The sequence below is a fragment of the Pseudomonas sp. BJa5 genome (assembly GCF_030272875.2).
Taxonomy (GTDB): domain Bacteria; phylum Pseudomonadota; class Gammaproteobacteria; order Pseudomonadales; family Pseudomonadaceae; genus Aquipseudomonas.
This window is the reverse complement of record NZ_JALRNG020000012.1, coordinates 54869-109400: the sequence shown is the minus strand read 5'-3', so window position 1 is coordinate 109400 and position 54532 is coordinate 54869. Positions and strand designations below refer to the sequence as shown.

57 protein-coding genes and 2 tRNA genes (2 of these 59 cut by a window edge) are annotated in these 54532 nt (G+C 62.4%); 40 read left to right on the top strand and 19 right to left on the bottom strand.

Annotated elements, in window-relative coordinates; translation table 11 throughout:
* The 3 genes from eno to ispD form a co-directional block, all read left to right on the top strand.
* Positions 1 to 1218, top strand: partial view of a phosphopyruvate hydratase gene (gene eno, locus M2D63_RS09605; RefSeq protein ID WP_285862637.1) — the 3' portion only. The gene continues 72 nt to the left of window position 1, outside the view; the window shows 1218 of its 1290 coding nt (coding positions 73–1290); the start codon falls outside the window, past its left edge; the stop codon is at positions 1216 to 1218.
* Between the two features lie 163 nt (positions 1219 to 1381).
* Positions 1382 to 1660: a cell division protein FtsB gene (ftsB, locus tag M2D63_RS09600; RefSeq protein ID WP_038613966.1), complete on the top strand. Its 279-nt coding sequence runs from the start codon at positions 1382 to 1384 to the stop codon at positions 1658 to 1660.
* Positions 1657 to 2364, top strand: coding sequence for a 2-C-methyl-D-erythritol 4-phosphate cytidylyltransferase (ispD, locus tag M2D63_RS09595; protein WP_285862636.1), 708 nt, complete (start codon positions 1657 to 1659; stop codon positions 2362 to 2364). Before ftsB ends, ispD begins: the two co-directional genes overlap by 4 nt.
* A 63-nt stretch (positions 2365 to 2427) precedes the next feature.
* Here ispD and M2D63_RS09590 read toward each other — a convergent pair whose 3' ends face one another.
* A complete protein-coding gene (locus tag M2D63_RS09590; RefSeq protein ID WP_285862635.1) occupies positions 2428 to 3324 on the bottom strand; it encodes a LysR substrate-binding domain-containing protein in 897 nt (298 codons plus the stop codon).
* 106 nt (positions 3325 to 3430) lie between these two features.
* On the opposite strand from M2D63_RS09590, the gene M2D63_RS09585 reads away from it, so the two are divergent.
* The 8 genes from M2D63_RS09585 (at position 3431) to rpoS (ending at position 10603) form a co-directional block, all read left to right on the top strand.
* Positions 3431 to 4543 (top strand): S-(hydroxymethyl)glutathione dehydrogenase/class III alcohol dehydrogenase, encoded by a 1113-nt coding sequence (locus M2D63_RS09585; RefSeq protein WP_285862634.1) that lies wholly within the window; start codon positions 3431 to 3433, stop codon positions 4541 to 4543.
* An 8-nt stretch (positions 4544 to 4551) separates the two neighbouring features.
* On the top strand, positions 4552 to 5400 hold the full coding sequence (gene fghA / locus M2D63_RS09580) for an S-formylglutathione hydrolase (RefSeq protein ID WP_285862633.1): 849 nt from the start codon (positions 4552 to 4554) through the stop codon (positions 5398 to 5400).
* A gap of 76 nt (positions 5401 to 5476) precedes the next feature.
* Positions 5477 to 5950 carry a 2-C-methyl-D-erythritol 2,4-cyclodiphosphate synthase gene (gene ispF / locus M2D63_RS09575; protein ID WP_285862632.1) on the top strand — a complete coding sequence of 158 codons (474 nt, stop codon included), beginning with the start codon at positions 5477 to 5479 and terminating at the stop codon, positions 5948 to 5950.
* Positions 5947 to 7005 carry a tRNA pseudouridine(13) synthase TruD gene (gene truD, locus M2D63_RS09570; RefSeq protein WP_285862631.1) on the top strand — a complete coding sequence of 353 codons (1059 nt, stop codon included), beginning with the start codon at positions 5947 to 5949 and terminating at the stop codon, positions 7003 to 7005. Before ispF ends, truD begins: the two co-directional genes overlap by 4 nt.
* Complete coding sequence (surE, locus tag M2D63_RS09565; protein ID WP_285862630.1) at positions 6993 to 7742, top strand: 5'/3'-nucleotidase SurE; 750 nt, start codon at positions 6993 to 6995, stop codon at positions 7740 to 7742. The genes truD and surE overlap by 13 nt, the downstream gene beginning before the upstream one ends.
* Positions 7742 to 8419, top strand: a complete 678-nt coding sequence (locus tag M2D63_RS09560; RefSeq protein ID WP_285862629.1) for a protein-L-isoaspartate(D-aspartate) O-methyltransferase — start codon at positions 7742 to 7744, stop codon at positions 8417 to 8419. The genes surE and M2D63_RS09560 overlap by 1 nt, the downstream gene beginning before the upstream one ends.
* 160 nt (positions 8420 to 8579) lie before the next feature.
* Entirely contained in the window at positions 8580 to 9488 is a 909-nt protein-coding gene (locus tag M2D63_RS09555) for a peptidoglycan DD-metalloendopeptidase family protein (RefSeq protein ID WP_285862628.1), read from the top strand.
* Between the two features lie 107 nt (positions 9489 to 9595).
* On the top strand, positions 9596 to 10603 hold the full coding sequence (rpoS, locus tag M2D63_RS09550) for an RNA polymerase sigma factor RpoS (protein WP_038613944.1): 1008 nt from the start codon (positions 9596 to 9598) through the stop codon (positions 10601 to 10603).
* Between the two features lie 538 nt (positions 10604 to 11141).
* Here the strand turns inward: rpoS and fdxA are convergent.
* Positions 11142 to 11465, bottom strand: a complete 324-nt coding sequence (gene fdxA / locus M2D63_RS09545) for a ferredoxin FdxA (protein WP_004375459.1) — start codon at positions 11463 to 11465, stop codon at positions 11142 to 11144.
* A gap of 140 nt (positions 11466 to 11605) precedes the next feature.
* A complete protein-coding gene (gene mutS / locus M2D63_RS09540) occupies positions 11606 to 14173 on the bottom strand; it encodes a DNA mismatch repair protein MutS (protein ID WP_285862627.1) in 2568 nt (855 codons plus the stop codon).
* A gap of 159 nt (positions 14174 to 14332) precedes the next feature.
* On the opposite strand from mutS, the gene M2D63_RS09535 reads away from it, so the two are divergent.
* From M2D63_RS09535 to recX, 6 genes are all read left to right on the top strand, one after another.
* Positions 14333 to 15076, top strand: coding sequence for an XRE family transcriptional regulator (locus tag M2D63_RS09535; RefSeq protein WP_285862626.1), 744 nt, complete (start codon positions 14333 to 14335; stop codon positions 15074 to 15076).
* A 272-nt stretch (positions 15077 to 15348) separates the two neighbouring features.
* Positions 15349 to 15711 (top strand): phage holin family protein, encoded by a 363-nt coding sequence (locus tag M2D63_RS09530; RefSeq protein ID WP_285862625.1) that lies wholly within the window; start codon positions 15349 to 15351, stop codon positions 15709 to 15711.
* Between the two features lie 102 nt (positions 15712 to 15813).
* A complete protein-coding gene (locus M2D63_RS09525; RefSeq protein ID WP_285862624.1) occupies positions 15814 to 16359 on the top strand; it encodes a glycoside hydrolase family 19 protein in 546 nt (181 codons plus the stop codon).
* A gap of 59 nt (positions 16360 to 16418) precedes the next feature.
* The gene (locus M2D63_RS09520) at positions 16419 to 16901 is read left to right on the top strand and encodes a CinA family protein (RefSeq protein ID WP_285862623.1); all 483 of its coding nucleotides are present in this window, start codon (positions 16419 to 16421) and stop codon (positions 16899 to 16901) included.
* Between the two features lie 104 nt (positions 16902 to 17005).
* Positions 17006 to 18076 (top strand): recombinase RecA, encoded by a 1071-nt coding sequence (recA, locus tag M2D63_RS09515; protein ID WP_285862622.1) that lies wholly within the window; start codon positions 17006 to 17008, stop codon positions 18074 to 18076.
* 8 nt (positions 18077 to 18084) lie between these two features.
* The gene (gene recX, locus M2D63_RS09510) at positions 18085 to 18552 is read left to right on the top strand and encodes a recombination regulator RecX (RefSeq protein ID WP_285862621.1); all 468 of its coding nucleotides are present in this window, start codon (positions 18085 to 18087) and stop codon (positions 18550 to 18552) included.
* A gap of 11 nt (positions 18553 to 18563) precedes the next feature.
* Here the strand turns inward: recX and M2D63_RS09505 are convergent, their stop codons facing one another.
* Positions 18564 to 19682 (bottom strand): LOG family protein, encoded by a 1119-nt coding sequence (locus M2D63_RS09505; protein WP_285862620.1) that lies wholly within the window; start codon positions 19680 to 19682, stop codon positions 18564 to 18566.
* A gap of 370 nt (positions 19683 to 20052) precedes the next feature.
* Here M2D63_RS09505 and M2D63_RS09500 point away from each other — a divergent pair, with 370 nt between their 5' ends.
* The gene (locus M2D63_RS09500) at positions 20053 to 20274 is read left to right on the top strand and encodes a hypothetical protein (RefSeq protein WP_285862618.1); all 222 of its coding nucleotides are present in this window, start codon (positions 20053 to 20055) and stop codon (positions 20272 to 20274) included.
* Here the strand turns inward: M2D63_RS09500 and M2D63_RS09495 are convergent.
* Positions 20258 to 20674 carry a quorum-sensing-regulated virulence factor family protein gene (locus M2D63_RS09495; protein ID WP_285862617.1) on the bottom strand — a complete coding sequence of 139 codons (417 nt, stop codon included), beginning with the start codon at positions 20672 to 20674 and terminating at the stop codon, positions 20258 to 20260. The genes M2D63_RS09500 and M2D63_RS09495 overlap by 17 nt on opposite strands.
* Positions 20675 to 20905: 231 nt before the next feature.
* Between M2D63_RS09495 and M2D63_RS09490 the strand changes: the two genes are divergently transcribed.
* From M2D63_RS09490 to M2D63_RS09480, 3 genes are all read left to right on the top strand, one after another.
* Entirely contained in the window at positions 20906 to 21616 is a 711-nt protein-coding gene (locus tag M2D63_RS09490) for a tRNA-uridine aminocarboxypropyltransferase (protein ID WP_285862616.1), read from the top strand.
* Positions 21617 to 21880: 264 nt separating this feature from the next.
* Complete coding sequence (gene erdR / locus M2D63_RS09485) at positions 21881 to 22531, top strand: response regulator transcription factor ErdR (RefSeq protein WP_285862615.1); 651 nt, start codon at positions 21881 to 21883, stop codon at positions 22529 to 22531.
* 76 nt (positions 22532 to 22607) lie between these two features.
* Positions 22608 to 22973: a diacylglycerol kinase gene (locus tag M2D63_RS09480; RefSeq protein ID WP_285862614.1), complete on the top strand. Its 366-nt coding sequence runs from the start codon at positions 22608 to 22610 to the stop codon at positions 22971 to 22973.
* Here M2D63_RS09480 and M2D63_RS09475 read toward each other — a convergent pair.
* The gene (locus tag M2D63_RS09475; RefSeq protein WP_285862613.1) at positions 22970 to 23896 is read right to left on the bottom strand and encodes a LysR family transcriptional regulator; all 927 of its coding nucleotides are present in this window, start codon (positions 23894 to 23896) and stop codon (positions 22970 to 22972) included. The genes M2D63_RS09480 and M2D63_RS09475 overlap by 4 nt on opposite strands.
* A 119-nt stretch (positions 23897 to 24015) precedes the next feature.
* Here M2D63_RS09475 and fpr point away from each other — a divergent pair, with 119 nt between their 5' ends.
* Complete coding sequence (gene fpr / locus M2D63_RS09470; RefSeq protein WP_285862612.1) at positions 24016 to 24795, top strand: ferredoxin-NADP reductase; 780 nt, start codon at positions 24016 to 24018, stop codon at positions 24793 to 24795.
* A 148-nt stretch (positions 24796 to 24943) separates the two neighbouring features.
* Here fpr and tsaA read toward each other — a convergent pair whose 3' ends face one another.
* The 5 genes from tsaA to rimO all read right to left on the bottom strand — a co-directional run bounded on the left by tsaA (position 24944) and on the right by rimO (position 28895).
* Entirely contained in the window at positions 24944 to 25642 is a 699-nt protein-coding gene (gene tsaA / locus M2D63_RS09465) for a tRNA (N6-threonylcarbamoyladenosine(37)-N6)-methyltransferase TrmO (protein ID WP_285862611.1), read from the bottom strand.
* A 7-nt stretch (positions 25643 to 25649) separates the two neighbouring features.
* The gene (locus M2D63_RS09460) at positions 25650 to 26111 is read right to left on the bottom strand and encodes a DUF1456 family protein (RefSeq protein WP_285862610.1); all 462 of its coding nucleotides are present in this window, start codon (positions 26109 to 26111) and stop codon (positions 25650 to 25652) included.
* Positions 26112 to 26158: 47 nt separating this feature from the next.
* Complete coding sequence (locus M2D63_RS09455) at positions 26159 to 26869, bottom strand: rRNA pseudouridine synthase (RefSeq protein ID WP_285862609.1); 711 nt, start codon at positions 26867 to 26869, stop codon at positions 26159 to 26161.
* Positions 26870 to 26999: 130 nt separating this feature from the next.
* Entirely contained in the window at positions 27000 to 27470 is a 471-nt protein-coding gene (locus M2D63_RS09450) for a GNAT family N-acetyltransferase (RefSeq protein ID WP_285862608.1), read from the bottom strand.
* Positions 27471 to 27557: 87 nt separating this feature from the next.
* Positions 27558 to 28895 (bottom strand): 30S ribosomal protein S12 methylthiotransferase RimO, encoded by a 1338-nt coding sequence (gene rimO / locus M2D63_RS09445; protein WP_285862607.1) that lies wholly within the window; start codon positions 28893 to 28895, stop codon positions 27558 to 27560.
* Between the two features lie 200 nt (positions 28896 to 29095).
* On the opposite strand from rimO, the gene M2D63_RS09440 reads away from it, so the two are divergent.
* Positions 29096 to 30994 (top strand): potassium transporter Kup, encoded by a 1899-nt coding sequence (locus M2D63_RS09440; RefSeq protein ID WP_285862606.1) that lies wholly within the window; start codon positions 29096 to 29098, stop codon positions 30992 to 30994.
* Positions 30995 to 31093: 99 nt separating this feature from the next.
* Here M2D63_RS09440 and M2D63_RS09435 read toward each other — a convergent pair whose 3' ends face one another.
* The 4 genes from M2D63_RS09435 to M2D63_RS09420 form a co-directional block, all read right to left on the bottom strand.
* On the bottom strand, positions 31094 to 32389 hold the full coding sequence (locus M2D63_RS09435; RefSeq protein ID WP_285862605.1) for a virulence factor family protein: 1296 nt from the start codon (positions 32387 to 32389) through the stop codon (positions 31094 to 31096).
* Positions 32389 to 35031 (bottom strand): bifunctional lysylphosphatidylglycerol flippase/synthetase MprF, encoded by a 2643-nt coding sequence (gene mprF / locus M2D63_RS09430; RefSeq protein ID WP_285862604.1) that lies wholly within the window; start codon positions 35029 to 35031, stop codon positions 32389 to 32391. Before mprF ends, M2D63_RS09435 begins: the two co-directional genes overlap by 1 nt.
* Positions 35032 to 35232: 201 nt before the next feature.
* Positions 35233 to 35309 (bottom strand) — tRNA-Met (locus M2D63_RS09425).
* Positions 35310 to 35441: 132 nt separating this feature from the next.
* Positions 35442 to 35518, bottom strand: a tRNA-Met gene (locus M2D63_RS09420).
* A gap of 222 nt (positions 35519 to 35740) precedes the next feature.
* Here M2D63_RS09420 and dinB point away from each other — a divergent pair.
* Positions 35741 to 36805: a DNA polymerase IV gene (dinB, locus tag M2D63_RS09415; protein ID WP_285862603.1), complete on the top strand. Its 1065-nt coding sequence runs from the start codon at positions 35741 to 35743 to the stop codon at positions 36803 to 36805.
* Between the two features lie 48 nt (positions 36806 to 36853).
* Here dinB and M2D63_RS09410 read toward each other — a convergent pair whose 3' ends face one another.
* From M2D63_RS09410 to M2D63_RS09400, 3 genes are all read right to left on the bottom strand, one after another.
* Positions 36854 to 37807 (bottom strand): hypothetical protein, encoded by a 954-nt coding sequence (locus M2D63_RS09410; protein ID WP_285862602.1) that lies wholly within the window; start codon positions 37805 to 37807, stop codon positions 36854 to 36856.
* Between the two features lie 18 nt (positions 37808 to 37825).
* Positions 37826 to 39541: a proline--tRNA ligase gene (locus tag M2D63_RS09405; protein WP_285862601.1), complete on the bottom strand. Its 1716-nt coding sequence runs from the start codon at positions 39539 to 39541 to the stop codon at positions 37826 to 37828.
* A 172-nt stretch (positions 39542 to 39713) separates the two neighbouring features.
* The gene (locus tag M2D63_RS09400) at positions 39714 to 40985 is read right to left on the bottom strand and encodes an OprD family porin (protein WP_285862600.1); all 1272 of its coding nucleotides are present in this window, start codon (positions 40983 to 40985) and stop codon (positions 39714 to 39716) included.
* Between the two features lie 817 nt (positions 40986 to 41802).
* Here M2D63_RS09400 and M2D63_RS09395 point away from each other — a divergent pair.
* The gene (locus M2D63_RS09395; RefSeq protein WP_285862599.1) at positions 41803 to 42228 is read left to right on the top strand and encodes an HIT domain-containing protein; all 426 of its coding nucleotides are present in this window, start codon (positions 41803 to 41805) and stop codon (positions 42226 to 42228) included.
* Positions 42229 to 42231: 3 nt separating this feature from the next.
* A complete protein-coding gene (locus M2D63_RS09390; protein ID WP_285862598.1) occupies positions 42232 to 42438 on the top strand; it encodes a SlyX family protein in 207 nt (68 codons plus the stop codon).
* Between the two features lie 68 nt (positions 42439 to 42506).
* Here M2D63_RS09390 and M2D63_RS09385 read toward each other — a convergent pair whose 3' ends face one another.
* The gene (locus M2D63_RS09385) at positions 42507 to 43094 is read right to left on the bottom strand and encodes a cold-shock protein (protein WP_285862597.1); all 588 of its coding nucleotides are present in this window, start codon (positions 43092 to 43094) and stop codon (positions 42507 to 42509) included.
* Between the two features lie 320 nt (positions 43095 to 43414).
* On the opposite strand from M2D63_RS09385, the gene M2D63_RS09380 reads away from it, so the two are divergent.
* From M2D63_RS09380 to pal, 14 genes are all read left to right on the top strand, one after another.
* Positions 43415 to 43888 (top strand): Dps family protein, encoded by a 474-nt coding sequence (locus M2D63_RS09380; RefSeq protein WP_285862596.1) that lies wholly within the window; start codon positions 43415 to 43417, stop codon positions 43886 to 43888.
* Positions 43889 to 44132: 244 nt separating this feature from the next.
* The gene (locus M2D63_RS09375) at positions 44133 to 44462 is read left to right on the top strand and encodes a ribbon-helix-helix domain-containing protein (RefSeq protein WP_285862595.1); all 330 of its coding nucleotides are present in this window, start codon (positions 44133 to 44135) and stop codon (positions 44460 to 44462) included.
* Between the two features lie 93 nt (positions 44463 to 44555).
* The gene (locus M2D63_RS09370; protein ID WP_285862594.1) at positions 44556 to 44777 is read left to right on the top strand and encodes a zinc ribbon domain-containing protein; all 222 of its coding nucleotides are present in this window, start codon (positions 44556 to 44558) and stop codon (positions 44775 to 44777) included.
* A gap of 94 nt (positions 44778 to 44871) precedes the next feature.
* Entirely contained in the window at positions 44872 to 46647 is a 1776-nt protein-coding gene (aspS, locus tag M2D63_RS09365; RefSeq protein WP_285862663.1) for an aspartate--tRNA ligase, read from the top strand.
* Between the two features lie 122 nt (positions 46648 to 46769).
* Positions 46770 to 47516, top strand: a complete 747-nt coding sequence (locus M2D63_RS09360) for a YebC/PmpR family DNA-binding transcriptional regulator (RefSeq protein WP_285862593.1) — start codon at positions 46770 to 46772, stop codon at positions 47514 to 47516.
* Positions 47517 to 47709: 193 nt separating this feature from the next.
* The gene (ruvC, locus tag M2D63_RS09355) at positions 47710 to 48234 is read left to right on the top strand and encodes a crossover junction endodeoxyribonuclease RuvC (protein WP_285862592.1); all 525 of its coding nucleotides are present in this window, start codon (positions 47710 to 47712) and stop codon (positions 48232 to 48234) included.
* A 108-nt stretch (positions 48235 to 48342) separates the two neighbouring features.
* Positions 48343 to 48951, top strand: a complete 609-nt coding sequence (gene ruvA / locus M2D63_RS09350) for a Holliday junction branch migration protein RuvA (RefSeq protein WP_285862590.1) — start codon at positions 48343 to 48345, stop codon at positions 48949 to 48951.
* Entirely contained in the window at positions 48952 to 50007 is a 1056-nt protein-coding gene (gene ruvB, locus M2D63_RS09345) for a Holliday junction branch migration DNA helicase RuvB (RefSeq protein ID WP_285862588.1), read from the top strand.
* A gap of 125 nt (positions 50008 to 50132) precedes the next feature.
* Positions 50133 to 50588: a tol-pal system-associated acyl-CoA thioesterase gene (gene ybgC, locus M2D63_RS09340; RefSeq protein ID WP_285862586.1), complete on the top strand. Its 456-nt coding sequence runs from the start codon at positions 50133 to 50135 to the stop codon at positions 50586 to 50588.
* A 2-nt stretch (positions 50589 to 50590) separates the two neighbouring features.
* Entirely contained in the window at positions 50591 to 51286 is a 696-nt protein-coding gene (tolQ, locus tag M2D63_RS09335) for a protein TolQ (protein WP_285862585.1), read from the top strand.
* Positions 51287 to 51300: 14 nt separating this feature from the next.
* On the top strand, positions 51301 to 51753 hold the full coding sequence (gene tolR / locus M2D63_RS09330) for a protein TolR (protein WP_065761580.1): 453 nt from the start codon (positions 51301 to 51303) through the stop codon (positions 51751 to 51753).
* Positions 51753 to 52829, top strand: coding sequence for a cell envelope integrity protein TolA (tolA, locus tag M2D63_RS09325; RefSeq protein WP_285862584.1), 1077 nt, complete (start codon positions 51753 to 51755; stop codon positions 52827 to 52829). The genes tolR and tolA overlap by 1 nt, the downstream gene beginning before the upstream one ends.
* Positions 52830 to 52876: 47 nt before the next feature.
* Positions 52877 to 54127, top strand: coding sequence for a Tol-Pal system beta propeller repeat protein TolB (gene tolB / locus M2D63_RS09320; RefSeq protein WP_405309558.1), 1251 nt, complete (start codon positions 52877 to 52879; stop codon positions 54125 to 54127).
* 52 nt (positions 54128 to 54179) lie between these two features.
* Positions 54180 to 54532, top strand: partial view of a peptidoglycan-associated lipoprotein Pal gene (gene pal, locus M2D63_RS09315; RefSeq protein WP_285862582.1) — the 5' portion only. Its footprint extends 145 nt past the window's final position; the window shows 353 of its 498 coding nt (coding positions 1–353); it begins with the start codon at positions 54180 to 54182; its stop codon lies off the right edge, out of view.

The window sequence follows — 54532 nt, the reverse complement described above, 5'->3', positions numbered from 1 at the left end:
GTACTGCTCGACAACGGCATCATCGGCAGCGCGTGCGCGCCGTCCGGTGCTTCCACTGGCTCGCGCGAAGCGCTGGAGCTGCGTGATGGCGACAAGAGCCGTTACATGGGCAAGGGCGTGCTGAAGGCCGTTGCCAACATCAACGGCCCGATCCGTGACCTGCTGCTGGGCAAGGACCCACTGGACCAGAAAGCCCTGGACCGCGCCATGATCGAACTGGACGGTACCGAGAACAAGGCCAAGCTGGGCGCCAACGCCATCCTGGCCGTTTCCCTGGCTGCCGCCAAGGCTGCTGCACAGGACCAGGACCTGCCGCTGTACGCGCACATCGCCAACCTCAACGGCACCCCTGGCCAGTACTCGATGCCTGTGCCGATGATGAACATCATCAACGGCGGCGAGCACGCCGACAACAACGTCGATATCCAGGAGTTCATGGTTCAGCCAGTTGGCGCCAAGACCTTCTCCGACGGCCTGCGCATGGGCACCGAGATTTTCCATCACCTCAAAGCTGTACTGAAGGCCCGTGGCCTGAACACTGCCGTCGGTGACGAAGGTGGCTTCGCTCCTAACCTGACCTCCAACGAAGATGCCCTGGCGGCCATCGCCGAAGCCGTGGCCAACGCTGGCTACAAGCTTGGCACCGACGTGACCCTGGCCCTGGACTGCGCGGCTTCCGAGTTCTACGAAGACGGCAAGTACAACCTGTCCGGCGAAGGCAAGTCGTTCGACGCCGAAGGTTTCGCCGAGTACCTCAAAGGCCTGACCGAGCGCTTCCCGATCATCTCGATCGAAGACGGCCTGGACGAGTCCGACTGGGCTGGCTGGAAGATCCTCACCGACAAGATCGGCACCAAGGTACAGCTGGTCGGTGACGACCTGTTCGTGACCAACACCAAGATCCTCAAGGAAGGCATCGAGAAAGGCATCGGCAACTCGATCCTGATCAAGTTCAACCAGATCGGCTCGCTGACCGAAACCCTGGAAGCCATCCAGATGGCCAAGGCTGCCGGTTACACTGCGGTGATCTCGCACCGTTCGGGCGAAACCGAAGACTCGACCATTGCCGACCTGGCCGTGGGTACCGCTGCCGGCCAGATCAAGACCGGTTCGCTGTGCCGTTCCGACCGCGTTTCCAAGTACAACCAACTGCTGCGTATCGAAGAGCAACTGGGCAGCAAGGCTGTGTACCGTGGCCGTGCCGAGTTTCGCGGCTAAGCAAGAGATGGTAAAAAGACAGCAGCCAAGGATTACCGAACAGCCATACTGACAGTTCGGTAGCCTGATGCAGCAGGTCTGTATGCACAAAGCCTGGCTTCGGCCAGGCTTCGTGCCATCAGAGCCCTGCACAAATGGCGGTCTATTTCCACTGGATACCCTGATGCGCAGTCCCTATTGGTTGTTCCTCGTCCTGCTCCTGCTGCTCGGTGGCCTGCAGTATCGCCTGTGGGTGGGCAACGGCAGCCTGGCCCATGTCACCGAACTCAAGCAACAGATTGCCGACCAGCACGCTGAAAACGAGCGCTTGCTGGAGCGTAACCGCGTGCTTGACGCTGAAGTACTGGAGTTGAAGAAAGGTATGGAAACCGTCGAAGAACGGGCTCGCCATGAACTGGGAATGGTCAAGGAGGGCGAAACCCTCTACCAGCTTGCCCAATGAACCAGACCTTGCCGGCCTTCTGGGCCGTGATTCCCGCCGCGGGCGTTGGTGCCCGCATGGCTGCCGACCGTCCCAAGCAGTACCTGCAACTGGGTCGACAGACCATCCTCGAGCATAGCCTCGACTGTTTTCTCGACCATCCCTGCGTCAAAGGGGTGGTGGTCAGCGTTGCCGCTGACGATCCGTACTGGCCGGGCTTGCGCTGTGCCGGTGATCCACGCATCCAGCGTGCCGAAGGCGGCCGCGAACGTGCCGACTCGGTGCTCAATGCCTTGTTGCTGCTGCACGCCCAGGGCGCAGCCGACAGCGACTGGGTGCTGGTGCACGATGCCGCCCGGCCGAACCTGGCGCGCAGCGACCTCGATCGCCTGCTGGCCGAGCTTGCCGACGATCCGGTCGGCGGCCTGCTGGCGGTGCCGGCCCGCGATACCCTCAAGCGTGCCGATGCCAATGGCCGGGTCAGCGCCACCATCGACCGCAGCACGGTGTGGCAAGCCTACACCCCGCAGATGTTCCGCCTGGGTGCCTTGCACAGGGCCCTGGCCGACAGCCTGGTGGCCGATGTGGCGATTACCGACGAGTCCTCGGCGATCGAATGGGCCGGACAGGCGCCACGCCTGATCGAAGGACGCAGCGACAATATCAAGGTCACCCGCCCGGAAGACCTGGAGTGGTTGCGCCAGCGCTGGGCCAAGCGCGGCTGAATGCCTTTTCGCGGGGCAAGCCCGCTCCCACCCTGTAGGGCGGGCTTGCCCCGCGATGCGTTTCTAGGTCCCTCGATACTCGGGCAACCCCGCCAACCCCTCTCGCAAATACTCCACCAGCTTGCGCACCTTCGGCGACAAATGCCGCTGCTGCGGATACAGCGCCCACACCGCCGTGTTGGGTGGCTGGTGGGCATCGAGCAATGACACCAGGGCGCCGGTCTTGAGGTGCTCGAGCACGTAGTAGTCCGGTAACTGGCACAAGCCCATACCCTGCAAGGCGGCATCCAGCACTGCCTGCCCGCTGTTGCAACGCCAGTTGCCCTGCACCCGCAGGGCCTGCTCGCGCCCATCCTGCAACAGCGCCCAGCTGTCCGAGCTGCCAATCAGGCAATTGTGCCGGGCCAGTTCCGACAGGCTATGGGGCCGGCCATAGCGTTCCAGATAGGCCGGCGAAGCACACAGGTACATGCGCCGCGGCGCCAGGCGGGTGGCCACCAGCCGCGAGTCTTGCAGGCGGCCCAGGCGGATCGCCAGGTCCATGCCTTCGTGCACCAGGTCCAGGGTGCGGTTGCTCAGTTCGATGTCCACCCGCAGCTGCGGGTACAGCGCCATGAAGCGGGTCACCAACGGCGCAATGAAACGCTCGCCATAGGCCACCGCACAGGTCATGCGCAGCAGGCCCTTGGGTTCGCTGGTCAGGTCGCTAATGGCGCGCAGGGCCTCCTCGCGACCGTCCTGCAGGCGTTGGCAATGCTGCAGGAAGGCCTGCCCGGCTTCGCTCAGGGTCACCTTGCGCGTGCTGCGATAGAGCAGGCGGGTCTGCAGGCGGTCTTCCAGGCGGGCGATCTGGCGGCTGATGTGCGACGACGACACCCCGAGCCGATCGGCTGCGGCGGTGAACTGGCCCGACTCAGCGACGGCAACGAATTCGTCGATGCCTTCCCAGCGACTGCTCATTGATTATCCCTGTATGGCAATAATGTTTTGTCTTCGCCTGGATTATTCATCAAATGGCGATGAATTACACTTCGGGCTTGAACTGACCCCTTGCTGGAGAAGATTGATGATCAAGTCCCGTGCCGCTGTTGCCTTCGAGGCCAAGAAACCGCTGGAGATCGTCGAAGTCGACGTGGCCATGCCCAAGGCTGGCGAAGTGCTGCTGCGCGTTGTCGCCAGCGGTGTCTGCCATACCGACGCCTACACCCTGTCCGGTGCTGACCCGGAAGGTATCTTCCCGTCGATCCTCGGCCACGAAGGCGGTGCCATCGTCGAGGCGATCGGCGAGGGCGTGACCTCGGTCGCCGTGGGCGATCATGTGATCCCGCTGTACACCCCCGAGTGCGGCCAGTGCAAATTCTGCCGCTCCGGCAAGACCAACCTGTGCCAGGCGATCCGTGCCACCCAGGGCAAGGGCCTGATGCCTGACGGCACCACGCGCTTCTCCTACAAGGGCCAGCAGTTGTTCCACTACATGGGCACCTCGACCTTCTCCGAGTACACCGTGCTGCCGGAAATCTCCGTGGCCAAGATCCAGAAAGAAGCCCCGCTGGAGAAGGTCTGCCTGCTCGGCTGTGGCGTCACCACCGGCATCGGTGCAGTGCTCAATACCGCCAAGGTCAAGCCGGGCGATACCGTGGCCATCTTCGGCCTGGGCGGCATCGGCCTGTCGGCAATCATCGGTGCGGTCAAGGCCAAGGCCTCGCGCATCATTGCCGTGGACATCAACCCGGGCAAGTTCGAGATCGCCCGGCAACTGGGCGCCACCGACTGCGTCAATCCGAAGGACTACGACCGTCCGATCCAGGAAGTCATCGTCGACCTCACCGATGGCGGCGTGGACTTCTCCTTCGAATGCGTGGGCAATGTGCAACTGATGCGCGCCGCCCTGGAATGCTGCCACAAGGGCTGGGGCGAGTCGGTGATCATCGGTGTCGCCGGTGCCGGCCAGGAAATCTCTACCCGTCCGTTCCAGCTGGTGACCGGTCGCGTCTGGCGCGGTTCGGCCTTCGGTGGCGTGCGCGGTCGCAGCGAGTTGCCGAGCTACGTGGAAATGGCCGAGAAGGGCGAGATCCCGCTGGATACCTTCATCACCCACACCATGGGCCTGGAAGACATCAACAAGGCGTTCGACCTGATGCACGAAGGCAAGAGCATTCGCAGCGTCATCCACTTCTGAGGTTTGCCATGAGCCTGGAAAACATCTCCTGTCAGAAAAGCTTCGGTGGCTGGCACAAGCGCTACCGGCATCGCTCCCAGGTGCTCGGTTGCGACATGGTGTTCGCCGTCTACCTGCCACCGCAGGCCGAGCAGGGCGACAAGCTGCCGGTGCTGTACTGGCTCAGCGGCCTGACCTGCACCGACGAGAATTTCATGCAGAAGGCCGGCGCGCACAAGCTCGCCGCCGAGCTTGGGTTGATCATCGTCGCGCCCGACACCAGCCCCCGTGGCCCCCAGGTACCGGGCGACCCCGACGGCGCCTGGGACTTCGGCCTGGGCGCGGGCTTCTACCTCAATGCCAGTGAACAGCCCTGGGCCCAGCACTACCGCATGCATGACTACGTGGTGCAGGAGCTGCCGGCACTGGTCGAGGCGCATTTCCCCGCTTCCGATCGCCGCGGTATCAGTGGTCATTCCATGGGCGGGCACGGTGCGCTGGTCTGCGCATTGCGCAACCCGGGGCGCTACCGTTCGGTGTCGGCGTTCGCGCCGATCAGCAACCCGATGGATTGCCCCTGGGGCCAGAAGGCCTTCTCCCGTTACCTGGGAGAAGACCGGACGCGCTGGCGCGAGTGGGATGCCAGTGTGCTGATCGCCGAGGCAGCGGAGCGTCTGCCGCTGCTGGTGGACCAGGGCGACCGGGATGATTTCCTCGAGACTCAGCTCAAGCCCCAGGCCCTGGTCCAGGCGGCGAAGGCGGCGGGTCATCCGCTGGAACTGCGCCTGCAGCCCGGTTATGACCACAGCTACTACTTCATCGCCAGCTACATCGACGAGCATCTGCGTCATCATGGTGTGGCCCTGGGTTTGTTGTAGGGGTTGTCCTACAAATAAGCCCAAGGCCCGGCAAAGCAGGTAGAATCACGCCCTGACTCAATCAGGGCGTTTTTTTATGCGTATTGGCCACGGCTACGATGTGCACCGCTTCGCGGACGGCGATTTCATCACCTTGGGTGGGGTGCGCATTGCGCACAAGTTCGGCTTGCTGGCCCACTCCGACGGCGACGTGCTGCTGCACGCCCTGAGCGATGCGCTGCTGGGCGCCGCTGCGCTGGGTGACATCGGCAAGCATTTCCCGGATACCGATCCGCAGTTCAAGGGCGCCGACAGCCGCGTGCTGTTGCGCCATGTGCTCAAGATCGTCCAGGCCAAGGGCTGGAAGGTCGGCAACGTCGACGCCACCATCGTGGCCCAGGCGCCGAAGATGGCTCCGCACATCGACACCATGCGCCAGCTGATCGCCGAAGACCTGCAGGTCGAACTCGACCAGGTCAACGTCAAGGCCACCACCACCGAGAAGCTTGGCTTCACCGGCCGTGAAGAAGGCATCGCCGTCCACGCCGTCGCCTTGTTGCTGCCAGCATGACCGAACTGGAACTCCTGGGCCCGCGCGCATCGGGTCCGGCACTGGGCAGTGCGATCCTCAAGGCCACGGCAGAAGACTTCCAGGTCGATGAAGTCCTCGATATTCCCTTGTCCGGCAATGGCGAGCACCTGTGGCTGTGGGTCGAGAAGCGCGACCTCAACACCGAGGAAGCCGCCCGCCGCCTGGCCCGTGCCGCCGGCGTGCCGCTGCGCAACATCAGCTATGCCGGCCTCAAGGACCGCCAGGCCTTGACCCGCCAATGGTTCAGCCTGCACCTGCCGGGCAAGGCCGACCCGGACCTGGCGGCCGCCGAGAACGAGACCCTGAGCATCCTCAAGCGCACCCGGCACTCGCGCAAGCTGCAACGCGGCGCGCATTCGGCCAACGGCTTCACCCTGCGCCTGACCGGCCTGAATGCCGAAAAAGCAGCGCTCGACGCCCGTCTTGAGCAACTGCGCCGCCAGGGCGTGCCCAACTATTTCGGTACCCAGCGCTTCGGCCATGACGGTGGCAACATCCATGACGCCCGCGACTGGGCTGCCCGCCAAGCACTGCCGGAGCAGCGCAATGTGCGCTCACGACTACTGTCCAGCGCGCGCAGTTACCTGTTCAACCAGGCGTTGGCCCAGCGCGTTGCCGAGGGCAACTGGAACACCGCCCAGGTCGGCGACCTGCTGGCCTTCACCGACAGCCGCAGCTTTTTCCCGGCCGGTGAAGCCGAATGCACCGACCCGCGCCTGGCCATCCTCGACCTGCACCCCACCGGCCCGTTGTGGGGCGAGGGTGCTTCGCCAGCCACGGGCGTGCCGGGTGAACTGGAGCAACGCATCGGCGAGCAACATGCATCCTTGTGCCAGTGGTTGGCGCGGGCGGGCATGAGTCACGAACGTCGCATCCTGCGACTGCCCATTGCTGGTCTGACGTGGCATTATCCCGAGCCTGATATTCTGCAACTTGAATTCGTCCTTCCGGCCGGATGCTTTGCCACCGTCGTGGTGCGCGAGCTGGTTGATCTGGTGTCGGCGGGGCAGACGGACAGCCCATGCGTATTCTGATTTCGAACGACGACGGGGTCACCGCACCCGGAATCGCCGCGCTGCATGCCGCGCTGGCGGACTATGCCGATTGTGTGGTCATCGCCCCGGATCAAGACAAGAGCGGCGCCAGCAGTTCGTTGACGCTCGACCGACCTTTGTGCCCGCAGACCCTGGCCAACGGCTACATCAGCCTCAACGGCACGCCGACCGACTGCGTGCACCTGGGGCTCAACGGCCTGCTTGAGCAGACGCCGGACATGGTGGTCTCGGGGATCAACCTGGGCGCCAACCTGGGCGATGATGTGCTGTACTCAGGTACAGTGGCCGCCGCACTGGAGGGGCGTTTCCTGGGGGGCACTTCGTTCGCCTTCTCGCTGCTTTCGCGCTTGCCGGACAACCTGCCGACCGCCGCCTATTTCGCGCGCAAGCTGGTTGAAGCCCACGGGAGCCTGGAACTGCCGCCGCGAACCGTGCTCAACGTGAACATCCCCAACTTGCCGCTGGAGCATATCCGCGGCGTCAAGTTGACTCGCCTGGGGCATCGCGCCCGGGCGGCGGCACCGACGAAAGTGGTCAATCCCAGGGGCAAGGAAGGTTATTGGATCGCTGTGGCCGGAGACGCCGAGGACGGTGGCCCGGGCACGGATTTCCATGCAGTGATGCAGGGCTACGTCTCGATCACCCCGTTGCAGCTTGACCGCACCTTCAACGACGCCTTCGAGCGTCTGGATGGCTGGCTGGAGGAGTTGCTCTGATGCGTGAACAGGAGGATCTGATGCGCCATGGTATCGGTTTTACCTCGCAGCGAACCCGTGAGCGACTGATTCAGCGACTGATCGAAGAAGGGGTGTCCAACCCCAAGGTCCTCGATGTGCTGCGTCGCACGCCGCGCCACCTGTTCGTCGACGAGGCACTGGCGCACCGGGCCTATGAAGACACGGCGCTGCCGATCGGCAACAACCAGACCATCTCCCAGCCGTTCATGGTCGCCCACATGAGCGAACTGCTGCTCCAGGCAGGCCCCCTGGACAAGGTGCTGGAGATTGGCACCGGTTCGGGCTACCAGACCGCCATCCTTGCGCAACTGGTCGAGCGGGTGTTCTCGGTGGAGCGGATCAAGGTCCTGCAGGACCGCGCCAAGGAGCGCCTGAGCGAACTCAACCTGCGCAACGTGGTGTTTCGCTGGGGCGACGGCTGCGAAGGCTGGCCGGCGCTGGCGCCGTACAACGGCATTATCGTCACGGCCGTGGCGCCGGAAGTGCCCCAGGCCCTGCTCGACCAGCTCGCCCCGGGCGGGCGCCTGGTCATTCCGGTGGGGCCGGCGGGCGAAACCCAGCACCTGATGCTGATCGTGCGTGAAGAGCAAGGGTTCTCGCGGCGGGTGATGGGCGCGGTACGCTTCGTGCCCTTGCTCCCCGGCCCGTTGGCCTGAGCAGGATTATTTTCGCCGCGGGCGAATTCCTTCGCTATTGTCCTGTCTATCTGGCGGGCTGGATGTGCGCCAATGCCCGGTATCCGCAAGGGGCATGCACTCGGTTATAATTGCAACAATATTGCATTTTCATAGCGGTCACCAAGAGAGGGAGCGGCGGGTGGGTCACACAATCATTCGGCAGCGCAGGGATTTTTCGAGCTTCAAGCTTCTGGTGATTGCAATTGCCCTGGGCACAATGGTGTCAGGTTGCTCCAGCACGTCTTCCAACAGCGCCCCGGTGGCCGACCGCAGTGCGTCGAAGCCCAAGCGCCTGGCCGTCACCAGCGGCCAGTACGTGGTTCGCCCCGGCGACACCCTGTACTCCATCGCCTTTCGCTACGGCTGGGACTACAAGGCCCTGGCCGCACGCAACGGCATCGTCGCGCCCTATACCATCCGCCCGGGCCAGGCGATCCGCTTCGACGGGCGTTCGAGCACGCCGGCCAGCACCGGCACCAGCACCACGGTGGTGAGCAGCTCGCCGTCCTCCTCGAGCAAGACCACGATCATCAAGCGTCCCGTCGGGGCCCCTGCGACAAATTCGAGCACCCCGGCGCCGGCACCGGCGCCTTCGGCTACGCCGGCCAGTCCGCCGCCGCCAGCCCCGGTCGTCACGGCCACGGCGCCAGCCCAGGTGCCTGCGGCAGAGCGCGCAGTGGGCGGCTGGGCGTGGCCAGCCAGCGGTGTGTTGATCGGTAAATTCGCTTCAAACGGTAGTTTGAATAAAGGCATTGATATCGCCGGTGATTTGGGACAGCCTGTTTTTGCTGCGTCTGATGGTTCGGTGGTCTATGCCGGAAGTGGCTTGCGGGGCTACGGCGAGTTGGTAATCATCAAACACAGCGATACCTACGTCAGTGCCTACGGTCACAACCGCAGGCTTTTGGTTCGGGAGGGACAGCAGGTCAAAGTTGGGCAGACAATTGCAGAAATGGGTTCCACGGGCACGGACCGGGTGAAGCTGCATTTTGAGATTCGCCGCCAGGGCAAACCTGTTGATCCGCTGCAGTTCCTGCCGCGTCGTTGATTGCTAGTACCCGGCCTGTTCCTCGCGTAGAGGGGACAGGCTCCAGCGTTGCCAGGGATAAGGGCGTCGCTCGAGTCTGAGTTCGAACTCAGCAAAGGACTATAACAATGGCTCTCAGTAAAGAAGTGCCGGAGTTTGACATCGACGATGAAGTGCTCCTGATGGAGACGGGCATCGTATTGGAAACGGATGTGGTGTCAGACGAACCTGCTGTATCTTCGGTTCGGACCAGGGCTAAACAAGGCTCTACGCTCAAACAGCACAAGTACATCGATTACACTCGGGCACTTGATGCGACCCAGTTGTATCTCAATGAAATCGGTTTCTCGCCTTTGCTCTCGCCAGAGGAAGAGGTGCACTTTGCGCGGTTGTCGCAAAGTGGCGATCCTGCCGGGCGCAAGCGCATGATCGAGAGCAACCTGCGTCTGGTGGTGAAGATCGCCCGGCGTTATGTGAACCGGGGGCTGTCGCTGCTCGACCTGATCGAAGAGGGCAACCTGGGGTTGATCCGCGCGGTCGAGAAGTTCGACCCTGAACGTGGTTTCCGTTTCTCTACCTACGCCACCTGGTGGATCCGGCAAACCATCGAACGGGCGATCATGAACCAGACCCGTACCATTCGCTTGCCCATCCACGTGGTCAAGGAACTCAACGTCTACCTGCGCGCTGCGCGGGAACTCACCCAGAAGCTCGATCACGAACCGTCCCCGGAAGAGATCGCCAGCCTCCTGGAAAAGCCGGTCGGTGAAGTCAAGCGCATGCTTGGGCTCAACGAGCGGGTCTCCTCGGTGGATGTATCCCTGGGGCCGGATTCCGACAAGACCCTGCTCGACACCCTGACCGACGACCGTCCCACCGATCCTTGCGAGCTGCTGCAGGACGATGACCTGTCCCAGAGCATCGACCAGTGGCTGAGCGAGTTGACCGACAAGCAGCGCGAGGTGGTCATTCGCCGCTTTGGCCTGCGCGGGCACGAGAGCAGCACTCTTGAGGACGTTGGCCTGGAGATCGGCCTGACCCGTGAACGGGTTCGCCAGATCCAGGTCGAGGGCCTCAAGCGCCTGCGGGAGATCCTCGAGAAGAACGGCCTGTCCAGCGAGTCGCTGTTCCAGTAACCGGCTCGCAACAAGGAACGCCTCGGCTTGGCCGGGGCGTTTTTGTTTGTGCCGGCGCTGCGACGGGTCGAGAAATGTTTCCTACTGCTTCCACGGAATCATGTTGGTTTAGGCAAAAGCTTCAGCCAGCGTTGGTGCTGCACTTTTCGATGTAAGCCTTCGCTTACCCGTTATGTAAGTCATCGCAGTATGCGCTAGTAAATCGTTGCCGTTTTTACCGTGCGCTTTTTTATAACTAATTGATAATTAATGATTATTTTGTTTGTTTCAGTCAGGTTTCAGCAGCTTTTTGAGAGCTTTGACCGGTTGCTGCAACGGCTGCAAGGACTAGTATCTGAACTGTGTCTACGGACTGACACAGGCTTTCACGGATGGAGGCCAAGGACATCGCAGGATGCGATTCATCAGGATGATGAAAGGGATCAAAGGGACTACGGAAAAAATGTGGGCGGGTCAAACCGCCCCTTTTTTTTGCCCGCAAGAAACCTGAGTCATGAAAAAAGGCCCCGAAGGGCCTTTTTTTGTGATCCGCAGGCGCTTAGCGCTCCAGATCGGCGATCTTGCCAGTCTTGCCATCCCACTCTTCGGCGTCCGGCAGCGCATCTTTGCGCTCGGTGATGTTCGGCCAGATCTCCGCCAGCTCGGCGTTAAGCTCGATGAAGTTCTCCATGCCGGCAGGCACTTCGTCTTCCGAAAAAATGGCTTGGGCAGGGCATTCAGGCTCGCACAGTGCACAGTCGATGCACTCATCCGGGTGAATGACCAGGAAGTTCGGGCCTTCGTAGAAGCAGTCCACCGGACAGACTTCTACGCAGTCGGTGTACTTGCACTTGATGCAGTTGTCGGTGACGACGAAGGTCATTTCTAATTCTCTCCTCAGGCGACGGCAGCGATACCCTTCCAGACAGGGTCGCTCGGTTTGGTCGTTCGGCTGCAGGCCAGGCTAATAACCTGCAGTAGCGCCAAACCGCGCGGGATTCTATCAGCTTGTGCGGGCTCGCGTTATAACAGAGTCTTTAGTGTATAGAGCATTTCGATAGCTTGACGCGGCGTCATGTTGTCCAGGTCCAGCTTCCCGAGCTTCTCGATGGCCGGGTGGGGCAGGCTGGCAAACAGGTCGCTCTGGTGCGGCACAGCATCCGCGCCCTTGGGCGACACCGGCATTTCGTGGGGCAGGCTGGCGGTTTCCAGGCGGCCCAGGTGCTCGCGGGCGCGCTGGATCACCGGCGACGGCACGCCCGCCAGCTGGGCCACGGCCAGGCCGTAGCTCTGGCTGGCAGGCCCGGGCAGCACGTGGTGCAGGAACACGATGCGTTCGTTGTGCTCGGTGGCGTTGAGGTGCACGTTGGCCACCAGCGGTTCGCTCTCCGGCAAGACCGTGAGTTCGAAATAGTGGGTGGCGAACAGGGTGTAGGCGCGCAACTGGGCCAGGCGCTCGGCGGCGGCCCAGGCCAGCGACAGGCCGTCGAAGGTACTGGTGCCACGGCCGACCTCGTCCATCAGCACCAGGCTGCGGTCGGTGGCGTTGTGCAGGATGTTGGCGGTTTCGCTCATCTCGACCATGAAGGTCGAACGGCCACCGGCCAGGTCGTCGCTGGAGCCGATGCGGGTGAAGATGCGGTCCACCAGCGACAGCTCGCAGCTGGCGGCCGGCACAAAGCTGCCGATGTGCGCCATCAGTACGATCAGCGCGGTCTGGCGCATGTAGGTGGATTTACCGCCCATGTTCGGGCCGGTGATCACCAGCATGCGGGTGTTATCGTCCAAGGCCAGGTCGTTGGCTACGAACGGCGTGGTCAGTACCTGCTCGACCACCGGATGACGACCTTGGTTGATGCGCATGCAAGGTTCGTCGACGAAGGTCGGGCAGTTCAGGTCCAGGTTCAGCGCGCGCTCGGCCAGGTTGCTCAGCACATCCAGCTCGGCCAGGGCGGCGGCGGTGTCCTGCAACGGCGCCAGGTGGCTGATCAGGGTTTCCAGCAGCGCGTCATAGAGCATCTTTTCCCGGGCCAGGGCGCGGCTCTTGGCCGACAGCGCCTTGTCTTCGAAGGCTTTGAGTTCCGGTGTGATGAAGCGCTCGGCGCCCTTGAGGGTCTGGCGGCGGATGTAATCGCCCGGCGCCTGCTCGGCCTGCTTGCTCGGCAGTTCGATGAAGTAGCCGTGCACGCGGTTGTAGCCGACCTTGAGGTTGGCCAGGCCCGTGCGGGCCTTTTCCCGGGCTTCGAGGTCGATGAGGAACTGGCCGGCGTTCTCGCTCATGGCCAGCAGCTCGTCCAGCTCGCTGTCGTAGCCGGTCTTGAGCACGCCACCGTCGCGGATCACCGCCGGCGGGGTGTCGATGATGGCTTTTTCCAGCAGGTCGGCCAGCTCCGGGTAGGTGCCGGCAATCGCCGCCAGGCGCGCCAGGTGCGGTGCCTCGAGCTCGGCCATGGCGTTCTGCAACTCGGGCAGGGCGCCCAGGGCATCACGCAGGCGGGCCAGGTCTCGTGGACGGGCATTGCGCAGGCCGATGCGGGCGAGGATCCGCTCGATGTCGCCGATTTCCTTGAGCTGCGGTTGCAGCTTCTCGAAGCGGTAGCCGTCGAGCAGGCAGCGGATCGAACCCTGGCGAGCCAGCAGCACTTTCAGGTCACGCAGCGGGCGGTTCAGCCAGCGGGTCAGCAGGCGGCTACCCATGGCGGTCTGGCAACGGTCGATGACCGATTGCAGGGTGTTGTCGCGGCCACCGGCCAGGTTCACATCCAGTTCGAGGTTGCGGCGGCTGGCGCCGTCGAGCACCACGGTGTCGTCCAGGCGTTCGTGCTTGAGGCTGCGCAGGTGGGGCAGGGCGGTGCGCTGGGTTTCCTTGGCGTAGCCAAGCAGGCAGCCGGCGGCGCCGATGGCCAGGGTCAGCTTCTCGCAGCCGAAGCCTTTCAGGTCCTGGGTTGCGAACTGCTGGCACAGGCTCTTGCGCGCCGAGTCGCGGTCGAAGTCCCAGGGCGCGCGGCGGCGGGCGCCACGACGCTTTTCCGCCGGCAGGCCTTGCGGCCAGTCATCCGGGATCAGCAGCTCCACCGGGTTGATGCGTTCGAGTTCGGCCAGCAGGTTCTCCCAGCCCTTGATCTCCTGCACGCTGAAGTTGCCGCTGGTGATGTCCAGCACGGCCAGGCCGAACAGGCGCTCGTCACCGAGCACGGCGGCGATCAGGTTGTCGCGGCGCTCATCGAGCAGCGCTTCGTCGCTGACTGTGCCGGGGGTGATGATGCGCACCACCTGGCGTTCCACCGGACCCTTGCTGGTGGCCGGATCGCCGATCTGTTCGCAGATCACCACCGATTCGCCCAGCTTCACCAGCTTGGCCAGGTAACCCTCGGCCGCATGGAAGGGGATACCGCACATGGGAATCGACTGGCCCGCCGACTGCCCGCGGGCGGTCAGGGTGATATCCAGGAGTTTGGCGGCCTTCTTTGCGTCTTCATAGAAGATCTCGTAGAAGTCGCCCATGCGGTAGAACATCAGCTGGTCCGGGTGCTGGTTCTTCAGCTTCCAGTACTGCTGCATCATCGGGGTGTGTGCGGAAAGATCGCTCATTACAGAAACTTGGCTCGCGGTGTCGTTTAGACCAAAGGCAAGCGGGCAATGGTACAGGGATTTTGTCGTCGATGCCGAGGACGACGGCCGCGCCGCGACCTTTTGTCCATGCATTTTCATGCAGGGTGGCATTTGCAATTTGCCCGGACGGGCCGCATTATGCAGGTTATGCAAAAACGCAACGTAGCCTCCGTTCTCAGAGCACTGCTCGATCGCCACGGTATCTCCCCCACGGAGCTGCACCGGCGTACCGGCGTGCCCCAATCCACCCTGTCGCGCATTCTCAGCGAGAAGATCGTCGACCCGTCCGACAAGCACGTGTCGAAGATCGCCGAGTATTTCGGCGTGAGCACCGATCAGTTGCGCGGGCGCGTCGAACTCGGCGAAAGCCGCGAGGCCGCGCCGCCCCGCAGCCACGCCGAGTTGCACGACATCAGCTTGTGGGATGACGATACCCCGATCGAAGATGACGAGGTCTCCATTCCCTTTCTTCGCGAGGTCGAGTTGGCAGCAGGATCAGGACGATTCGTCATCGAGGAAAGCGAGAAGGCCAGCCTGCGCTTCGGCAAGCGCAGCCTGCGCCACAACGGTGTGCAGTTCGATCAGGCCAAGTGTGTCACGGTGCGCGGTAACAGCATGTTGCCGGTGCTGCGCGATGGCGCCACGGTGGGGGTCAATGCCGGCAAAAGTGGCATCGGCGATATCGTCGACGGTGACCTCTATGCGATCAACCACAACGGCCAGTTGCGGGTGAAGCAGCTCTATCGCCTGCCCACCGGCATTCGCCTGCGCAGCTTCAACCGCGACGAACACCCGGACGAAGACTACAGCTTCCAGCAGATGCAGGAAGAGCAGATCAGTATCCTGGGTCACGTCTTCTGGTGGGGCATGTACGCCCGCTGATGGTCATCGGGCCATTCAGAAAACCCGCCTTGGCGGGTTTTTTTTCGTCTGCGTAAAACCTCTGAATCCCTTGCCAGACAAGACGTGCATGCATATGCGCATTTTCTTACGTATAAATATTTCCACAAATGCATTGACTGTATATGCGTAAATGCATAGCCTTTGTCTCAAGCCGGTCGACATCGTTGGTGACAAGGATGGCGATGTGATCGGTTCTACAACAAGTGCCGCGGGCAAGGTGCCAGACGGCGACTACCCAAGGAGACAGGACAGTGACAGGCGAGCAGCAAGCGTTGCTGGAGATGCCGATCTGGCTGGTGATCGTCCTGGCCCTGCTGGGCGGCATCAGCGGCGAAATGTGGCGTGCGGACAAGGCAGGTGCGCGCGGCTGGGCGCTGATTCGGCGCCTGTTGTTGCGCTCGGGGGCCTGCATGGTCTGCGGCGTGTCGACGGTGATGCTGCTGTATGCCAGCGGCATGTCGATCTGGAGCGCCAGCGCCTTCGGTTGCCTCACGGCGATGGCCGGGGCGGATGTGGCCATCGGGCTGTATGAGCGTTGGGCGGCGCGGCGGCTGGGGGTCGATGCGCAAACGCCAGGCTTTCCCAGGCAAGGCAACAAGGAGGAGCGATCATGAACGAGCGGCTGGCTTTGCATGAGGCAAGAAAGTCGCAAGCCAGTATCCGCTCCGAGCCATCGAGCCGTAACCCGATTGAACCTCTCGACCAGGAAGGACCCCATGACACTGGAACAACTGACTGCACTGTTTCCCGATGCCCGTCTGAACACGGGCATTTTTTTACCTGCACTGAACCAGGCCATGACCCGTTGGGCAATCAACACCCCCCGGCGCATGGCTGCGTTCCTCGCCCAAGTGGGGCATGAATCCGGCCAGTTGCGCTACGTCAGGGAGCTGGGCAGCGACCGCTATCTCTCGCGCTATGACACCGGCAACCTGGCCCTGCGCCTGGGTAATAGCCCCGAGGCCGACGGCGATGGCCAGCGCTACTGCGGCCGTGGCCTGATCCAGGTGACCGGGCGCGACAACTACCGGGCTTGCAGCCTGGCCCTGTTTGGCGACGAGCGCCTGCTCGAACACCCCCAGTTGCTCGAACAACCGCAGTGGGCATCGGAGTCTGCCGCCTGGTTCTGGCACTCGCGTGGTCTTAACCCATTGGCTGACCGGGGCGAGTTCAACCGCATCACCCGGCATATCAACGGTGGGCTCAATGGCCTGGAGAGTCGCTTGCGCCTCTGGGCCAGGGCCCGGGAGGTACTGCGTTGAACATTTGTGCCGGGCCTGCGCTGGTGTAGGGTAGGCGACAGTCTTTCAAGGAGCTTGCCATGGACCCGATCTCTGCGCTTTCCGCCCGCCTGGGCGAACACCTGCGTCGTTTCAACGCCCAGGTGACCACGGCCGAATCCTGCACCGGCGGCGGCATCGCCGAGGCGATCACCCGCACGGCGGGCAGCTCGGCCTGGTTCGAGGCCGGTTACGTGACCTATTCCAACGGGCAGAAGACTCGCCAACTGGGTGTGCCGCAGACCTTGTTCGTCCAGGTCGGCGCCGTCAGCCAGGAAGTGGTCGAGGCCATGGTCCGTGGCGCCCGGGCGGCCAGCGGTGCGCGCTTTGCCGTGGCGGTCAGTGGTGTGGCCGGGCCCGATGGCGGCTCTCCAGCCAAACCGGTAGGCACCGTATGGCTGGCCTGGGCCGATGGCGAGCGGGTGAGCAGCGAGCGCCGGCACTTCGACGGCGACCGTGACGCGGTACGCCGACAAACGGTAATCGCCGCGCTAGAGGGCTTGTTACAGCTTGGCGCAGAGTAAATCGCAATTCGGGGGTAGGCGGGAAGAAAACCCTGTGGAATAATACTGGCTACTTATACAGGTGTTTCTGGCCGTCAGGCCCTATCGATTACGTGAGGACTTCAATGGACGACAACAAGAAGCGCGCCTTGGCTGCGGCCCTGGGGCAAATCGAGCGTCAATTCGGTAAAGGCGCGGTCATGCGCATGGGCGACCACGAGCGTCAGGCGATCCCGGCCATCTCCACCGGCTCCCTGGGCCTGGACATCGCCCTGGGCATTGGCGGTCTGCCAAAAGGTCGTATCGTCGAGATCTACGGCCCCGAGTCGTCCGGTAAAACCACCCTGACCCTGTCGGTCATCGCCCAGGCCCAGAAAATGGGCGCTACCTGCGCCTTCGTCGACGCCGAACACGCCCTCGACCCCGAGTACGCTGGCAAGCTGGGCGTCAATGTCGACGACCTGCTGGTCTCGCAGCCGGACACCGGCGAGCAGGCCCTGGAGATCACCGACATGCTGGTGCGCTCCAACGCCGTTGACGTGATCATCGTCGACTCCGTGGCCGCCCTGGTACCCAAGGCCGAGATCGAAGGCGAAATGGGCGACATGCACGTGGGCCTGCAGGCCCGCCTGATGTCCCAGGCGCTGCGCAAGATCACCGGCAACATCAAGAACGCCAACTGCCTGGTGATCTTCATCAACCAGATCCGCATGAAGATCGGTGTGATGTTCGGCAGCCCGGAAACCACCACCGGTGGTAACGCCCTGAAGTTCTACGCCTCGGTTCGCCTGGACATCCGCCGTACCGGCGCGGTGAAGGAAGGCGACGAAGTGGTCGGCAGCGAAACCCGGGTCAAGATCGTCAAGAACAAGGTGGCGCCACCGTTCCGTCAGGCTGAATTCCAGATCCTCTACGGCAAGGGCATCTACCGCAACGGCGAGATCATCGACCTGGGCGTGCTGCACGGCTTCCTGGAAAAATCCGGTGCCTGGTACAGCTACCAGGGCAGCAAGATCGGTCAGGGCAAGGCCAACTCCGCCAAGTTCCTCCAGGACAACCCGGAAATCGCCGCCACCCTCGAGAAGCAGATTCGCGACAAACTGCTCAGCGCTGGCGCCGTCGATGCAGCCGGCAAGGCTGCTGCGGTCAACGCCGAAGCTGAAGACGATCTGGTCGACGCTGACGCCGACTACTGATCGCCCCCATGTCCGTCGAACTCGATACCCCCGTCGCCGTGAGGCGGACAGCCATGGACCTGCTCGCACGTCGCGAGCACGGTCGAGTCGAGCTGACGCGCAAGTTGCGTCAGCGCGGCGCTCCCCCCGAATTGATTGACCAGGAACTCGACCGTCTGACGGAAGAGGGCCTGCTCAGTGAAGCCCGTTACCTGGAAAGCTTCATCAGCTACCGCTCACGCTCAGGTTACGGCCCCGCACGCATTCGCGAAGAGCTGGGTCAGCGTGGCCTGCAACGCAGTGATATCGACCAGGCCCTGCGCGAGAGCGATGTGGACTGGGCGGCGCAATTGCGTGATGTCTGGCAGCGCAAGTTCTCCGGCCAGCTACCCGTCGATCCGCGCAGCCGCGCACAGCAGACCCGTTTCCTGGTCTACCGTGGCTTTTCCATGGACATGATCGGCCGCCTGTTGAGCGGCCGGGGCCTGGACGATTAACCACCCGGCTCTCAGGTGACCCTCAACGCTTCGCGGGCACGCTGGGTGGTATGCATCGGTTCGGGCTTGGCCCAGTTTTCCGAAAGGTTGATGAAGTCCACCAGCTCGCGCAGGCGTCCTTGGTCGCGGCCGTTGAAGGCGAAGGTCAGGCGGGTCAGGTGGCTGAACTTCGGCTCATCGTGGTGTTCGCCGGCGTAGGCATGCTGATGATAGTGGCCGCTCAGGCGCAGGTCGGCGAAGCCTTCCTGCAGGTCGAACAAGGCTGCCTCGCTGAGCGGATGGTGCATGCGAATCACGAACTGGTTCTTCAGCCAGCGGCTGGAGTGGTAGTTGCTGTAGAACTGGTTGATTTCCTCTACCGCCTCCTCGGCGCTGTGCACCAGGCGCAGCAGCTTCATGTCGCTGGGCAGGATGTAGCGGTTCTCTTCCAGTTGCCGGGTGATGAAGTTCAGGGCGTCCTGCCAGAAGTTGCCGCCCGGGGAGTCCAGTAGCACCACCGGTACCAGGGGACTCTTGCCGGTCTGGATCAGGGTCAGTACTTCCAGCGCCTCGTCCAGCGTGCCGAAGCCGCCAGGGCAGAGCACCAGGGCATCGGCTTCCTTGACGAAAAACAGCTTGCGGATGAAGAAGAAGTGGAACGGCAGCAGCTTGTCGGTGCCGCCTACCGTGGCATTGGCATGCTGCTCGAACGGCAGGGTGATATTGAAGCCCAGGCTGTGATCGACCCCGGCGCCTTCGTGGGCCGCCGCCATGATGCCGCCGCCGGCGCCGGTGATGACCATCAGGTTGGAGCGCGCCAGGGTGGCGCCCAGCTCCCGGGCCAGTGCGTACATGGGGTGTTCGACGGGGGTGCGTGCCGAGCCGAACACGGTGACCTTGCGCCGGCCCTTGTACTGGTCCAGGGTGCGGAAGGCATGGTCCAGCTCGCGCAGGGCCTGCAGGGTGATCTTGGCGTTCCAGCGGTTGCTGTCGTCATGGGCCATGCGCAGGACGGTCAGCACCATGTCGCGATACAGAGGCAGATTGGGGCTGTCGGGGGCGACCAGCTTCAGTTGTTCTTCCAGGTGGCTCAGGTCGATCCCGTTGTGCTTGAAGTGACTGGCGAGCAGTTCGTTCGGTTGGTACGGCATTCAACGTCTCCTTCTGCAGCAAAACCTCTGACCGGACTGTACTGTCCGGCCGCGACACTGCGTGTGTCGCTGGCTGCCGTGGCCCGGCGGGTGCCGAGCAGTGCAGTAGACCTGCAAGGTCTCATTGCAGTGATCTTTGAAGTGTGCGGTCAACACTGCCGGTGCAGGGCGTCGGCAGGCCCCCCTTGGTGCACCCGGAAAATGGCGGGTACCTGATATCAATCTAGACCCTGGCAGGTGTTAATGCCGTGAGATTGCTAGCAAGGTGGGGAAATTGTCTGCAGACCGCTGGTCAGTCAGGAGCCAGGAACGATGCAGGTCTGGTTAACTGAAGGCCTGGGCGACTGTCGCCATGCAGGGAGCCTGCCACATGCAACGGCTAAATCTGGAACTTGAAGAACAGCTGTTCGAGCTGCTGGAGCGTTCGGCCCAGGCCAATCACCTGAGCCTTGAAGAAGAGTGCCTGCGTCGTCTGGAGGGCGGGGAACGGCATTCGCGCTATATCCAGGCCCTGGTGGCGGAACTGCGCGCCGATGAAAAGCAGCGGCGCGACAGTGGAGCAGGTCGCCTGAGGGTTACTTGCTCGCCTTGATACCACAGCTGGCGGCATTGAACGCCTGTTCGCCAACCATGCGGTTGGTCTTGTACTCGGTAAAGCGATAGGTCAGTACCGCACCTTTGGCCAGCAACTGGCGGTAGCCGGTGTTCTTGCAGACGCTGGCGCCGAGCTGGTCGCGCACCTTTTCCGGGTTGGCCTGCATCTGCTGGGCGTGGCTGGCGCGCACGCTGAGGTGGTTGATCAGTTGCTTGCCTTCGACGGTGTAGCCCTGGTCGAGGATGTCTTCGTTGATCGCTCGCGGCGTGCCCACGCTGCTTTCCCTGGCGACTTTCTCCAGCATCTGGCTCAGCTCGTATTCCTGCTTGGACGCCGCATTGGCGGCCAGGGGCAGGGCGAGCAACAGGCTCAAGGACGGGGCGATGAAACGCAGCATGAATCTCTCCTGGTTCGGTAACTGGCGATTGGACCGGCAACTGCGCACGGTGTTCCGTCACGGCATCGAGCCGGTGCCAGCGAGTAGCGACAGGCCGAGGATTATAGGGAGTTGGCGCCCCGGCTGCACGGCAAATACCTTACCTGCCGGCCGGCTCTGGTAGACTGGGCAGGTTTTCCTGTCCCGAGTCTGTGCAGTGCCATCCCTTTCCCGTTTTCGTTGTCTGCTGCCATGAGCCATGCCGTAGCGCGCCTGCGCGCCGAGCGCCTGGCGCGCAGTGTCAAACCCTTCGTCGCCCGTGGCTCCCGCGCGCCGCGCTGTCCCCAGTGCCGGGTGATCTTCAGTCATTGCCTGTGCGCCTGGCGCCCACAAGTGCCGGCCGAATCGGCCATGTGCCTGCTGATGCATGACACCGAGCCACTCAAGCCGAGCAATACCGGCTGGCTGATTGCCGACGTCATTGACGACACCTCGGCCTTCGGCTGGCAGCGTACGGTGGTCGACGAAGCCCTGTTGGCGTTGCTCGAGCAACCGCACTGGCAGCCTTACATCGTGTTTCCTGGCGAGTTCGTCGAGCCAGAGCGGGTGGCCACCGAGGTGGTGCGCGAGCCGGGCAAGCGACCGCTGTTCATCCTGCTGGATGCCACCTGGACCGAAGCGCGCAAGATGTTTCGCAAGAGCCCGTACCTGGACCGCTTCCCGGTGCTCAGCCTGCAACCGGAACAGATCTCACGCTATCGCCTGCGGCGTTCCAAGCGCGACGACCACTTCTGCACCGCCGAAGTGGCGGCGATGTGCCTGGAGCTGGCCGGTGACCAGCGCGCGGCCGAGGCGCTGGATGCCTACCTGGACGTGTTCAGCACTCACTACCTCAGCGCCAAGCACCAGTGGCCGCTGGACGAGCAGGATGCGGTGCATCAGCGCTTGCATACCTTCCTATAGTACAAGGGGCAGGCGTTGCACATTGGTTCATAATAGGCAGGCTGGCGACCATCGCGTGCCAGCCACGACCGGGCAATCAACTTGACCACCCGGTCGAGGCTCGGCATCCTTGGCGCCGATTCGGGCACCGACAAGGCTTGAAACGCTGTTTTTCCTGGCCTTGAAGTGCCTTTTGGGTGCGGGCAGAGCCGTCCGCACCGCGAGTTGCCCGCCAGGCGCCTATTCTTCCTCCCTGCGCCTGCACAGAACAGGATCATTAGATCGATGGCCACGTACGAAATCCTGATTGCCGATGACCACCCGCTGTTTCGCAGTGCCCTGCGCCAGGCGGTGACCCTGGGCCTGGGCCCTGATGTCCGCCTGGTGGAAGTGGCAAGCATCGCCGAACTTGAAACCCACCTCACCGACAAGTCCGACTGGGACCTGGTACTGCTGGACCTGAACATGCCAGGCGCCTACGGTTTTTCCGGGCTGGTCCTGCTGCGCGGACAGTACCCGCAGATTCCGGTGGTGATGGTGTCGGCGCAGGAAGAAGCCTCGGTGGTGGTCAAGTCCCGTGAGTTCGGCGCCAGTGGCTTCATTCCCAAGTCCAGCCCGCTGGAAGTCATTCAGGACGCGGTACGCAAGGTGCTCGACGGCGAAGTCTGGTGGCCGCCGCAGGCCTTCGACAAGGTCGATGTGTCGGCCGAGGCCAAGGCCGCCAGCGAAGGCCTGGCCAGTCTGACGCCGCAGCAGTTCCGGGTGCTGACCATGGTCTGCGAAGGTCTGCTGAACAAGCAGATCGCCTATGAGTTGAGTGTTTCGGAAGCGACCATCAAGGCCCACGTGACCGCGATCTTCCGCAAGCTCGGGGTGCGCACCCGGACCCAGGCTGCCTTGCTCTTGCAACAACTGGAATCGGTTTCAGCGAGTTGAGGCCATTGGCCTTCACGCTTTTTTGACCCGCCCTGCACTAGGCTGCAGCGCTTTTCAGTGGATGAAGTGACCCTCTATGTCATCGCCTTTCAAGGGCCAGACCGGCCTCAAGCGTATCTTCAATGCGGCCGGCTATTCGTTTGACGGTCTGCGCGCCGCCTTTACCGGTGAAGCCGCATTCCGCCAGCTGGTGCTGCTCAATGTGATCCTGATCCCGGTGGCCTTCTGGCTGGATGTCAGCCGTGCGGAGCGGGCGATCCTGATCCTGGTGTGCCTGCTGGGGCTGATCGTCGAGTTGCTCAACTCGGCGATCGAGGCGGCCATCGACCGGATCTCCCTCGACCGTCACCCGCTGTCGAAAAACGCCAAGGACATGGGCAGTGCCGCCCAGCTCGTGGCCATGAGCATGGTCGGGCTGGTCTGGGCGGTGATCCTGCTCTAGGCAATACTGGGCAGGACAATCTCGTCGCTGCGGCTTACCCCGGCGGTAAAGCTGCGGCACAGTTCGAGAAACTCGCGCATGGCCGAAGTCTGGTACTTCTGCTTGTGCCAGATAAAGAAGAACTGGCGGGCCAGGTCCAGCTCCGGGGTTTCCACCGCCACCAGGCTGCCGCGCCGAAAGGCGTCGCGCAGGGCCAGGCGCGAGATGCAGCCGATGCCAAGGCCGGATTCCACGGCCCGCTTGATGGCTTCGGTGTGCTCCAGTTCCAGGCGGATGTTGAGGCTTGAGCGGTGATGACGCATGGCCTGGTCGAAGGTCAGGCGCGTGCCCGAACCCTGTTCGCGCAGGATCCAGGCTTCATGGGTCAGTTCCTCCATGCTGGCCTGGCCGCGGCTGGCCAGTGGATGTTGCGGCGCGCAGAACACCACCAGTTCGTCCTCGACCCAGGGCTGCACTTCCAGGTCCGGATGGTTGCAGTCGCCTTCGATTAGACCCAGATCAATTTCGTAATGGGCAACCTGTTGCACGATATGCGCAGTGTTCTGCACATGGAGCTTGACCTGACTCTCCGGGTGGATCTGCATGAAACTGCCGATCAACAGGGTGGCCAGGTAGTTGCCGATGGTCAGTGTGGCGCCCACCGCCAGGGAGCCGAACCCCGACTTGCCGTTGAGCAGGTCTTCGATTTCCTTGGCCTGGTCGAGCAGCGCCACCGCCTGGGGCAGCAGTTGATGGCCCAGGGCGTTGAGGCTCAGGCGCTTGCCGGCACGGTCGAACAGCTGGCAGCTGGATTGACGCTCAAGTTCGGTGATCGAGGTACTGGCGGCCGACTGCGATAGCGCCAGCACACCAGCGGCTCGCGAGACGCTTTGATGTTGGGCCACGGCGACGAATACCTGGAGCTGACGAAGTGTAAATCGCATATCTATATAACCGATAAGACATATCTTGATAATTCATTTAACAGATATTGTCGCTCGCACTAAACTATCGCGCAATCGCGCTCTAGATTAGCGCTGCGTTTTATTTCAGGAGCCCGTACATGAGCAACATGAACCACGAACGCGTTCTCAGTGTTCACCACTGGAACGACACCCTGTTCAGCTTCAAGTGCACCCGCGATCCGGGCCTGCGCTTCGAGAACGGTCAGTTCGTGATGATCGGTCTGCAACAGGACAGCGGTCGTCCGCTCATGCGCGCCTACTCGATTGCCAGCCCGAACTGGGAAGAGCATCTGGAGTTCTTCAGCATCAAGGTGCCGGACGGCCCGCTGACCTCCCAGCTGCAGCACCTGAAGGAAGGCGACGAGATCATCATCTCCAAGAAGCCTACCGGTACCCTGGTACTGGACGACCTGAACCCGGGCAAGCACCTGTACCTGCTCAGCACCGGCACTGGCTTGGCGCCGTTCATGAGCGTCATCCAGGACCCGGAAACCTACGAGCGCTTCGAAAAAGTGATCCTGGTTCACGGTGTGCGCTACGTCAACGAAGTCGCCTACCGCGAGTTCATCACCGAGCACCTGCCGCAGAACGAATTCTTCGGCGAGGCGCTGCGTGACAAGCTGATCTACTACCCGACCGTGACCCGTGAGCCGTTCGAGAACCAGGGCCGCCTGACCGACCTGATGCGCAGCGGCAAGCTGTTCAGCGACATCGGCCTGCCACCGATCAACCCGCAGGACGACCGTGCGATGATCTGCGGTAGCCCGAGCATGCTCGACGAAACCAGCGAAGTGCTCGACAGCTTCGGCCTGAAGATTTCGCCACGTATGCGCGAACCGGGTGACTACCTGATCGAGCGTGCGTTCGTCGAGAAGTAAGCGGCGCGATGCAGACAAAAAACGCAGGCCCTGGCCTGCGTTTTTTTATGCCTGGTGCTGCCAGCGCGACCTTGTGTGGGAGCGGGCTTGTCCCGCGATTGATCTCACCGCCGCATCGCGGGGCAAGCCCGCTCCCACAGCCCGTGGATTATTGACGGTCAGGCACCACTTCCAGCACCCGGATCCGCTCCGGCTGCGGGTAATGCCAGCGCACCTGCACGTCCCAGAACTTCACCCCGTACACACGCTCCGGCGGCGGCACCTGGTACGCCGGGCGCGGGTCCTGGGCCAGGCATTGCTCGATCAGCTCCACCAGTGGCTCACCCAGGCGCTGGGCATGGGCCCGGGCCTGGGGCAGGGCATCGTCACTCCAGGCGACCGCAATCGGTGCCGGCGGTGCGCTGGCCATCTGGTTGGTCGCTCCAGCGACTGCGTCGGCATAGGGCACATAGGGCTTGATATCGAGCACCGGCGTGCCGTCGAGCAGGTCGATACCCGACAGCAGCAGCCGCCCGGCCTCGACCTTCTCCAGGCGCACCACTGACTGGCCGATGCCGTTGGGCCGGTGGGTGGCGCGGGTGGCGAACACGCCCATGGAGGTGTTGCCGCCCAACCGCGGCGGGCGCACCTTGAGCCGGGGCTTGCCTTCCAGGGCCTGGTGGAACAGGAACAACAGCCAGACATGGCTGACCTGCTCAAGCCCGGCCACCGCCTCGCCGCTGTCGAACGGTGGCAGCAGCTCCAGTACGCCGCGCGCCGCCGGTGCCAGCTGGGGCTGGCGCGGGATGGCGAACTTTTCCTTGAAGCAGGAGCGGACATAGCCGATCGGTGCGACGCTGTAGTTCATCGGCAGCTCAGCCACGTACCCGCAGGGTCAGGCCCTTGAGGAAGTTGCGCAGCAACTGGTCGCCGCAGGGACGGTAGTTGTTGTGGCCGACTTTGCGGAACAGGGCACTCAGCTCCGGCTTGGACACCGGGAAGTCGGCTGCCTTGAGGATCGCGTGCAGGTCGTCTTCCTTCAGTTCGAAGGCCACGCGCAGCTTCTTCATGATGATGTTGTTGGTCACCGGCAGCTCGATCGGCAGCGGCGGACGGCTGTCGTCCTTGCCGCGCTTGAAGATCACCAGGCCATCGAGAAAGTACGCCATCACTTCGTCGGGGCAGCGCACGAAGCCTTCTTCGTCTTCCTTCTTCAGGTAGGTAACGATATCGGCAGTCGCCACCTTGTAGCCGGTCAGCTTGATGATATCGGTGAGCTTGGCGTCGTTGACGTCGAGCAGGTAGCGCAGGCTGCGCAGTACATCGTTGTGAATCATGGTGACAATCCTGTTCGGTGGGCCGCCCGGGTGGCGGCGCCTTGTTGCTAGAATCTTTCGTTGCTGGCCAGGTAGCGCCATTGGCCCAGGGGCAGCTTGCTCATGGCCACGCCGCCCAGGCGGATCCGGCGCATGCTCAGCACACTGAGGCCGACACTGGTGCACAGCAGGGCGATCAAGCCCGGCTGCGGGTTTTTCAGCACCATGCGCAGGCGGGTTTCGTTCTGCCAGCTGGCCTTGATCTTCGGCAGCTCGTTGCCCTTCCAGTTGAACCCGCGGTTCAGGCGTTCCAGGCCGTGGGTGATGATCTGGCCGCTGACTTCGACGATGTATTCCTGCTCGAGCTTGCTCAGGTCGGCGTTGACCTTGCGGGTCACGCGCCAGTCCTGGGTGAACACCTGCAGGCCGCTGGCGCCGGGTTGCAGGGGCGCAACGCAGCTCTGGCGGGCGAAGTGGCCCTTGAGCGGCCGGCGGCCGTAGCGGTGTTCTTCGGACAGGTTGCTGGCGGTGATGCTCCTGCAGGCACTGTCGATGTCCAGCCCGGCCGGCTGGTTGAGCAGCAGGGTGACAGGTTCCAGGGCTTCGGCCCGGGCACCGGCCTGCAGTTCGACCTTGTGCGCGTCGACCTTGAACTGCGGCTCGTCGACCACCTCGCCATCCACGGTGACCCAGCCCCCTTCGATGTACAGCTCGGCCTCCCGTCGGGAGCAGCCGACCAGTTCGATGAGGCGTTTGGAAAGGCGAATGGGTTCAGACATGACGACAGCCGTAGGCACAGGGAAAGGCGCTTATTGTAACCGCCCGGGCGCGCCCTGGTCCGGCAACATTCGCCGATCGGGGCATTAATCTGCGATTTTGCTGCATTTCAGAAAAGTATGACGCTATCTGTCAGTCGGTCTCTGCGGACTTTGTATGAATTAACCTCAGATGCAGTAGGGGGTAGGGTTGACCCATGCCGTCCGTTTCCGAGCGTCCGACCACTTCAAAGCCCTGGTGCAGGTAGAAGGCCAGGGCCTGGGCGTTTTGTTCGTTGACGTCCAGGGCGACGGCGTTGAGTTCGTCGATGGCATAGCGCAGCAGGCGCTTGCCCAGGCCCTGGCCACGCATGGCCGGGTCGATGAACAGCATCTCGACCCGCCCGGCGGCAACCCCGGCAAAACCGGTGATCCGTTGCCGGGCATCCTTGCAGCAGATCAGCATCACTGCATCCAGGTACTGGCTCTGCACCAGTTCGCGCAACAGGCAGATGTAGCTGTCGGGCATGAAGTCGTGGGTGGCGCGCACCGAGGCTTCCCACACCCGTACCAATTCCGGGTAGTCATCCAGCCGGGGTGTCTGCACGCCGCTGTGCCTGTACATCGCAGTGTTCTCCATGGGCAACTGGAGAAACGATAGTTGCAAAAAAAAGCCCCGCCAGGGGGCGGGGCTCTTTTGTGCGGGGCGTCCTCAGACAGGCTCTGCCCACAGGTCGTACTCGTCGGCATCGACCACCCGGCAGCGGACCTTGTCGCCCGGCTTGAAGCCGTGGTCGCCGTCGATGAACACGTTGCCGTCGATTTCCGGCGCGTCGAAGAAGCTGCGGCCTACCGAGCCTTGCTCTTCGACTTCGTCGATCAGGACTTCGATTTCCTTGCCGATGCGCAGTTGCAGGCGGGCGCTGCTGATGGCCTGCTGGTGGGCCATGAAGCGGTCCCAGCGCTCCTGCTTGATGTCATCCGGCACTTCGTCCAGGCCCAGGTCGTTGGCCGGCGCGCCTTCGACCGGCGAGTACTGGAAGCAGCCGACGCGGTCGAGCTGGGCTTCGGTCAGCCAGTCGAGCAGGTACTGGAAGTCTTCCTCGGTCTCGCCCGGGAAGCCGACGATGAAGGTCGAGCGGATGATCAGGTCCGGGCACTGCTCGCGCCAGTTCTTGATGCGCGCCAGGGTGCGGTCTTCGAAGGCCGGGCGCTTCATCGACTTGAGCACTTTCGGGCTGGCGTGCTGGAACGGGATGTCCAGGTACGGCAGGATCTTGCCGGCGGCCATCAGCGGGATGACGTCGTCGACGTTCGGGTACGGGTACACATAGTGCAGGCGCACCCAGACGCCGAGAGTGCTCAGGGCCTCACACAGCTCGAGCATGCGGGTCTTGACCGGGCGGCCGTTCCAGAAGTCGGTCTTGTACTTGACGTCGACGCCGTAGGCGCTGGTGTCCTGGGAGATCACCAGGATCTCCTTGACCCCGGCCTTGACCAGACGCTCGGCTTCGCTCAGCACTTCACCCACCGGACGGCTGACCAGCTTGCCGCGCATCGACGGGATGATGCAGAAGCTGCAGCTGTGGTTGCAGCCTTCGGAAATCTTCAGGTAGGCGTAGTGACGCGGAGTCAGCTTGACGCCTTGTGGCGGCACCAGGTCGATCAGCGGGTTGTGGTCCTGGCGTGGCGGCACGACTTCGTGCACCGCCGTCACGACCTGCTCGTACTGCTGCGGGCCGGTCACGGCCAGTACGCTTGGGTGCACGTCGCGGATGTTGCCTTCCTCGACACCCATGCAGCCGGTGACGATGACCTTGCCGTTTTCCTTGATGGCTTCGCCGATCACGTCCAGGGACTCGGCCTTGGCGCTGTCGATGAAGCCGCAGGTGTTGACCACCACCACATCGGCATCCTGATAGGTGGGCACGACTTCATAGCCTTCCATGCGCAGCTGGGTCAGGATGCGCTCGGAATCGACCAGGGCCTTGGGGCAACCCAGGGAAACGAAGCCGACCTTGGGCGTGGTGGGCGTAGGAGTGGTGGACATGACTAACCTCGGTATAGAAGCGCCTGCCGGGCCACGAGGGCGGGCAGGCTTTGGCGGGCGTCTGGGCGCCTCTGATCAAAAAGTGCGCAATTCTAGCGAGCGGCACGGCACTTGACCAGCAGAAAAGCGACGAACGCTCAGCTATGCTTCGCCCCGATATGCCTGTGTTTGTCTCAAGGTCTTGATTGCAGGAGTAATGGATGGTTCAGGCGAGCGGTCAGGCGGAATCCGGGCATGGGCCAGCGAAGCCGCTGAGCCTGTTGGTGGCGGCGGTCGGGGTGGTCTACGGCGACATCGGCACCAGCCCCCTCTATACCCTCAAGGAGGTGTTTTCCGACGACTATGGCGTGCCGGTCAACCACGACGGGGTGCTGGGGATACTGGCGTTGATCCTCTGGTCGCTGATCTGGGTGGTGACGCTCAAGTACGTGGTGTTCATCCTGCGCGCCGACAACCAGGGCGAGGGCGGCATCATGGCCCTGACCGCCCTGGCCAGGCGGGCCTCGGCGCCATTCCCCAGGTTGCAATCGCTGATGGTCGTCTGCGGCCTGGTCGGTGCGGCGCTGTTCTATGGCGACAGCATGATCACCCCGGCGATTTCGGTATTGTCGGCGGTCGAAGGTATGCAGCTGGCGTTCGAAGGCATCGATCACTGGGTGGTGCCCATATCCCTGGTCGTGCTGGTGGCGCTGTTTTTGATCCAGAAGCATGGTACCGAGCGCATCGGCATTCTCTTCGGTCCGGTGATGGTTACCTGGTTCCTGGTGCTGGCGGCGCTGGGCGTGCATGGCATCTCCCAGAGCCCGGAAGTGCTCAAGGCGGTCAATCCGGTCTGGGCGGTGCGCTTCTTCATCGTGCATCCGGGCATGGGTGTCGCCATTCTTGGCGCCGTGGTGCTGGCCCTGACCGGTGCCGAGGCGTTGTATGCCGACATGGGGCATTTCGGTCGCAAGCCGATTGCCCGGGCCTGGTTCATCCTGGTGCTGCCGGCGCTGGTGCTGAATTACTTCGGCCAGGGCGCGATGCTGCTTCAGAACCCGGAGGCGGCGCGCAACCCCTTCTACCTGCTGGCACCAGGCTGGGCGCTGCTGCCGTTGGTCGGGCTGTCGACTCTGGCCACGGTAATCGCCTCCCAGGCGGTGATCTCCGGGGCCTTCTCCCTGACCCGCCAGGCGATCCAGCTGGGTTATGTGCCGCGCATGCAGATCCAGCACACCTCCAGCCATGAACAGGGGCAGATCTACATCGGCGCGGTGAACTGGGCGCTGATGGTCGGGGTGATTTTGCTGGTGCTGGGCTTCGAGTCGTCCGATGCGCTGGCCTCGGCCTATGGCGTGGCGGTGACCGGCACCATGTTGATGACCACCTTGCTGGTGTCCACAGTGATGCTGTTGCTGTGGAAATGGCCGCCGGTGCTGGCGGTGCCGGTGCTGCTGGGCTTTCTGTTCGTCGACGGCCTGTTCTTTGCCGCCAACGTGCCCAAGGTGGTGCAGGGCGGGGCCTTTCCGGTGCTGGCGGGGATCGCCCTGTTCATGCTCATGACCACCTGGAAGCGTGGCAAGCAGATCCTGGTCGAGCGCCTGGACGAAGGCAGCCTGCCACTGCCGTTGTTCATCAGCAGCATTCGTATGCAGCCGCCGCATCGGGTCGAAGGCACGGCGGTGTTCCTCACTGCGCGTGCCGATGCCGTGCCTCATGCCTTGTTGCACAACATGCTGCATAACCAGGTGCTGCACCAGCAGGTGGTGCTGTTGACCGTGGTCAGCGAGGATACGCCGCGGGTGCAGGCGCAGCAGCAGTTCGAGGTGGAAGCCTATGGCGATGGCTTCTACCGGGTGCTGCTGCATTTCGGCTTCATGGATGAGCCGGATGTGCCGGAGGCGTTGAAGCTCTGTCACCTGGAGGGGCTGGACTTCAGCCCGATGCGCACCACCTATTTCCTCAGCCGGGAGACGGTGATTCCGTCGCGGTTGGTCGGTATGGCACGCTGGCGTGGCCTGTTGTTCGCCTTTTTGCTGAAGAATGCCAACGGCACCCTGCGCTTTTTCAATCTGCCGCTGAACCGGGTGATCGAACTGGGAACCCAGGTGGAGATCTGACCCTGTAGGAGCGGGCTTGTCCCGCGATTGCGATGTGACGGATAGGCCGCAATCGCGGGGCAAGCCCGCTCCTACAGGGATAATTTCAGGTTCGTTGACTCAGTTCTGCTCGGCGACGCTGGTCTTGCCCTGGCGGGTCTCGATATCGCCGATCAGACGCTTGGCCAGCGCCGGGTAGTTTTCGTCGAAGTGATGCCCACCCGGCAGTTTCAGGCGCTCGCCCACCGCCGTGTGGTCGGTGCAGCCGCTCTCGTCGGCTTCTTCCTCGCCATAGATGCACACCACTTTCGCCGCCGGCAGCCTGGCCATTTCCGGCCCGGTCGAGGCTTCCTTGCCGGCATTGCCCAGCCAGCCTTCGACTTCGATCTCGAAGCTGCCGCTGCGGGCGAAGGCCAGCAGGATGACGGCGTCGACCCGCTGCTGGTCCTCGGCCGGCAGGCGGTTGTAGATGGCCGGCAATACGTCGGCGCCAAAGGAGTAGCCGGTCAGCACGAAACGCTTGGTGCCCCATTTCTGCCGGTAGTGCTGCATCAGCTCCGACAGGTCGATGGCACTCTGTTCCGGGGTCTTGTGCTGCCAGTAGTAGCGCAGGGTGTCGATGCCGACCACCGGGTAGCCGAGCTTGGCCATTTCACCGGCGACGTCACGGTCCAGGTCGCGCCAGCCGCCGTCGCCGGAAAGGAACAGGGTCACGGTGTCGGTGGTCTGGCCCGCCGGCACCTCCACCACGGGAATGCTCATGGCGTTGCCGTCGCCACCGACCAGGGCCTGGGTCAGTAGGGCCTTGAGCACCTGGGGCAGGTGGATGTCGTAGTCGCTGATGCTGGTCTCGGCATTGGCCTGGTCGCGCACGAAGGCGGCGCTGGCGTCATCCGGGTTGTCGTTCCAGGCCACGTTCCAGTGGCCGTGGGCGGCAGACTTGGGTAGCGGCGTGGCGCATCCGGGGCGCTCGACGCTGAAGTCTACTGAGATGGCCTGGGCCTTGTCATCGCTCTGGCTGGCCAGCCAGTTCCAGGCCAGGTCGGCGCCCGGGCCGATGCCGGCCACCAGGGTCGCTTGCCCGTGCAGTTGCTGCAGCGCCTGTTGCAGGGCGTTTTGTTGCAGGGTGCAATCGGCAGGCGGGAGGATCACCTGGACCAATTGCGCTTCCCCGCTCTGGGCCAGGTTCAGCAACTGCTTGTCGGTCAGTGCCTGGTCCTGGGGCACGGCAATGGCGACTTGAGCCTTGGCACGGCTGCCCGGGGTGGCGCGGGTCAGGCTGCTGCCATCGCCCAGGGTCAGGTGCTCAAGGCGTGGCTCGGGGGCAGGGCGGGTCCACAGCCAGAAGCCCAGGGCGGCCGCCAGCAGGCCCAGCATCAGCGTTGCCAGAAGGTACAACCAATAGCGTCGAATCATCAGCGTTTCACCAATCCGGTCAGGCCGCCCGCAATCAGGGCGGCGGTGTCGGCCAGTGCCACCAGCGGATCGAGTCCGGCCGGCACGGCCATGTAGCGGGGTTCCCAGTCGGGCTGGAACTTGTCCTTGAAGCGGCGCAGGCCCTGGAAGTTGTAGAGCTGCTCGCCACGCTGGAACACCATCGAGCCCAGGCGCTGGGTCAGCGGCGCGCCGCGTCGCGGTTGCAGGCCCGAGAGCGGCACCATGCCCAGGCTGAAGCGGGCGTAGCCCTGGCTTTTATAGTGTTGGATCAGGCCGATCATCATGAATTCCATGGTCAGCTTCGGTGCCTGGGGGTGGGCGCGCATCAGGTCCAGGCTGGCAAGTTCCCGGCTGCCGGTTTCCAGCAGGTTGGCAAAGGCCACCGGCCGACCCTCGAAACGGATCAGGGCAATACGGAAATGCGCCAGGTACTCGGGGCTGAAGCGACCGAGCGAGAAGCCTTTCTCGCGCACGTTCTTGCCGCTCAGCCAGGCGTCGGAGATGGCCTTGAGTTCTTCCAGGGGCGCTTGTCCGGGTTCGTGTACTTCCAGGCTCAGGCCATCACGTCCGCCACGGTTCCAGGTGTAGCGCAGGTCTTTCATTTCCTTGCCCTTGGCGTCCAGGTCGAAACGCTTGAGGTCGACCCGCGCTTCTTCTCCCAGCTTGATCGCGGTCAGGCCGATGTCCATATAGAAGGGCAGGTTCTCGGCCCGCACCTGGTAGAACACCGGTCGGGCGTGGTGCACATCGCACAGATCGCGGAACTGCCAGATCATCTCGCCGCGCTTGTGTGCCGGGCCGATCGGGTCGTACAGGGCCACCAGGCTGCGGCCGCGCCGGGCGTACATGAGGAAGGCATCGTCATCGGGGTGGAACAGCAGGGCCTTGTCGCCGGTCAGGGCCAGGCCGCCGTCGGGCTGGTCCGAGGCCTGCAGGATGTGGTCGGCCCGTTGCAGCTCTTCGCTCGACGGCAGGTGAATCACCGGGCGGGCAGTGCGCAGCAGCCAAGTCAGGGCAACCGCCACCAGCAGTACGGCGCTGCCCAGGGCGGAGCGCAGGCCGCGCGGGGCGTCGGCGTCGAGGGTGAATTGCCACCAGAGCTGATGGCTGTAGGGCACATCCTGGTAGGCGAACAGCAGCAGCCAGATCGAAGCCCCCAGTACACAGGCACTGGCCGCCAGGTAGACCGGCGAGAAGGGCAGCTCGAGCAGGCGGCTGGGGCGGTAGAAGGAGCGGCGGAACAGGGCCAGCAGGCAGGCGGTGAAGGTCAGGACGCTGGCTTCTTCCCAATCGAAGCCCTTGAGCAGCGACAGCAGGGCGCCGACCAGCAACAGAATGGTGGTCAGTATCCAGGCCGCGGACAGGCGCCGCCGCAGGCCCTGGGCCAGCAGCAGGCAGAGCACGCCAATCAGGCTGGCGCCGAAGTGCGAAGCGTCGATCAGGCGATGGGGAATCAGAAAGCCCAGGTGCTCCAGGCGCCCGTCGATTTCCGGCGTCGCGCCGGAAAACAGCAGCACCACCCCGGACAGGAACACCAGCACCGCCAGCACCGGTGCCGCCAGGCCCGACGCAGCCTTGATGGCCTGTTGGGCGAACAGGTAGCGCCGTGCCTCGTTGACCAGCAGCACGACACAGGCCAGCAGCAGGGGCAACACCACGTAGATCAGGCGATAGAGCAGCAAGGCGGCGGCCAGGGGCGCGGCACCCAACTGGTCGGCGAAGGCGGCCAGCAGGATGGCCTCGAATACTCCGACGCCGCCCGGCACATGGCTGAGCACCCCGGCGGCCAGGGCCAGCAGGTAGACCAGCAGGAAGGCGGCAAAGGGTGGTGCTTCGGGCAGCAGCAGGTACAGCACGGTGGCGGCAGCGGCGACATCGAGGGCGGTGATCAGCAGTTGCAGCAAGGTCAGGCGGGCGCCGGGCAGGCGCAGGGTGCGCCGGCCGATGCCGACCAGCAGGCAGTCAGCCAGGGGCTGCTCCGGCAAGCGCCGACGGTAAAGGCCGTACACCAGCACGGCGGCCAGGGCCAACACGACCAGGGCAATGCTCGCCAACAGCGCGGGCGGCACATGCAGGGCGGCAGCCGCCGCGGGCAGGTTGCTGAGCGTTGCCAGGGCGGCCAGGGGCGGTAGGGCACAGCCCAGCGACAGGCTGGCGAACAGGGTCATCCGCGCGACTTCGGCGGCACCGACACCTTGCCGGGCATAGAGCCGGTAACGCACCGATCCGCCGGACAGCAGTGAAAGGCCGATGGCGTTGCCAATGGCAAACGCACTGAAGCCCCCCATGACCAGGGTGCGCGGCGGCAACTGCACACCGGCATAGCGACTGGCCGACCATTCGTAACCGAGCAGGACGACAAAGCCTGCCAGCGTTGCCAGCAACGCCCCGGCCAGGGCGGCGGGAGGAACGCTGAGCAGCGAGTCATGCAGGGCATAGATGTCCAGTTCGCTGAGCAGGTGGCGACAGGCAATCAGGGCAAGGCTGAACAGCAGCAGGGTCACGGCCAGGCCGATCGGCTGCCGATAACGGCTCAGGCGATCGAGCAGGCGCAGGTGCTGGGCGGCGTTGGGCAGTGCGGTGGTGACGGGGGCTTCTGCATCGGAGGTCTGGGGGCGCATCAATCACCTCGTGGATGGTGCGCGCCAGGATGAACATATCCAGCCAAGGTACCAATCCCTATGGAAAGTAGTGGCCACTATGATCGGGCCGCTGCCTGCCTTGAGGATAGTTAAACAATATTTATATTGCCGGATGGCGGGGGGGGCTGAATCGCAGACACAAAAAAGGCCACTTTTTGCAAAGTGGCCTTTTTCGATGTTTGGTTGCGGGAGCCGGATTTGAACCGACGACCTTCGGGTTATGAGCCCGACGAGCTACCAGGCTGCTCCATCCCGCGTCTGATGGGGCGCATTCTACAGCCTTTGGTCTTGCTGTCAACGCTTAATTGTTGATTTGCAATAATTTTATGCCTGGGTACTTTTTCCAGGCAAATAAAAAGGCCACTCGTGAGAGTGGCCTTTCCTGAATCTGGTTGCGGGAGCCGGATTTGAACCGACGACCTTCGGGTTATGAGCCCGACGAGCTACCAGGCTGCTCCATCCCGCGCCTGTGAGATGAGATTCTACAGTTATGCGCGTGCATGTCAAGCGCTCGTTGCAAGAAATCCTTTTTTGTTCAAATGCTTAGCGTTTGCCTCGAAAGGGGTGGAGCAGGGTGGGCGGGGCTTTCAGGGTAAATGTATGTATGTTTATCCAGTGCGGTGGTGCATCGGGAATCATGGAGTGAGATACTGCCTACACGACTTTCCACCAGTGCCCACAGTTGCCGATGTCCCAGCGCAAGATCATCCACATCGACTGCGATTGTTTCTACGCCGCCATCGAAATGCGCGACGACCCGCGCCTGGCCGGGCGGCCGCTGGCGGTGGGCGGCTCGGCGGAGCGTCGCGGGGTGATTGCCACCTGCAACTACGAGGCGCGGGCCTTTGGCGTGCGCTCGGCGATGTCGTCCCGCCATGCCCTGAACCTGTGCCCCGACCTGTTGATCGTCAAGCCGCGCATGGATGCCTATAAAGAAGCCTCGCGGGAAATTCACACGATCTTTCGCGACTACACCGACCTGATCGAACCCTTGTCGCTGGACGAAGCCTACCTGGATGTCTCCGACAGTTCCTGGTTTGCCGGCAGTGCGACACGGATTGCCGCCGATATTCGCCGTCGCGTTGCCCAGCAACTGCACATTACCGTCTCGGCCGGCGTGGCGCCGAACAAGTTCCTGGCCAAGATCGCCAGCGACTGGCGCAAGCCCAACGGCTTGTTCGTGATAACACCCATGGAGGTCGAGGACTTTGTCGCCGCGCTGCCGGTGGGCAAGTTGCACGGGGTGGGCAAGGTGACGGCGGACAAACTGGGGCGCCTGGGAATCAGCAACTGCCTGGAACTGCGTGACTGGAGTCGCCTGGCCCTGGCCCGGGAATTTGGCAGCTTTGGTGAACGGTTATGGGGCCTGGCCCGTGGTATCGATGATCGCCCGGTGCAGAATGACAGTCGTCGGCAGTCGGTCAGCGTGGAAAACACCTACGACACCGATCTACCGGACCTCGCCAGTTGCCTGGAAAAACTGCCGGAACTGATGGAGACCCTGGCCGGGCGCATGGCGCGCATCGACGACAGCTACCGGCCGGGCAAGCCCTTCGTCAAAGTGAAGTTCCATGATTTTACCCAGACCACCCTGGAGCAGGCGGGGGCCGGGCGTGACCTGGGTAGTTATCAGCAGTTGCTCAGCCAGGCTTTTGCCCGGGGCGGCAAGCCGGTGCGCTTGCTCGGCATTGGCGTTCGCTTGCTGGATTTGCGCGGAGGCCATGAGCAGCTGGAGCTGTTCGCTCGTGACTGAATGAAAAAACGCCAGCAGGCTGGCGTTCTTTCAGGGCGGTACGAGTAATCAGTGGATGCCGGGGTCGGCAACCAGGCGACCGGCATTCTTGGTCAACGACTGCAGGAACTCCTGTTGCAGCTCCGGATCGTTGCGGGTCAGCTCGATCAGGCTCTGCTCCAGTTCGCTCGCTTCCTCCTCCAGCCCCAGCTCGGACAAGCGCTTGACCCGATGGACCCACTGGCTCACTTCATCGTCTTCGAGGTCGTCGAAGATCAGCTCGTGGGCTTCCACCAACTTGCCGCGCAAGGCGCTGCTGACCAGCAGGCTGGCGTCGCCACGCACGTTGTTGTCTTCATCGGCGATCTGCAGGTGCAGGGTGCCGACGTGGGTCAGGTTCTGCTCGGCGAACGGGCTGTCGAGCAGGTTCAGGCGCAGTATGCCGTTGCGGTCGGTGCTCAGCGTATGGTTGACCTTGCCGGCCTTGACCTCCACCGGACGGTCGCTCCACGGCAGGCTGGTGTACTCCTGGCGCTTGTCCTTCTGCACTTCGGTGATCCCGGCAAGGTTCTGCTGGGCACGGCCGTTGGACTGGGCATTCATGAACGGGTTGAGGCCATCGACGCCATAGTTCAACCAGCCACGGGTGACGCTCTCGGGCAGGTTGCCGAGGGCGAAGACGTTGACTACGTTGGCCCCGACCCCGGCGACCACGGCTACCGCCCCCAGGGGAATCTCGTAGACTTCCCGCCAGGGTTGGTAGGGCGTGTAGCGATCGTAACGACGGGTGACTTCGAACTCGGTGACCTCGAAGTGCTTCTGTTCGTGGATGCGCACACGCCGCTGGGGCAGTTCGAGTACCTTGGGGTCCCCGACATCGATCTGCAGGCTGTGTTCGAGCAGCTTGCGCTCGATGCGTTCCTCATGCTCGCTGCGCTGGGACATCTGGTTGGCGCAACCGCTGAGCAACAGGGCGCCGCACAGTGCGGCACCCCCCAGGCTATAGGTACTTCGCTTGAACATGATTACTCTTGCGTTGGCTTAGCGACGAATGCGGGCTTGCAGGAACGACAGCGCCTCGGCCAGTGGCAGTGGCTGCGCGTCACGCTCGGTACGGTGCTTGTACTCAAGGTTGCCTTCGGCAAGGCCCCGGTCGCTGACGACGATACGGTGCGGAATACCGATCAGCTCCATGTCGGCGAACTTGATCCCCGGGCTGGTCTTCTTGTCACGGTCGTCCAGCAGCACTTCGAAACCGGCAGCGGTCAGCTCGGCATAGAGCTTGTCGGTGGCTTCGCGTACCTGTTCGGTTTCGTAGCGCAGCGGCACCAGGGCGATCTGGAACGGGGCCAGGGTGTCGCTCCAGATGATGCCGTTGTCGTCGTAGTTCTGCTCGATGGCCGCAGCCACCACGCGGGATACGCCGATACCGTAGCAACCCATGCTCAGGGTCACCGGCTTGCCGTTCTCGCCCAGTACCTGGCACTTGAGTGCCTCGCTGTACTTGGTGCCGAGCTGGAAGATGTGCCCGACTTCGATGCCGCGCTTGATCATCAGGGTGCCCTGGCCATCCGGGCTTGGGTCGCCTTCGACGACATTACGCAGGTCGGCGACCTGTGGAACCGGCAGGTCGCGTTCCCAGTTGACGCCGAAGTAGTGTTTGTCATCGATGTTGGCGCCGATGCCGAAGTCGCTCATCAGGGCGACCGAGCGGTCGATGATGCACGGCAGAGGCAGGTTCAGCGGGCCGAGCGAGCCTGCGCCGGCGCCGATGGCGGTGCGCAGTTCCTCGTCGCTGGCCATGACCAGCGGGCTGGCGACTTCTGGCAGGTTGGCGGCCTTGATTTCGTTCAGCTCGTGGTCGCCGCGGACGATCAGGGCAATCAGCTTGCCCTCTTCGGCGGCGTGGACGATCAGGGTCTTGACGGTCTTCTCGATCGCCAGGCCGTAGTTTTCCACCAGCTGGGTGATGGTCTTGGCATCCGGGGTGTCGACCAGGCGCAGTTCCTCGGTCGGCGCCAGGCGCACGGTTTCCCGTGGAATGGCCTCGGCCTTTTCGATGTTGGCGGCGTAGTCGGAGCTGTCGCTGAAGATCACATCGTCTTCACCGGACTCGGCCAGCACATGGAATTCGTGGGAGTAGCTGCCGCCGATGGAGCCGGTATCGGCTTGTACCGGACGGAAGTCCAGGCCCAGGCGGGTGAAGATATTGCTGTAGGCCAGGTGCATGCGATCGTAGGTTTCCTGCAGGGAAGCCGGATCGGCATGGAAGGAGTAGGCGTCCTTCATGATGAACTCGCGACCACGCATCAGGCCGAAGCGCGGACGGATCTCGTCACGGAACTTGGTCTGGATCTGGTACATGTTCAATGGCAACTGTTTATAGCTGTTGAGCTCGTTGCGGGCCAGGTCAGTGATGACCTCTTCGTGGGTCGGGCCCACGCAGAATTCACGACCGTGACGGTCCTTGAGACGCAGCAGCTCTGGGCCGTACTGCTCCCAGCGGCCCGATTCCTGCCACAGTTCGGCAGGCTGGATGGCCGGCATCAGCACTTCGAGGGCACCGGCGGCGTTCATTTCCTCGCGGACCACGGCTTCGACCTTGCGCATTACCCGCAGGCCCATCGGCAGCCAGGTGTACAGGCCGGAGGCGAGCTTGCGGATCATGCCGGCGCGCAGCATGAGCTGATGGCTGATGACCACCGCGTCGGACGGGGTTTCTTTCAGGGTAGCGAGCAAATATTGACTGGTGCGCATGGTAGGCCGTTGTCGGTTGCTTAAGACTTTAAAATGACCCCGCATTGTACGGGGGCGATTCGGTGGCGTACAGGATGCCGGAGCACGAAGGCGTTGTCAGCCCGAATTGCGGCAAAGAAAAAGCCCGGCAATGCCGGGCTCTTTCGTACTGGGGATACTGAAAGCCCGGGGCTTACAGGATGCTCAGCGGGTACTCGACGATCAGACGCAGTTCGTCGATCGAAGGCGATCCGTAGTACACGCCGTCGCCGGAGCGATAGGTGGCCTGACGAACGCGGAAGCTCAGGTCCTTGGCCGCGCCTTCCTGCAGGACGTACTTGATGTCTACGTCGCGTTCCCATTCCTTACCGTCGGTGGTGCCTGCGACGTTGGCGTCGTCACCACGAACGTAACGGGTCATGAAGGTCAGGCCTGGAACGCCGTAGCTGGCGAAGTTCAGGTCGTAGCGAGCCTGCCAGGATTTTTCGTCTTCCTGGTTGAAGTCGGAACGGGCCACGGAGTTGGCCAGGAAGATGGAGCCGCCACCGTCGATGCCGTAGGCGTAGTCACCGTCACCGGAAACAGCCTGGTAGGCCAGGGTGAAGGTGTGGGCGCCGATGTTGTAGGCACCGGAGAGGCTGAACGCGGTGTTGTCCAGCTTGGTTTCACCGTCGAAGGTGCGGACATTGCCGGCGCCATCGCTCTTGGTGTCATAGATGTTGAAGTCGAAGACCAGGCCTTGCTCGTCGTTGATCGGCAGTGCCCAGTTGATGTTGCCGTACCATTTGCGCCAGAAGTCTTCTACTTTCGAGTAGTACACGCTGGTGCTCAGGGTGTCGGTGAAGGCGTAGGTGCCACCGGCCACGTCGGCGCTCTTGAGGTGGAAGCTGTCGCGGTTGGTCTCTTCCTGGGCGGTCAGGCTGGTGAAGTGACCGGCCTGCAGGGTCAGGCCCTTGATTTCGTTGCTGGTGATCAGGGAGCCCTGGGCGATTTCCGGCAGCAGGCGGCTGTCGTCGGTCGCGAAGACTGGCATGGCGGTGAACTGGTCGCCGACTTTCAGCACGGTGTCGGAAATGCGGAATTTAACGGCGCCACCGGCTTTGGAGTAGTCGTCCTGCGAACGGCCGTCAGAACCGGTAGGGAACAGGCCGGTGCCGGCACGGCCCTTGCCGCTGTCCAGTTTCAGGCCGAGCATGCCGATGGCATCGGCGCCGACGCCGATGAGGCCCTGGGTGTAGCCCGATTCGTAGGTACCGACGAAGCCCAGGCCGGTTTCTTCACGGCGGCTTTGGGTGTCGCTCGGGTTGTTACGGAAGTCGCGGCTGAAATACAGCATGCGGGTTTTGACGTTGAGTTTGCTGTCTTCGAGGAAGCCCTTGGACTCGTCCTGGGAAGAGGCTACTGCCATCTGCGAGGTGCCTGCTGCAACAGCCAGGGCGATCATGCTCCACTTCATCACGCGCATCGTGACTTGCTCCTTTGGTTTTTAGGAAGAGTACTGCCGTCGCCGATTGGTTTTTTTATGCGGCGCGGCTCTTTCTTTTTGTGTCGGCGGGAATGTATATCACGCTGACTGTAGTTGGCGATATGGGGAGAAAGATCCTTTCGGTAACTTTACGGTCATGTCGCTAACTGTAATGTCCTTGTCGCAAATCACGTCCCGGTTTTTCGGGCCGTGCAACTCCAGCGCTGTTCCGGGCAGCGTAAGGATAGGAAAAAATGATCTAAATCCCCCCTGTTTCCGGAACTCCCTGGTACCCCATGCAGCTGTTGTTATTTTGTCGCGCTTCACCGCATCGATGCAGGTGTCGTGCCGACTGTGGCCGATCACAATGCAACAAGCGTGCTCAAAACCGGGAGTGGTTCACGATTTTTTCACCTTTGACCGGCAAAAAAGGCGTCAACCGTCGCAAAACCGGGGGGGTTAAGATCGTTTGGTTCATCGGGGCGGTGCAGGTGGGAATAAGCGAAATTCCTGTCTGTAAGGTCAAAGCGTTACCGTCATCCACGGCACTTGTGTAGTTTGCGGATGTTCCGGGTGCCAGGCGCTCAATGGAGGCCTCATTTTGGTGCGAAAAGTAGCGTTTTGTTACCTCGCAGCTTTTTGCCGGCCCGTGGGGAGGAGGGCAATGTGAATGAGAGTCAGTTCAGTGCTTTTTCTCTTTCTTTCAAGGCTGGCGATGCTCGTTCGCGTGAACGGAGGTATCCTGCTGCCATGGGGCTCGCGGTGGCAGGTTAGTTGCGCGCGAACCAGGTATTTAATAGTTGTAGGAGATTTTTCAGTGTTTGCTCTGGATCCGCGTCTTCAGGAAGACACCTTCGTCATTGGCGACTTCACACTTTGCCGTTTGCTGCTGAGCAAGGACGCCAACTACCCCTGGTTTATCCTGGTGCCGCGGCGCGCCGATATCAGCGAGTTGTTTCAACTAGAAGGCAAAGACCAGGCGCAACTCTGGAAAGAAACCACTTTCCTGGCTGAAACCCTCAAGGACAGTTTTGCCGCCGACAAGATGAATGTGGCGACCCTGGGTAACGTCGTCAGCCAGTTGCACATGCATGTCATCGTGCGTAAGCGCAGCGATCCGGCCTGGCCTGCTCCGGTATGGGGCAACAAGCCGGCGATCGCCTATGCCGCCGAGCAGGTCGCGGCCATCCGTGCGCGGCTCAAGACGGTGCTCGATGATGACTTCACATTCGCCGAGGTGTGAGAGATGACTCTTGAAGCGCGGGTGATGGAACTGGAGAGCCGCCTGGCTTTCCAGGACGATACTCTGCAGGCCCTCAATGACGTGCTGGTCGATCAGCAGCGGGTGGTCGAGCGGCTACAGATGCAGATGGCGGCATTGCTCAAGCGCTATGAGGAAATGGCCGGGCAATACCAGAGCAGCGAAGAAGAGGCGCCGCCGCCTCATTATTGAAGCGGCTGCCTGCAGGCATAAAAAAACCGCGAGCGCCTGGGCGTCGCGGTTTTTTTATGGCTGGACGATCAGCGGCGGGGGGCAGCGATCACGTCTTCGGCCTGCAGGCCCTTGTCGCGGTTCATCACCGAGAACTCCACGCGCTGGCCTTCGACCAGGACGCGGTGGCCTTCACCGCGAATGGCGCGAAAGTGCACGAAGATGTCATCGCCCGAGTCACGGGAGATGAAACCGAAGCCCTTGGAGGTGTTGAACCACTTGACCGTGCCGGTATCGCGGTTGCTCATGTCGTACTGGGTGTGCTGGCTGCGGGCACTACCGGTTTTCATGAAGCCGGCGATCAGGTGCAGGACCACGGCCAGCAGGGTGCAGCCCAGGGCGGGCAGGTTACCCAGCTCCGGACGCGCCAGCAGGGTCAGGGTCTGCAGGACCACGGCCAGAACCAGCAGTGCGCTGGACAGGCGTTGCAGGTGCAGGCGTGCGCCTTTGTAGTGCTGGGGAACTACGGGGGCAAGCACCAGGTTGAGCAGGCCGAACAGTGCCAGGTAAACGGCTTCCGGTTGCTGCAGCAGGGGGATGGCATCGGTTCGCAGGCTCGGTATGAAGGACAGCAGCAAGGCTGCAGCGCCCGTCAACAGGTGGACGATCTTGAACATTGGGTTGGCTCACATTGATAAGGCAAATCACAGGAAGAGCTGACGTCACGGCGCGCAGTGGTTCGATAAACGCAAAAACGTGAGAAGAAGGCCAGCCTATGCGCCCCTGCACTGACTATCGTCAGAGGCGGCACCTTGCTATTTAACAGCAAAGCCCCGGGCTTCTCAAATGATCGGCAAGCCATGTGTCGCCTGCCTCGGCCAGCGTCGGCGGCGCCTGCAGCGTTTTGCCGCGGGTGTGAGGCTGCGACGGTTGGCAAGTCTTGGTACAGTGGGAATTGCCTGCTTGATGATCAAGCATCATGGAAAGGGGAAACTACATGGCTATTGATATCGGTATTAGCGAAGAAGATCGCAAGTCCATTGTCGATGGGCTGTCGCGGTTGTTGTCGGATACCTATGTACTTTATCTGAAGACCCATAACTTTCACTGGAACGTGACCGGCCCTGCCTTTCGAACCTTGCACCTGATGTTCGAAGAGCAATATAACGAACTGGCCCTGGCGGTGGACTCCATTGCCGAGCGCATTCGTGCCCTCGGCTTCCCGGCGCCGGGTGCTTATTCCATCTATGCGCGCCTGTCCTCGATCAAGGAAGAAGAAGGTGTGCCCCCGGCCGATGAAATGATCAAGCAACTGGTCGAAGGCCAGGAAGCCGTGACGCGCACGGCGCGGAGTATCTTCCCGCTGGTCGACAAGGTCAGCGACGAACCTACGGCGGACCTGCTTACCCAGCGCATGCAAGTGCACGAGAAGACTGCCTGGATGTTGCGCGTGTTGCTCGAAGGCAAGTAGTTCCATTGTTTATCGGGTGAGCGTGAACTGGCGCCTGGGTGTTCGCATGCCCGGGCGTTGTTATTTATAAAGGAAGTCTTTCTGTCGTTACGCTATTCCATGGGGCGTGCCGAGTAATCCTACGGCACGAGTGAGCGCGTCTTCTGGAAACGCCTGGTATTGCAGCGCTTTATTAGGGCATGTCCCTGGGCGAGCCGACTTGCCCGGGTTGATTTCCCTGATGGTCAAGGCGCGTGGTATTGGTATGTCTGCATGGATGAATCGCGAGGGGAGTGGGGGCGGGAAGCCTGGCAAAGGTGGCATCGATCCGTTCGAGGCGAACTTCAATATGGGGCTGGCGCAGCCGCTGTCTCGTTCGGTGCGCCTGAATGGCTTCGCCACCTGCCTGCGTCTTGAGGAAATCTACTGGCGGGTGCTGGAGCGCATCGCCCTGGCGAACCAGTGCTCGGTCAACGCCCTGTTGTCCTACGTGGACCGTGAGGTGCACCTGCGCCACGGCGGGGTGAAGAACTTCACCGGGCTGATCCGGGTGATCTGCGTGGTCTACCTGCTGGGATCACCGGTGTCACGCTAGTCGGTTGCCGGGCTGCACAGCACTCCTTAACCATATATAATCCCGCTCTTTACTGCCTGAAGCAGCCTGTGCTGTGGTTAACGAGACACGCCTATGCCCCTGTACGACTATCAATGTGCTTCCTGTGATCACCAGATGGAAGTCCTCCAGAAGATCAGCGCTGCGGCGTTGACCGATTGCCCGGCGTGTCAGCAGCCCGCGCTGAAGAAGATGATCTCTGCGCCAGGTTTCCGCCTGGGCGGCACGGGCTGGTACGAAACTGACTTCAAGACCGGGGCGAAAAAGAACCTTGCAGGCGGCGACAAGGCCGACTGAGTTGAATTGCACCGGCAGGGTCTTGCACTATTAGCCCTTTGTGGCGCCAAGGCCTCCACTGAACACACGAATGACGAGAAGCGAAACCACCATCATGATGCGCAGCCATTATTGCGGCCAACTGAACGAGAGCCTGGAAGGTCAGGAAATTACCCTTTGCGGATGGGTCCATCGTCGCCGCGACCACGGCGGGGTGATTTTCCTCGATATCCGTGACCGCGAAGGCATGGCCCAGGTCGTCTTCGACCCGGACCGCGCAGAAAGCTTCGCCGCCGCCGATCGCGTGCGCAGCGAGTATGTGGTGCAGATCACCGGCAAGGTGCGCCCGCGTCCTGCTGGCGCCGTCAACGCCAACATGGCCTCCGGTGCCATCGAAGTGCTGGGCTACGAGCTGACCGTGCTCAACGAAGCGGAAACCCCGCCGTTCCCGCTCAACGAATTCTCCGACGTCGGCGAGGAAACCCGCCTGCGCTACCGCTTCATCGACCTGCGCCGTCCGGAAATGGCCGAAAAGCTGCGCCTGCGTTCGCGGATCACTTCCAGCATCCGTCGCTACCTGGACGAGAACGGCTTCCTCGACGTCGAAACGCCGATCCTCACCCGTGCCACCCCGGAAGGCGCGCGCGACTACCTGGTGCCGAGCCGTACCCACGCCGGCAGCTTCTTCGCCCTGCCGCAATCGCCACAGCTGTTCAAGCAACTGCTGATGGTGGCCGGCTTCGACCGTTACTACCAGATCGCCAAGTGCTTCCGCGACGAAGACCTGCGCGCCGATCGCCAGCCGGAATTCACCCAGATCGACATTGAGACCAGCTTCCTCAATGAATCCGAGATCATGGGCCTGACCGAAAACATGATCCGCAAGCTGTTCAAGGAAGTCCTGGACCTGGAATTCGGCGAATTCCCGCACATGACTTTCGAAGAAGCCATGCGCCGCTACGGTTCCGACAAGCCTGACCTGCGTATCCCGCTGGAGCTGGTCGATGTCGCCGACCAGCTGAAAGACGTCGACTTCAAGGTCTTCGCAGGTCCTGCCAACGATCCGAAGTGCCGTGTCACCGCCCTGCGCCTGCCAGGCGGCGCCAGCATGCCGCGCAGCAAGATCGACGAGTACACCAAGTTCGTCGGCATCTACGGTGCCAAGGGCCTGGCCTACATCAAGGTCAACGAGCGCGCCAAGGGCGTCGAAGGCCTGCAGTCGCCGATCGTCAAGAACATTCCTGAGGCCAACCTCAACAACATCCTTGATCGCGTTGGTGCGGTCGACGGCGACATCGTGTTCTTCGGCGCCGACAAGTTCAAGGTCGTCAGCGAAGCCCTGGGTGCGCTGCGTATCCGTCTGGGCCACGACTTCGAACTGCTGACCTGCGAGTGGGCGCCGATGTGGGTTGTCGACTTCCCGATGTTCGAAGAGAACGACGACGGCAGCTTCACTGCACTGCACCACCCGTTCACCGCGCCAAAGTGCACCCCCGAAGAGCTGGAGGCCAACCCGGCCACCGCACTGTCGCGTGCCTACGACATGGTGCTGAACGGCACCGAACTGGGTGGCGGTTCGATCCGTATCCACCGCAAAGAGATGCAGCAAGCGGTATTCCGTCTGCTGGGTATCGAGGCGGCTGAACAGGAAGAGAAGTTCGGCTTCCTGCTCGACGCCCTGAAGTTCGGTGCACCGCCGCACGGTGGCCTGGCCTTCGGCCTGGACCGTCTGGTCATGCTGATGACCGGCGCCCAGTCGATTCGTGAAGTCATTGCCTTCCCGAAAACCCAGAGTGCTGCCTGTGTCATGACCCAGGCCCCGGGCCTAGTCGACGCCAAGGCCCTGCGCGAGTTGCACATCCGCCTGCGCGAACAGCCCAAGGCTGAGTAAGCGGACCCCGGGCGCATCCACATGGATGCGCCTTTGCGTTCAGCGATACGGATTTTAAGGCTTCTGCCCGGCCTGGTGCCCGGCAGGGGCGTGGCATTGTTTCAAAGGATTCGGAGTGCGTTATGGCAGGTCATTCCAAATGGGCAAACATCAAGCACCGCAAAGAGCGTCAGGATGCCAAGCGGGGCAAGATCTTCACCAAGTGGATTCGTGAGCTGACCGTCGCCGCCAAGCAGGGCGGTGGCGATCCAGCCTCCAACCCGCGTCTGCGCCTGGCCCTGGACAAGGCGCTGGGTGCCAACATGAGCCGCGACATCATCGATCGCGCCGTTGCCCGTGGTGCTGGCACCAACGAAGCCGACAACGTCGAAGAGCTCAGCTACGAAGGCTATGGCCCGGGTGGCGTGGCGATCATGGTCGAGGCCATGACCGACAACCGCAACCGTACCGCGGCGGCCGTGCGCCATGCCTTCAGCAAGTGCGGCGGCAACCTGGGTACCGATGGATCGGTGGCCTACCTGTTCGAGCGCAAGGGGCAGATCAGCTTTGCCGCCGGCATCGACGAAGACGCACTGATGGAAGCGGCGATGGAAGCCGACGCCGACGACGTGGTCAGTAATGATGACGGTTCGTTCGACGTTTTCACCTCCTTCTCCAGCTTCTACGCCGTGCGCAATGCGCTGGAAGAAGCGGGCTTCAAGGCGGCGGACGCGGAAATCGTCATGCAGCCGACCACCAGTGCCGAACTGGACCTGGATGGCGCGCAGAAGGTGCTCAAGCTGATCGACATGCTCGAGGACCTGGACGACGTGCAGAACGTCTACTCCAATGCCGAGATCGCTGACGAAATCATGGAGCAACTCGGTTAGGTCAATGCTGTCCACTTGGGTAGGAGCGAGCTTGCCTCGCGATGGGATGTCACTGGCAAGACAGTAATCGTGGGACAAGCCCGCTCCTACCGGTGCCTGGCCGGATCGACCTGCAGATGCATTGCACCTGCAGGCCGGTCCGGCTTCTGTTTTTAGTGCGGCGCGATCATGCGTCATTGAATGTACAGGCGTTATGACTCTGATTCTTGGCATCGACCCTGGCTCGCGCATCACCGGCTACGGCGTGGTGCGCCAGGGCGCGCGGGGCTGCGAGTATGTGGCCTCTGGCTGTATTCGAACCGGTAGCGGCGAGTTGCCCGAGCGCTTGCAGATCGTTTTTCGCGGCGTGAGTGAAATCATTTCGCAGTACGGGCCGGTGACCATGGGCATCGAGCGGGTCTTCATGGCGCGCAACGCCGACTCGGCGCTCAAGCTCGGCCAGGCCCGCGGGGCGGCTATCGTCGCGGCGGTGGAGAAGGGGCTGGAAATCGCCGAGTACAGTGCTACCCAGGTCAAGCAGGCAGTCGCCGGAACCGGCGGGGCCAACAAGGAGCAAGTGCAGATGATGGTCATGCACCTGCTCAAGCTGACCCAGAAGCCGCAGATCGACGCTTCCGACGCCCTGGCCATCGCCCTGTGCCATGCCCACACCCGCTCAAGCCTGGTGCCCCATGGCCTGGGCACGGCACGCCGGCGTAGCGGACGCTTGCGTCTCTGATAGCATCATGCGCTGAAACAAATTTTGACCGGGCAATGCCATCGGCCATTGCATTTGCTGTTAGGGTTGGCCGGTCGCTTGCCGGCGCCCATGAGGAAGGATTGCAACGTGATTGGACGTTTGCGCGGCACGCTGGCTGAAAAACAGCCGCCGCACCTGATTGTCGATGTCAACGGCCTGGGCTATGAGCTCGAAGTGCCGATGACCACCCTGTATCGCCTGCCCAAGGTCGGAGAGGCGGTGACCTTGCACACCCACCTGGTGGTGCGCGAGGATGCCCATCTGCTCTATGGCTTCCATGAGAAGCGCGAGCGCGAACTGTTCCGCGAGCTGATCCGGCTCAACGGCGTCGGCCCCAAGCTGGCCCTGGCGCTGATGTCGGGCCTGGATGCCGACGAACTGGTGCGTTGCGTGCAGGCCCAGGATGCCTCGGCACTGGTCAAGGTGCCGGGCGTCGGTAAAAAAACCGCCGAACGCCTGCTGGTCGAACTCAAGGACCGTTTCAAGGCCTGGGAAACCTCCCCGGCCATGTTCGCCCTGGTGTCCGATGGGCCGTTGCCGTTGGCCACGGTCTCCAGCGCCGAAGCCGATGCGGTCAGCGCGCTGGTCTCGCTGGGCTACAAGCCCCAGGAGGCCAGCAAGGCTGTGGCTGCAGTCGGGGTCAAGGGCCTGAGCAGCGAAGAGCTGATCCGTCGCAGCCTGAAGGGAATGATCTAAGTGATTGAAGCCGATCGACTGATAGCCGCCACCGGGCGCGACCGTGAAGAAGTCCAGGACCGGGCCATCCGTCCACTGCGCCTGGCCGAGTACATCGGCCAGCCCGTCGTGCGCGAGCAGATGGCGCTGTTCATCCAGGCTGCCCGCGGGCGCAGCGAGTCCCTCGACCACACCCTGATCTTCGGGCCGCCGGGGCTGGGCAAGACCACCCTGGCCAACATCATTGCCCAGGAAATGGGCGTGTCGATCAAGAGCACCTCCGGGCCGATCCTCGAACGTCCGGGTGATCTTGCGGCGCTGCTGACCAATCTCGAGCCGCATGATGTGCTGTTCATCGACGAAATCCACCGCTTGTCGCCGGTCGTCGAGGAAGTGCTGTACCCGGCCATGGAAGACTTCCAGCTCGACATCATGATCGGTGAAGGGCCGGCGGCGCGCTCGATCAAGCTCGACCTGCCGCCGTTCACCCTGGTGGGGGCGACCACCCGCGCCGGCATGCTGACCAATCCGCTGCGCGACCGTTTCGGTATCGTCCAGCGCCTGGAGTTCTACAACACCGACGACCTGGCCACCATCGTCAGCCGTTCCGGCGGCATTCTTGGCCTGCCGATCGAAGACGAAGGCGCCTTCGAGATCGCCCGGCGCGCCCGTGGCACCCCGCGTATCGCCAACCGTCTGCTGCGTCGGGTGCGCGACTTTGCCGAAGTGCGCGGCAAGGGGCAGATCACCAAGTCGATCGCCGACATGGCGCTGAACCTGCTGGACGTCGACGAGCGTGGCTTCGACCACCAGGACCGGCGCCTGCTGCTGGCCATGATCGAGAAGTTCGATGGCGGCCCGGTGGGCGTCGACAGCCTGGCGGCGGCCATCAGCGAGGAGCGTCACACCATCGAGGACGTGCTCGAGCCCTACCTGATCCAGCAGGGCTACATCATGCGCACGCCACGGGGCAGGGTGGTGACCCGCCACGCCTACCTGCACTTCGGCCTGAACATCCCCAATCGCCTCGGGGATGCGGCCGGCGGAGAAGGTTTTTCCGCACAGACCGATGAATGACAGATTTATTCGGCATTTTTGTGGTCCTATCGCCTGTCACGGAAGGACCACGCTGGCAAAACGACATAATCGATGAAAAACAGTTGCCGGGGCGGATTGGCAAGCTGAGGAGTAAGCACTAGAGTATGCGCGCGCAAAATGGGCTAGAGCCGTTCGCACACCGTTGTCGGGTCTATTACGAGGACACCGATGCCGGTGGCGTGGTGTATTACGTCAATTACCTGAAATTCATGGAGCGTGCCCGCACCGAGCGGTTACGCGCACTGGGCTTTGCCCAGTCGGCCCTGGCGCAGGAAAACCTGCTGTTCGTGGTCCACTCCAGCGAAGCGCGCTATCACGCGCCTGCGCGGTTGGACGACGAATTGCGGGTCACCGCGCAAGTGCTTGAATTGAACCGCGCCAGCCTGCGCTTCGTGCAGCAGGTGTGGCGCGAAAAAGATGCAACGCTGCTCTGTGAAGGGCAGTTCCTGGTGGCCTGTGTGCGCGCCGATACTTTCAAACCCCGGGCCATCCCCCAAGCGCTGCGCGCGGCCTTTGCCGAGGCGGGCGATCCGGGTACTCATTCAAATGCAGGAGATTAAGCGTGGAAGCTAACGTCGTCGACCATACCTCCATGTGGAGCCTGGTCAGCAATGCCAGCATCGTGGTACAGCTGGTGATGCTGACTCTGGTGGCCGCATCGGTAACGTCATGGATCATGATTTTCCAGCGCAGCACCATGCTGCGCGCCGGTCGTCGCGCCCTGGACAGCTTTGAAGAGCGTTTCTGGTCGGGTATCGACCTGTCCAAGCTGTACCGTCAGGCGGGCAGCAACCCGGATCCGGATTCGGGCGTCGAGCAGGTCTTCCGTGCCGGCTTCAAGGAGTTCTCCCGTCTGCGCCAGCAGCCAGGGGTCGACCCGGACGCGGTCATGGAAGGTGTTGGCCGGGCCATGCGCGTCGCCATCTCCCGCGAGGAAGAAAAGCTCGAACAGAGCCTGCCGTTCCTGGCCACCGTCGGTTCCACCAGCCCGTACATCGGTCTGTTCGGTACCGTATGGGGCATCATGAACTCCTTCCGTGGCCTGGCCAGCGCCCAGCAAGCCACCCTGGCCACCGTTGCCCCGGGTATCGCCGAAGCACTGATCGCTACCGCCATCGGCCTGTTCGCGGCCATTCCAGCGGTTATCGCCTACAACCGCTTCGCTGCCCGCAGTGAAGTGCTGATCGGCCGTTACTACACGTTCGCCGACGAGTTCCAGGCCATCCTGCACCGCAAAGTGCACACCAGCGAAGAGTGATCAGGTAAAAGCCCATGGCCCGAGTTCGCCACAAACGCAAGCCGGTCGCCGAGATGAACGTGGTGCCTTACATCGACGTGATGTTGGTACTGCTGGTCATCTTCATGGTGACCGCACCGATGCTCAACCAGGGCGTTAAAGTCGACCTGCCCAAGGTTTCCAGCGAAGCCTTGCCGCAGGACAACAACGTCCAGGTCCTGACCATTTCGATCAAGGCTGACAAGACCTACTACTGGAACCTTGGCAGCGAAGTCGACACCGACAAGCAGATGGACAAGGCCATGACCTTGCCGCAAATGACCGACGCCGTGACCAAGATCATCGCCGCCGGACGTGACCAGGGCAAACAGACCCAGGTCTTCATCCGTGGCGACAAGTCCGTCGACTATGGCGCGGTCATGGGTGCCATGGGCGGGTTGCAGAAGGCAGGTGTCGGTAACGTTGGCCTGATTACCGAGGCGCCCTGATGCAACAGCGAGAGCCATCCGCCTCGGAAAGCTATTTCTGGCCCAGTGTCTGGGCCATTGCGCTGCACGTCCTGGTGTTTGCCATGCTGTTCGTCAGCTTTGCCTTCACCCCGGAACTGCCGCCGTCCAAGCCTATTGTCCAGGCGACGCTGTACCAGCTGAAGTCCAAGAGTCAGGCCACCACCCAGACCAATCAGAAGATTGCGGGTGAAGCGAAGAAAACCGCTTCGCGCCAGACCGAAGTCGAGCAGATGGAGCAGAAGAAGGTCGAGCAGCAGGCCGTGAAGGCTGCGGAACAAAAGAAAGAAGAAGCCGCTCAAAAGGCGGAAGAGGCACGTGCCGAAGCCGAGGCCAAGAAAGCCGAGGAAGCCAAGAAGGCTGACGAAGCGAAGAAGACCGCCGAGGCCAAGAAAGCCGAAGAAGCGAAGAAGGCTGCCGAGAAGCAGCAGGCTGACATCGCCAAGAAGAAGGCCGAAGAGGAAGCCAAGAAAAAGGCTGAGGAAGAGGCCAAGAAGCTGGCGGCTGAAGAAGCCAAGAAGCAGGCAGCCGAGGACGCCAAGAAGAAGGCGGCCGAGGACGCGAAGAAAAAAGCGGTGGCTGAAGAGGCCAAGAAAAAGGCCGCCGAAGAGGCCAAGAAGAAAGCTGCAGCAGATGCGGCCAAGAAGAAGGCACAGGATGCAGCCCGCAAGGCGGCGGAAGACAAGAAAGCCCAGGCCCTGGCCGAGCTTCTGTCCGACACCACCGAACGGCAGCAGGCCCTGGCTGACGAGCAGGGTGACCAGGTGGCCGGCGACTTCGACGACCTGATCCGTGCACGTGCGGCCGAAGGCTGGGCACGTCCACCTTCTGCGCGCAAGAACATGACGGTGGTTCTGCAGATCGGCATGCTGCCCGATGGCACCATTACCTCGGTGAGCGTAGCCCGCTCCAGTGGTGACGGTCCGTTCGACAGCTCGGCAGTTGCCGCGGTCAAGAACATTGGTCGTTTAACCGAAATGCAGGGCTTGAAACCGAGCGAATTCAATCCCTATCGTTCATTCAAGATGACATTCACACCTGAGGATCTAGCCTTGTGATTAAACTTCTTCGAGGACTGCTGGTCGCGCTCTGCTGTGTAGCAGGCATGGCCGTGGCAGAAGAAAAGAACATCCTGGTCACCAGCGGCAGTGACCGAGCCACCCCGATCGCGGTCGTGCCCTTCGGCCTGCAGGGCGGTAGCGTGCTGCCAGAAGACATGGCTGACATCATCGGCAATGACCTGCGCAACTCCGGTTATTACTCGCCGATCCCGCGGCAGAACATGATCAGCCAGCCGAGCCAGGCCAGCGAAGTGATCTTCCGTGACTGGAAAGCCCTGGGCGCCCAGTACGTCATGGTCGGCAGCATCGTGCCTGCCGGCGGCCGCCTGCAGGTGCAGTACGCACTGTTCAACGTCGCCACCGAGCAGCAAGTGCTGACCGGCAGCGTCTCGGGCAGCGTCGACCAGCTGCGTGACATGTCGCACTACATCGCCGACCAGTCGTTCGAGAAGCTCACCGGCATCAAGGGTGCATTCTCCACCCGCATGCTGTACGTGACCGCAGAGCGTTTCGGGGTCAACAACACCCGTTACACCCTACAGCGTTCGGACTACGACGGTGCCCGCGCCGTGACCCTGCTGCAGTCCCGCGAGCCGATCCTGTCGCCACGCTTCGCCCCGGATGGCAAGCGCATTGCCTATGTGTCGTTCGAGCAGAAGCGTCCGCGCATCTTCGTCCAGCACATCGACACCGGCCGTCGCGAGCAGATCACCAACTTCGAAGGCCTCAACGGTGCACCAGCCTGGTCGCCGGATGGTTCGCGCCTGGCATTCGTGCTGTCCAAGGACGGCAACCCGGACATCTACGTGATGAACATGGGCTCGCGTCAGCTGTCGCGCGTGACTGCAGGTCCTGGCATCAATACCGAACCGTTCTGGGGTAAAGATGGTTCGACCATTTATTTCACTTCCGACCGCGGTGGCAAACCACAGATCTATAAAACCAGTGTTTCTGGTGGTGGTGCCGAGCGTGTAACTTTCGTTGGTAACTACAATGCCAACCCTAAATTGTCGGCGGATGAAAAGACCCTGGTGATGATTCATCGCCAACAAGGTTTCACCAACTTCAAAGTGGCTGCTCAAGATTTGCAACGCGGCAGTGTAAAGATTCTCTCGGAAACCAGTCTTGATGAGTCTCCCACTGTTGCGCCAAACGGCACCATGCTAATCTACGCCACCCGCCAGCAGGGCCGGGGAGTCTTGATGCTCGTGTCCCTAAACGGACGCGTGAGGCTCCCGCTTCCTACCGCTCAAGGCGAAGTCAGAGAACCGTCCTGGTCCCCTTACCTGAACTGACGCGGCGCTTTACGTTTTACTTAACACACTGGGGTTCATTAGGAGTTTCACGATGGAAATGCTGAAGTTTGGTAAGTTTGCTGCGCTGGCCCTGGCCTTGGCCGTGGCTGTAGGTTGCTCTTCGAAAGGCGGTGACGACGCAGGTCAAGGCGCTGTCGACCCGAACGCTGGTTACGGTGCCAACACTGGCGCTGTTGACGGCAGCCTGAGCGAAGAAGCAGCTCTGCGCGCAATCACCACCTTCTACTTCGAATACGACAGCTCGGACCTGAAGCCAGAAGCCATGCGCGCTCTGGACGTTCACGCCAAGGACCTGAAAGGCAACGGCGCTCGCGTCGTCCTGGAAGGCAACACCGACGAGCGTGGTACTCGCGAATACAACATGGCTCTGGGCGAGCGTCGTGC

Excerpts from the sequence above, each read along its gene's own strand:
- dinB (WP_285862603.1), top strand. The coding sequence starts at position 35,741 with ATGTCCCAGCGCAAGATCATCCACATCGACTGCGATTGTTTCTACGCC.
- fdxA (WP_004375459.1), bottom strand. The coding sequence starts at position 11,465 with ATGACCTTCGTCGTCACCGACAACTGCATCAAGTGCAAGTACACCGAC.
- M2D63_RS09385 (WP_285862597.1), bottom strand. The coding sequence starts at position 43,094 with ATGTTCAAGATCGTCCACCTGTTGACGGGCGCTGCAGCCTTGCTGCTG.
- mutS (WP_285862627.1), bottom strand. The coding sequence starts at position 14,173 with ATGAGCGATCTTTCCGCACACACCCCGATGATGCAGCAGTACTGGAAG.
- tolR (WP_065761580.1), top strand. The coding sequence starts at position 51,301 with ATGGCCCGAGTTCGCCACAAACGCAAGCCGGTCGCCGAGATGAACGTG.
- M2D63_RS09585 (WP_285862634.1), top strand. The coding sequence starts at position 3,431 with ATGATCAAGTCCCGTGCCGCTGTTGCCTTCGAGGCCAAGAAACCGCTG.
- fpr (WP_285862612.1), top strand. The coding sequence starts at position 24,016 with ATGAGCAACATGAACCACGAACGCGTTCTCAGTGTTCACCACTGGAAC.
- rimO (WP_285862607.1), bottom strand. The coding sequence starts at position 28,895 with ATGTCCACCACTCCTACGCCCACCACGCCCAAGGTCGGCTTCGTTTCC.
- M2D63_RS09375 (WP_285862595.1), top strand. The coding sequence starts at position 44,133 with ATGTCTGCATGGATGAATCGCGAGGGGAGTGGGGGCGGGAAGCCTGGC.
- M2D63_RS09435 (WP_285862605.1), bottom strand. The coding sequence starts at position 32,389 with ATGATTCGACGCTATTGGTTGTACCTTCTGGCAACGCTGATGCTGGGC.
- M2D63_RS09505 (WP_285862620.1), bottom strand. The coding sequence starts at position 19,682 with ATGCCGTACCAACCGAACGAACTGCTCGCCAGTCACTTCAAGCACAAC.
- surE (WP_285862630.1), top strand. The coding sequence starts at position 6,993 with ATGCGTATTCTGATTTCGAACGACGACGGGGTCACCGCACCCGGAATC.
- M2D63_RS09535 (WP_285862626.1), top strand. The coding sequence starts at position 14,333 with ATGCAGGTTATGCAAAAACGCAACGTAGCCTCCGTTCTCAGAGCACTG.
- tolB (WP_405309558.1), top strand. The coding sequence starts at position 52,877 with ATGGCCGTGGCAGAAGAAAAGAACATCCTGGTCACCAGCGGCAGTGAC.
- M2D63_RS09590 (WP_285862635.1), bottom strand. The coding sequence starts at position 3,324 with ATGAGCAGTCGCTGGGAAGGCATCGACGAATTCGTTGCCGTCGCTGAG.
- M2D63_RS09360 (WP_285862593.1), top strand. The coding sequence starts at position 46,770 with ATGGCAGGTCATTCCAAATGGGCAAACATCAAGCACCGCAAAGAGCGT.
- erdR (WP_285862615.1), top strand. The coding sequence starts at position 21,881 with ATGGCCACGTACGAAATCCTGATTGCCGATGACCACCCGCTGTTTCGC.
- M2D63_RS09490 (WP_285862616.1), top strand. The coding sequence starts at position 20,906 with ATGAGCCATGCCGTAGCGCGCCTGCGCGCCGAGCGCCTGGCGCGCAGT.
- M2D63_RS09460 (WP_285862610.1), bottom strand. The coding sequence starts at position 26,111 with ATGATTCACAACGATGTACTGCGCAGCCTGCGCTACCTGCTCGACGTC.
- M2D63_RS09480 (WP_285862614.1), top strand. The coding sequence starts at position 22,608 with ATGTCATCGCCTTTCAAGGGCCAGACCGGCCTCAAGCGTATCTTCAAT.
- M2D63_RS09380 (WP_285862596.1), top strand. The coding sequence starts at position 43,415 with ATGGCTATTGATATCGGTATTAGCGAAGAAGATCGCAAGTCCATTGTC.
- M2D63_RS09370 (WP_285862594.1), top strand. The coding sequence starts at position 44,556 with ATGCCCCTGTACGACTATCAATGTGCTTCCTGTGATCACCAGATGGAA.
- truD (WP_285862631.1), top strand. The coding sequence starts at position 5,947 with ATGACCGAACTGGAACTCCTGGGCCCGCGCGCATCGGGTCCGGCACTG.
- M2D63_RS09410 (WP_285862602.1), bottom strand. The coding sequence starts at position 37,807 with ATGTTCAAGCGAAGTACCTATAGCCTGGGGGGTGCCGCACTGTGCGGC.
- M2D63_RS09525 (WP_285862624.1), top strand. The coding sequence starts at position 15,814 with ATGACACTGGAACAACTGACTGCACTGTTTCCCGATGCCCGTCTGAAC.
- rpoS (WP_038613944.1), top strand. The coding sequence starts at position 9,596 with ATGGCTCTCAGTAAAGAAGTGCCGGAGTTTGACATCGACGATGAAGTG.
- M2D63_RS09560 (WP_285862629.1), top strand. The coding sequence starts at position 7,742 with ATGCGTGAACAGGAGGATCTGATGCGCCATGGTATCGGTTTTACCTCG.
- ftsB (WP_038613966.1), top strand. The coding sequence starts at position 1,382 with ATGCGCAGTCCCTATTGGTTGTTCCTCGTCCTGCTCCTGCTGCTCGGT.
- M2D63_RS09390 (WP_285862598.1), top strand. The coding sequence starts at position 42,232 with ATGACTCTTGAAGCGCGGGTGATGGAACTGGAGAGCCGCCTGGCTTTC.
- M2D63_RS09500 (WP_285862618.1), top strand. The coding sequence starts at position 20,053 with ATGCAACGGCTAAATCTGGAACTTGAAGAACAGCTGTTCGAGCTGCTG.
- ispD (WP_285862636.1), top strand. The coding sequence starts at position 1,657 with ATGAACCAGACCTTGCCGGCCTTCTGGGCCGTGATTCCCGCCGCGGGC.
- recA (WP_285862622.1), top strand. The coding sequence starts at position 17,006 with ATGGACGACAACAAGAAGCGCGCCTTGGCTGCGGCCCTGGGGCAAATC.
- M2D63_RS09450 (WP_285862608.1), bottom strand. The coding sequence starts at position 27,470 with ATGTACAGGCACAGCGGCGTGCAGACACCCCGGCTGGATGACTACCCG.
- M2D63_RS09400 (WP_285862600.1), bottom strand. The coding sequence starts at position 40,985 with ATGCGCGTGATGAAGTGGAGCATGATCGCCCTGGCTGTTGCAGCAGGC.
- recX (WP_285862621.1), top strand. The coding sequence starts at position 18,085 with ATGTCCGTCGAACTCGATACCCCCGTCGCCGTGAGGCGGACAGCCATG.
- ispF (WP_285862632.1), top strand. The coding sequence starts at position 5,477 with ATGCGTATTGGCCACGGCTACGATGTGCACCGCTTCGCGGACGGCGAT.
- fghA (WP_285862633.1), top strand. The coding sequence starts at position 4,552 with ATGAGCCTGGAAAACATCTCCTGTCAGAAAAGCTTCGGTGGCTGGCAC.
- M2D63_RS09475 (WP_285862613.1), bottom strand. The coding sequence starts at position 23,896 with ATGCGATTTACACTTCGTCAGCTCCAGGTATTCGTCGCCGTGGCCCAA.
- M2D63_RS09455 (WP_285862609.1), bottom strand. The coding sequence starts at position 26,869 with ATGTCTGAACCCATTCGCCTTTCCAAACGCCTCATCGAACTGGTCGGC.
- tsaA (WP_285862611.1), bottom strand. The coding sequence starts at position 25,642 with ATGAACTACAGCGTCGCACCGATCGGCTATGTCCGCTCCTGCTTCAAG.
- M2D63_RS09520 (WP_285862623.1), top strand. The coding sequence starts at position 16,419 with ATGGACCCGATCTCTGCGCTTTCCGCCCGCCTGGGCGAACACCTGCGT.
- ybgC (WP_285862586.1), top strand. The coding sequence starts at position 50,133 with ATGCGCGCGCAAAATGGGCTAGAGCCGTTCGCACACCGTTGTCGGGTC.
- ruvC (WP_285862592.1), top strand. The coding sequence starts at position 47,710 with ATGACTCTGATTCTTGGCATCGACCCTGGCTCGCGCATCACCGGCTAC.
- M2D63_RS09495 (WP_285862617.1), bottom strand. The coding sequence starts at position 20,674 with ATGCTGCGTTTCATCGCCCCGTCCTTGAGCCTGTTGCTCGCCCTGCCC.
- M2D63_RS09405 (WP_285862601.1), bottom strand. The coding sequence starts at position 39,541 with ATGCGCACCAGTCAATATTTGCTCGCTACCCTGAAAGAAACCCCGTCC.
- M2D63_RS09440 (WP_285862606.1), top strand. The coding sequence starts at position 29,096 with ATGGTTCAGGCGAGCGGTCAGGCGGAATCCGGGCATGGGCCAGCGAAG.
- mprF (WP_285862604.1), bottom strand. The coding sequence starts at position 35,031 with ATGCGCCCCCAGACCTCCGATGCAGAAGCCCCCGTCACCACCGCACTG.
- aspS (WP_285862663.1), top strand. The coding sequence starts at position 44,872 with ATGATGCGCAGCCATTATTGCGGCCAACTGAACGAGAGCCTGGAAGGT.
- tolA (WP_285862584.1), top strand. The coding sequence starts at position 51,753 with ATGCAACAGCGAGAGCCATCCGCCTCGGAAAGCTATTTCTGGCCCAGT.